Here is a 57,671-nt window from a genome sequence, read left to right as displayed (position 1 = left end):
AATCGAACAGCGGCTGCCCGATCAGCTCTTCCAACTGGCGAATTTGAAGGCTAACGGCGGGTTGTGTGAGGGACATTTCCTCGGCAGCGCGGCTGTAGGAGCGCAAATCGCACACTTCATTGAAGATTTGCAATTGACGCAATGTCATACGCATCAATGACTTACGCATTTTTAGCACACTCCCGTCGAACCTGATGAGGTCAACTATAAGTCTTTACTTATGCACGACCCAATAATTATTGATTTTTGTTAATCCCTCTGCGGGCTTAGTGTGTGTCTCGCGACTGTCATGAAACATTTGGTCACGCGCCGACCCGGATCCAGCGGGTCAAAAAACGCAGCAATCGGCTCAAGGGAATTTCCAAGTGATAAAAAAGATCCTGATCGCCAACCGTGGTGAAATTGCCGTACGAATCGTGCGTGCCTGCGCCGAGATGGGCATTCGCTCGGTCGCGGTCTACTCCGACGCCGACCGCCACGCGTTGCACGTCAAGCGTGCCGACGAAGCCCATAGCATTGGTGCAGAGCCGCTGGCTGGCTACCTGAACCCGCGCAAGCTGGTGAACCTGGCGGTGGAAACCGGTTGTGATGCGCTGCATCCCGGCTACGGCTTTTTGTCGGAGAACGCCGAACTGGCGGACATCTGCGCCGAACGTGGCATCAAATTCATTGGCCCGTCGGCGGAAGTGATTCGCCGCATGGGCGACAAGACCGAAGCGCGACGCAGCATGATCAAGGCCGGTGTGCCGGTCACGCCGGGCACCGAAGGTAACGTTGCGGACATCCACGAAGCACTCACCGAAGGCGACCGCATCGGTTACCCGGTGATGCTCAAGGCCACCTCCGGTGGTGGTGGCCGTGGTATCCGTCGCTGCAACAGCCGCGAAGAACTTGAACAAGCCTTCCCGCGTGTCATCTCCGAAGCCACCAAGGCCTTCGGTTCGGCGGAAGTGTTCCTGGAAAAGTGCATCGTCAACCCCAAGCACATCGAGGCGCAGATCCTCGGTGACAGCTTCGGCAACGTGGTGCACCTGTTCGAGCGCGATTGCTCGATCCAGCGTCGTAACCAGAAGCTCATTGAAATCGCTCCAAGCCCGCAACTGACACCGGAACAGCGCGCCTACATCGGCGACCTGTCGGTACGTGCCGCCAAGGCGGTGGGCTACGAGAACGCCGGCACCGTGGAGTTCCTGCTCGCCGAGGGCGAGGTGTACTTCATGGAGATGAACACCCGCGTGCAGGTGGAACACACCATCACCGAAGAAATCACCGGGATCGACATCGTCCGCGAACAAATCCGCATCGCCTCGGGCCTGCCGCTGTCGGTGAAACAGGAAGACATCCAGCACCGTGGCTTCGCGTTGCAGTTCCGTATCAACGCCGAAGACCCGAAAAACAACTTCCTCCCGAGCTTTGGCAAGATCACCCGTTACTACGCGCCCGGCGGTCCTGGCGTGCGCACCGACACGGCGATCTACACCGGCTACACCATCCCGCCGTTCTACGACTCCATGTGCCTGAAACTGGTGGTGTGGGCGTTAACCTGGGAAGAAGCCATGGACCGTGGCCTGCGTGCCCTGGACGACATGCGCCTGCAAGGCGTGAAGACCACCGCCGCCTATTACCAGGAAATCCTGCGCAACCCGGAATTCCGCAGCGGCCAGTTCAACACCAGCTTCGTTGAAGCCCACCCTGAACTGACCAACTACTCGATCAAGCGCAAACCCGAAGAGCTGGCCCTGGCCATCGCCGCCGCCATCGCCGCCCACGCAGGCCTGTGAGGAATACAACAATGTCCAAGAAAATCTTTGTCACCGACACCATCCTGCGCGACGCCCACCAATCGTTGCTCGCGACCCGCATGCGCACCGACGACATGCTGCCGATCTGCGACAAGCTCGACAAAGTCGGCTACTGGTCCCTGGAAGTCTGGGGCGGCGCGACCTTCGACGCCTGCGTGCGCTTCCTGAAAGAAGACCCGTGGGAGCGCCTGCGCAAACTGCGCGCCGCGTTGCCCAACACCCGCCTGCAAATGCTGCTGCGCGGCCAGAACCTGCTGGGCTACCGCCACTATAGTGACGACGTGGTCAAGGCATTCGTGGCCAAGGCCGCCGTTAATGGCATCGACGTATTCCGCATCTTCGACGCCATGAACGACGTGCGTAACCTGCGCGTGGCCATCGAAGCGGTGAAAGCCGCCGGCAAACATGCCCAAGGCACCATCGCCTACACCACCAGCCCGGTGCACACCGTTGAAGCGTTCGTGGCCCAGGCCAAGCAACTGGAAGCCATGGGTTGCGATTCCATCGCGATCAAGGACATGGCCGGTCTGCTGACGCCATATGCCACCGGCGAACTGGTCAAGGCGCTGAAGGCCGAGCAGGCCCTGCCGATCTTCATCCACTCCCATGACACGGCTGGTTTGGCCGCGATGTGCCAGCTCAAGGCCATCGAAAACGGTGCCGACCACATCGACACCGCCATTTCCAGCTTCGCCTGGGGCACCAGCCACCCAGGGACCGAGTCGATGGTCGCCGCCCTTAAAGGCAGCGAATTCGACACCGGCCTGAGCCTGGAACTGCTGCAGGAAATCGGTCTGTACTTCTACGCCGTGCGTAAGAAATACCACCAGTTCGAAAGCGAATTCACCGCCGTCGACACCCGTGTGCAAGTCAACCAGGTGCCGGGTGGGATGATTTCCAACCTCGCCAACCAGTTGAAAGAGCAGGGCGCACTCAATCGCATGAGCGAAGTGCTGGCCGAAATCCCGCGCGTACGTGAAGACCTCGGCTTCCCGCCTCTGGTGACGCCGACCTCTCAGATCGTCGGCACCCAGGCGTTCTTCAACGTGCTGGCCGGCGAGCGCTACAAGACCATCACCAACGAAGTGAAGCTCTACCTGCAAGGCGGCTACGGCAAGGCGCCTGGCACCGTGAACGAGAAGTTGCGTCGCCAGGCCATCGGCAGTGAAGAAGTGATCGACGTACGCCCGGCCGACCTGCTCAAGCCGGAAATGACCAAGCTGCGCGGCGAAATCGGCGCGTTGGCCAAGTCCGAAGAAGACGTGCTGACCTACGCCATGTTCCCGGACATCGGGCGCAAGTTCCTCGAAGAACGCGACGCCGGCACCCTGACGCCGGAAGTGCTGTTGCCGATTCCTGAAGCCGGCGGCGTGGCCCGTGCCGGTGGCGAAGGCGTGCCGACCGAGTTCGTCATCGACGTGCACGGTGAAAGCTACCGCGTGGACATCACCGGTGTGGGCGTGAAGGCTGAAGGCAAGCGTCACTTCTACCTGTCCATCGACGGCATGCCGGAAGAAGTGGTGTTCGAACCGCTCAACGAGTTTGTCAGCGCCGGCGGCAGCAAGCGCAAGCACGCCACTGCGCCGGGTCATGTCAGCACCGCAATGCCGGGCAATATCGTAGACGTGCTGGTCAAGGAAGGCGACGTGGTCAAGGCCGGCCAGGCCGTGCTGATCACCGAAGCCATGAAGATGGAAACCGAAGTGCAGGCAGCGATTGCCGGCAAGGTGGCCGCCGTTCATGTGGCCAAGGGCGACCGGGTCAACCCTGGCGAAATCCTGATTGAAATCGAAGGCTGATACAGCCTTCGACACGACCGTTTAATCCTCGGGGGGGCAGGTGCTCCCCTTTTTTTTGCCCGAAATTTGACCGGGTTAGAAGCTCATCCTCCATTGGCCCATCAAGCCTTGGTTACGGCTGTTTGTACCGGCTTGGGCGCTGTAGGTCAGGCCTAAGGTGTGTTGTGTCGACAACGCGAGGTCCAGGCCGGCTTGCAGGTCCAGGCTATTGCGGTCGAGCGAGGTGCCCTTGACGGTGAAGCCGTCTATCAGTCCTGGCAGGGCACGGTAGGAATGGCGGACTTTGCTGTCGACTTCGCCGTAGAGGTGCTTCCAGCCTGTGCTGAGGTGAGGGGTGAGGCTGATCTGCCTATCGAACCGATACACCGTTGCCAGGCGCAGGCCGAAGGTGCTGCTCAGGTTTTGTTGGGTTTGCGCGCCCACGTTCAACGCCGTCAAACCTCCCGTTTCCTTGAAACTGTCGCGGTGGTAGCGTTGGAAGCCGATGCCAGCGAAGGGCTCGACGCTGACATCGGTGCTGCCCAGTTGATAGCCCAGCTCGGAGAACAGGGTTTGGCTTTGAGCGTTGTAGCTGCCCTTTAGCTGCTCCTTGTAGTCGAGCAGGTTGACGTTACGTTTGTTCCGGCCGGCATGGTCGCTGTAGATCGCTCCCAGGCGCAGGGCCAGTGGCCCGTCCGTACGCACGGCATAACCCCCCAGGTGCCAGCTGTCCAGGTCGGCGGAGAAGCGTTGTGCATTGAGATTGCTGCTGGATTTGGCGCCCATGACCCCAACCCGCCAAGCATGATCCAGTGCCCAGTCGGCACCCAACAACAGACCGTGGGTATCGTGTTTCAGGCCGGCGCTGCCGCCTTGTTTGTCGAGGCTGCCGCCGTTGCCCACGCCCTGCACCCAGAAGTGACCGTTGTCGTCAGCGGGCAGCGTGCGCAGCGTCGAGAGCAATTGGTTACTCAGTTGCTGCGTGGTGTTTTGCGTTGCGCCAGCGAGGTTGGCGTTCTGGCTACCGGCCAATTGCTCAAGGCTTGCGCCGATCCCGCCGGGTTGCTTATCCAGCGCATCGCCAAATTTTTCCAGGGCTTTGATTTCCTCGGAGGTCAGCTCCCCGGACTCAAGTAACCTTATCAGCGCGGGCTCCAGCACCTTGGCCACTTGCAAGCCATTGTGCGAGGTGGCTCTCTGGGTGAGGTAGCTATCGAGTGGGGCGGCTTCGATTTCGGGCTCGTCAAACCACTCATCTGGCAGCGCATCGTAGGGTTGAAACATGTAGGGCGTGTATTCGATATCGCCTCGCGCTTGCGCGGATTGAAGGCTGGCGGCGCTGAGGGCGAGGGCGATGACAAATGCAAGTCTGTGCTGTGTAAAGGGCATGAATTCCCAACCTCTGATGAATGAGGCCGGGAATTTAGCGAGATGGCGAGGCGATAACTGTCAGGCTACCGACCTCTGGTTTGCGAGAGTTGTCTCTAGTGCGGCGCGATTAAAACGCATCTGTTATTGGCCGCCTTGAGCTTAGCGGTTGATGGATTTGCATTTTATTGCGTTTTTTAGGCAGCTTTCTTTGATTCTATGCACTATATTGCAGTTTAAGTGACGAACCTCGACTTCCAGGTGCATTAAATTGCCAATAGACACCCCTCTCAGGCTCACCCTCCAGGTTTTTGAAACGGGCCGTTGGCAGGATGCGATGACCTTGGATTTTGCCGAGCCGCAAAAAGGCTTCGACAGCCCGTGTCGTTTTGGCTACGAGTCTGACTATTTGGTCAGCCATTACGAGCAGATTGAAACCCTGTTTGCCAAGGCGGTCAGTGCAAGAGTGCCGTTGAACTGGGAGCAGGGAGCGCTAAAACAAGCCCCTGCCTTTCTGTATGACATCGCACCCGCTGGCGACGCAAAGCGCTTTCTTATGGCGCGAATTGGGCAGGATAAACCTGACGGAATCAGAGAGGATCTATTTCTGCTGGCGCGCAGTACACCCGCGCCCGTTGGCCATATGCGCGTCAAGGAAGCCCTCCAGACAGAAGATGGGCGGCGAGCGATAGGGTTCGAGCGAAAAGAGGTAGTGGGGCGCGACAATCGCTTTCTTGAGTACGCTTACGAGGAGGGCGCCGCGATTGGCGGTGCTACCGGCGCGGGGGGGGAAGCGCCTAAATTGTTGCTGGCGCAAAGCCGTGAAGGACTGCTGTATCCCGATGCTGTGCTGGCCGATGAGCAGGTGAGCCAGCACTGGTTTGTCAAGTTTTCCCGAAACAAGGGTTTGCAAAGCGACCAAGACATCCTTCGAAGTGAGTACCACTATTACAAGGCCATTCAGGCGCTTGGAATTGATACCGTCGCGGCCGAGGGCCTGACGCTTGAGGACGCCGAAGGGATTAAACCGAGCTTATGGATGCATCGATTCGACCGCGGTGTCGGTGCCCAAGGGGTCAAACGTTTAGCGGTCGAGTCGATATTCTCATTGTCGGGTATAGCAGTTGACGTCGCTGGCATGAACCATATGAGTGTGCTGGAAATGCTAGTCGGGTTTTGGCGCGCAGCGGGCCAGGATGAGCAGGTGACTGACCTCGTAGCCGAGTACTTGCGCCGCGATTTGCTGAACAAGATTTTGGGTAATTCAGACAATCACGGGCGCAACATCTCGATCATCCGCGGTGATGACAGCCTGCGTCTGGCTCCGATTTACGATCTGGCGCCTATGGTCATGGATGACGCAGGCATCAGCCGCTCGACCAAATGGCCGCGCTCATTGGAGTTGGCAGGTGAGGTTGATTGGCGTGGCGTTTGTGATGCCCTTTCGCAATTTGTCGATCCTGCACTGGCCTTTGAACGCCTGCGCCAAGATGCAGAACACCTACGAGCACTACCCGACATCCTGGTTGCCAGCGGTCTACCGGAAGTCACCTTGAACCATCCACAAATTGGCTTGCGTGACCTTGATCAGCGCTTGAAAACCTGGGGGTTGAGATGAGCCTTTCGATTGATCAGCGGGCGCGCGTCATTGAGAGTATTGAACAAGGCCTAACCAATGGTTCGCTTGAGATAGGCGACGCCGTACGCCGTCTGCGCACCGAAGTCACTGGCCTGCACCAAAGCCAATTTGCCAGGATGTGCAAAATCTCGGTGCGGACCTTGGTGCATATCGAGCATGGCGAGGGCAATCAGACCCTGAAGTCGCTGAATGCGGTGTTCAGGCCGTTCGGGTTGAGGATGGGCGTGGTGAAGGTTCGGCGCGATCTTTGACGCGACTGTTCCCACCCCTGTGGGAACAATCCTCTACATCATCAGGCCCGGCACTGCGCCAGGCTTTTCACCTGCCCGTCACCGCTCTGATTGGCCTGCGACAACCACTCCTTAAAACCCGCCTCAATCTTCGGCCACTCCGAATCGATGATCGAGTACCACGCGGTATCCCGGTTCTTGCCTTTCACCACTGTGTGCTGGCGGAACACGCCCTCAAAGCTGAACCCCAATCGCTCGGCTGCGTATTTGGAACGGCCATTGGCGTTGTTGCACTTCCACTCCAGGCGGCGGTTGCCTTGGTCGAACGCGTATTTGGCCAGCAGGTATACCGCCTCGGTGCTTTTCGGCGAGCGCTGCATCGGCGCGCCAAAGGTGACGTGGCCGATTTCAATGCGACCTTGCTCGGGGACGATGGACATCAGGCTGAGTAGACCCTGAACCTGGCCGGTGACGCGGTCGATCACACTGAAGAAATACGGGTCTTTGTGGGCCGCGTGGTTGTTCAGCCAGTCATTGAAGGCGCTGCGCTCCGGGAATGGGCCGTAGGGCAAGTAATCCCACAGTTTCGGGTCGGCATTGGGACCTTGCAGCGCTTGAAATAAATCATCGCCATGGCGCGTGGGGTCGAGTTTTTCCAGGCGGATAAAACGCCCTTCGAGCAGTTGCACGGTCGGTGCCGGGACGCCTTTCCAGTCGGCGAGAGAAGTGGACATGCTGCGCTCCTTAAAGGCCTTTGCGAAATTGGATGAAACCCGGGCGTTCGGCGATGCGTTCGTACAGCTGGATCGCGGTGGCGTTGGTTTCGTGGGTCAGCCAGTGCACCTTGGCACATCCATCGGCCTTGGCGGTGGTGTAGACGAATTCGATCAGCTTGCGGCCGACACCGGTGCCGCGTTGGGCCGGGTCCACCAACAGATCCTGCAGGTAGCAGGAGTTTTCGATGCTCCAGTTGGAACGATGGTAGATGAAGTTGACCATGCCCACCGCCTTGCCATCCTGCCAGGCCAGCGCCGAATGGGTCGGCTCGTTGGCGTCGATCAGGCGTTGCCACGTGCTTTGGCTCACAGCGTCCGGCAGTTCGGTGTTGTAGAACGTCAAATATGCCTGCCACAACGGCAACCACGCGGCGTGGTCGGCGGCGGTGACGGGGCGGATGTCGATCGGGCTCATTCAGAAGCTCCTTGGGGAATAAAGCGGGCGAGGGTCTGGTCGCGCACGTCGGGGCTGGCGGCCAGGCCTTCGCGTACGCCAGCCATGTCGGCCGGGCTGCGGTTCTGGCTGAGTTTGCGTTTGCCGATCAGGCGCTCCACCGGCAGGGCGAAGCCGACGATGGCCTTGAGCATGCCGTCAATGTAGTCAGCCGGGGCGTCGCTGACTTTCCAGGGCTGGGCGCGCCCTTCTTCATGGCGATCCGTCAGCGCCGTGACCACGCTGAGCAAGCGCTCGGCGTCGCTGAACACCTCAGGCGTGCCATAGGCGTGCACCGCGATGTAGTTCCAGGTGGGCACCACTTTGCCGTGCTCGGCCTTGGCCGGGTAAAACGCCGGGCTGATATAGGCCTCGGCACCGGCAAAAATGACCAGGGCTTCGCTACCGTTCTGCAAATCCCTCCACTGAGGATTGGCTTTGGCCAGGTGCCCGTACAGCGTGCCGTTCGCGCCCTCATCGGGGTTAAGCAACAGCGGTAAGTGGCTGGCCAGCAAGCCTTGCTCACCAACGGTCACAAGCTGTGCCAGGCGAGTGTGCTGGATCAGTTGCTGGATTTCGGGCAAATCATCGAGGGCAAAGGCGCGCGGTGTGTACATGCAAATATTCCTTGGCGAATGCTTGCATCCTAGGCAGGCTAATGGCTGGTTTAAAGATCCATCTGGCAGCCATTTCATAGGTCCAATATGTCGCCTGTCTCACCGCCCTTGTCGTTCAACCCCGCCGGTATTGAGCTGGACCGCCGCCAAGGGCTGACGCGCCAGCTGTATGAAGCCCTGCGCCAGCGCGTGCTGGACGGGCGGCTGGTCAGCGGCACGCGCTTGCCGGCTACCCGTGACTTGGCGGCAGCGTTGTCGATTTCCCGTAACAGCGTGGTGCGCGCCTATGACCAGTTGTATGCGGAGGGGTTTATTGAGAGTCGGGTCGGTGACGGCACTTACGTCGCCCAATTGCCCACGGCTAAAAAACTATCCACAAAAGTATCCACAGGGTTATCGACAGGCTTATCCCCAGCCTTATCCACAAAATGGGCCAATTTACCGCAGGATCTGGACAGTGAAGTTATCCACAGCGGGGGCTTGGCGCAGATAAAAACCAACCATCTGCCCCAGCCTCCAGCGGGACCGCCACGGGCATTTCGGGTAGGCGTACCGGCGTTCGATCTGTTCCCATTTGAGGTATGGGCCAAGCTGAACGGGGCGTTTTGGCGCAAGCCGGACCTGGAACAACTCTGTTACGGCGACCCGGCGGGCGACGGTCGCTTGCGCGGTTTGATCGCCGCCTACCTGCGTAGCTCACGGGGCATGCAGTGCACGGCTGAACAAATAGTGATCACCAGTGGCGCGCAGCAGGCGATCAGCCTTTGTGCACAGTTGCTGGTAGAGCGCGGTGACGGCGTGGCGGTGGAAAACCCTGGCTATCGCGCAGCCGGGCATGCGTTCGCCCTGGCGGGCGGAAAGTTGCACGGCGTGCCGGTGGATGGCGAGGGCATTGATTGCCAGGTGCTCAACACCCTGCAGGGCTGCCGGGTGGCTTATGTCACGCCGTCCCATCAGTATCCGTTGGGGGTGGTGATGAGCCTGGCGCGACGCCTGGAATTGCTCGCCTGGGCCGAGCGCACGGGTGGCTGGATCATCGAGGATGACTACGACGGCGAGTACCGTTACAGCGGCGCACCGTTGTCGCCCCTGGCGGCCCTGGATCGTAGCGGGAGGGTGCTCTACGTCGGTACTTTCGGCAAGGTGGCGTTTCCCGCGTTGCGCCTGGGCTATCTGGTTTTGCCGGTGGGACTGGTGGATGCATTCTCCCGGCGGCGTGCGGTGGACATGCGCCATTCCGAAGTGAGTACCCAGGCGGTGATGGCCGAGTTCATGGCGGCCGGGCATTTCCAGCGGCACATCCGGCGTATGCGCCGAGCCGCACTCAGTCGGCGTAACGCATTGCTGAACGGCTGGCCAAGCGAGCTGCCGGGCGTGGACAACCTGCCAAATACGGCCGCTGGGTTGCACCTTACCGTGCGGGTGGACAGCCTGGCCCGTGAGCACCAATTGGTGGAGCAGGCCCGCGCCGTGGAGGTGGAGGTCAATGGCCTGAGCAGCTATTGGCTACCCGACTCCAGCACCCCGCCCGATCAGCGTGCCGGGCTGGTGCTGGGGTTTGCCGCAGTGCCGGAGGCGGCGATCAGCCAGGCGTTGGGTCGATTGCGCGAGGCCTGGACAGGTTAGGCGACGGGCTTAGGCGGTATAGCGTTGAGGAACCGCTACGTCTGTGACCGAAGTACGCGAGTCAACTACCTACCGACATACCGAAAGGATGGCCCTCTACCTTGGCGTTGATAGCCGGGGCATTGTGCTCGCGGCGCCTAAGGTCCCCGAAACGATTGAGGGTAAGACGGATTACTTGCAGGAGTACGAGGTTCAGGACCTCAGCGCGGGCAACAAGCCTCTGTGGTATGCGCATTTTCACTATGCCAGCCTGCAAGCCCCTGACCAGCAACCGACTGCCGCTCACCTGAAAACGGCGGCCCAGCGCAGGCTGGGCCGCGAGTATGAAAACAATACCGGCCAAAGGGTTTATCGCGGGCCCCTCGCCAATGCGGCGGCTCGCGAGATTTTCCTGGGGAGCCCCGTGGCTTGAGAGGCGACGCTCGTTACGTGCCCGACTTGATCTTGGTCCAGGCCCGCGTCCTGGCGCGTTCCGCATCTCGGCCCAGAGGCTTCAAGGTATACAGCGTGGCCATCGCCGCCTCGGTGGGGTACAGGTTGGGGTTGTTGCGGATTGCTGCATCGACCTGCTCGGTAGCGTCCTTGTTCGGGTTGGGGTAGCCGACGAAATCGCTGATTGGGGCGATCACCTGCGGTTGCAGCAGGTAGTTAATAAAGGTGTAGGCGTCCTGCGGGTTTTTCGCACCTTTGGGAATGGCGAGCATGTCGAACCAGATTGGCGCGCCTTCTTTGGGCAGGCGCATGTCTACGGTCACGCCGTTCTTGGCCTCCTTGGCCCGGTTGGCGGCCTGGGAGAAGCTGCCGGAATAGCCGACGGCCACGCAGATGTCACCGTTGGCGATGTCGGCCATGTACTTGGACGAGTGGAAATAGGTGATGTACGGGCGGATTTTCATTAGCAGCGCTTCGGCTTTCTCATAATCTTTGGGGTTGCTGCTGTTGGGGTCCAGGCCCAAGTGTTGCAGGGCCAGGGGCAGGATTTCCGAAGGCGAGTCCAGCAGGGCGACACCACATTGCTTGAGCTTGCTGATGTTCTCTTCCTTGAAAATCAGGTCCCAGCTGTCGACCGGTGCGTCGCTGCCCAACGCTGCCTTGACCTTGTCGGGGTTGAAGCCGATCAGGATAGTGCCGTACATGTAGGGCACGGCGAATTTGTTGCCCGGGTCATTGGCTTCGATCAGCTTCATCAGCTTGGGGTCGAGGTGGTTCCAGTTGGGCAGTTGGCTGCGGTCCAGCGGTTGGAAAACTCCGGCCTCGATTTGCTTGGCCAGGAACACATTGGACGGCACTACCACGTCATAGCCGGAGTTTCCGGTGAGCAGTTTGGCTTCCAGGGCTTCGTTGGTATCGAAGATGTCGTACACCAATTTGACCGTGGGGTTTTGTGTCTTGAAGTCTTCGAGCGCTTTGGGCGTGATGTAGTCGAACCAGTTGTAGACCCGCAGGGTTTTCTCTTCGGCGTGGGCCGCGCCGCCGAGAACGGCAGCGCAGAGGGCAACGTACTTGAGCATCTTCATGGTGCTGATCCTTGTTCGAAACCTTCGAGGACGTTAACGGCGTTGATGCCGATTTCTTCGACGGCGTAGCCGCCTTCCATCACGAACAGCGTGGGTTTGCCCAGGCGGGCGATACGTGCGCCCATCGCCAGGTAGTCCGGGCTGTCGAGTTTGAACTGCGAGATAGGGTCGTCCTTGAAGGTGTCCACGCCCAGGGATACGACGATGATGTCGGCGCCATAGCGTTCAATCTCGGCGCAGGCCTCTTCAAGCGCTGTGCTCCACTGGTCCCAGCCGGAACCTGCCGGCAGCGGGTAATTGAAGTTGAAGCCTTCACCTGCACCTTCTCCCAACTCATCGGCATAACCGAGAAAAAACGGGAACTCTGCTTCCGGGTGGCCGTGGATCGAGGTGAACAGCACGTCGCTGCGCGCATAGAAAATCGACTGCGTGCCGTTGCCGTGGTGGTAGTCGACGTCGAGGATCGCGACCTTCTGGTGGCCGTGATCGAGAAAGGCCTGGGCGGCGATGGCGGCGTTGTTGAGGTAGCAATAACCGCCCATCAAATCGCTGGCAGCGTGATGGCCTGGCGGGCGACACAGCGCGAAAGCACTGTGCGCGCCTTGCTGGATCGCCTGTTGCGCCGTGAGCGCCACTTGCGCCGCGCTATAAGCTGCTTGCCAGGTGCCGGCGGTGATCGGCGCGCCGCCGTCGAAACTGTAGTAACCGAGTTGGCCGTGCAGGCTGGTGGGCAACACACGGCGCAAGGTGCGAGCGGGCCAGGTATAGGGCAACAGGTCGCCGTCCTGGCCGTAGGCGGTCCAGCGTTGCCAGGCGCCTTGGAAGAAGTCGAGGTAGTCGCGGCTGTGGATGCGTTGCAGCGGTGCCAAGCCAAAGTCCTGCGGGGCGTGGACCGGGCCCAGTTCGCGGTCTTTTACCCGTTGCAGCACGTGATCGGCCCGCGAGGGCATTTCGAAGCAGGGCATCAGTTGCCCGTCCATCAGTTCACAACGGCCGTGGTGCAGGTGGTGATCGTCTGAGTAGATCGTCAGCATTTGTTGTTCTCCGCAAGCTGTGTCAGTCAATGCAGTCTTGCGGTGGGGCGCTTTTAAGAAAACGGCAAGAGCGGCCAAAAGGGGATAAATACGGCCAAATTGTGTGTCCGCAATTCGCCCCGTTAGCGCGCATCGGCGCGCCATTGCGATGCGTCAGGGGCGAAATTGACTGGGGGCCACACCACTCCAGCGTACAAATGCGTGGCGAAAGCTGGCGGTTTCACTGAAACCGAGTTGTTCGGCGATTCGGTAGATTGGCAGCTCGTCCTGCCCCAGCAACTGTTTGGCGCGGTCGAAGCGCAGCTCGTCGAGCAGTTCTTGGTAGCTGCTGCCCAAGTCATGCAGACGCCGACGCAAGGTTCGCGCGGAACAGTTCATCTGCTCAGCCAAACCTTCGATGCCGGGCGCGGCGTGGAGCTGGGCGGCGAGCAGACGGCGGATTCGACCCAGCCAGGCCTGACGCCCGGTGAACTCCAGGTTCTGCTTGCGACAGCGATCGGTCACGGCTTGATGGGTGACGGCGTCGGCCAATGGCAGCGGCTGGTCGAGCCAGCGCTTATCAAACGCGAAGGCGTTGGCGCTGGCTTCAAAATGCAGCGAGCACGCGAAGCACTCGTGGTAGCGCGCGTGATAGTCCGGCGCGCTGTATTCGAAACACGCACCGAGTAACGGCAGCGGCTGGCCCAGCAGGTCGTCGCAGATGAGTTTCAGCGAAACCAGGCAGAATTCGACGTTGAACATTTCCAGCGCGGGCGTTTCCCGGTAATCGGCGGCAGTCAGCCAGATACGCTCACCGTCGTTTTCCAGGCTCAGCTCGAAAAGTGTTCCCAACAGCGCCGGGTAGCGCAGAGCCAGGCGCAAAGCGTCACCGAAGGTGGCACAGGTGAGCAGGGCATAACCGAGCATGCCGTAGGACGACACATGCATCTTGCGGCCCAATTCGAGGCCAATATCCCGCCGCAGCGCGACTGCATTGGTACATACACGCATCTCCTGGTTGGTGGTGATGCAGGCGTCGGCGCGGCTCAAGTCGGCGGCGCAAATGCCGCTGCCCGCGAGCAACGTTTCAGCGGGCAAGCCTTCGGCCTTGAACGCATTAATGACCAGCGAGACGGCGTTGAGGGTGGTGAGATGGGAGTGCAACATAGAGTCTTCCAGCCACGGGATGGCTGGAAGAGGAGCAAGTTACATGCCGCTCAGCGCAACTCGCCGCACAGGTCCAGCTCCACCAGGCGGCGGACTTCCTGGGTAGCGAGCCCGGCACCGATCAGCGCATTGAGCTTGCCCAACGCTGCTTCCCGGGTCATGCCGCCGCCGGACAAGACGCCCACGCCGCGCAGGCGACTGCCGGCTTCGTAGACGTCCAGCTCTACGCCGCCTTCGTGGCACTGGGTGATGGCTACGACCGCAATCCCTTCAGTCTGCGCGCGTTGCAGGCTGGCGAGGAACGCGGGGTTGTCGCTTGGCCCGGTGCCGCTGCCGAAGCATTCAAGGATCAGTGCCTGGATGCCGCTGTCGATCAGCGCATCCAGTTGCGCGGCAGCAATGCCAGGCACCAGCGGCAGCACGCCGACATTGGCCAATGCTTTCGGCTGGCGAAAATGCAGCGCCGCCGGGATTACATCAGCCTGGGCCACGCCGCCGTTGCGTTGCAATGCGGCAAACGGATGACGGCCAAAACTGCGGATCTTCGCGCAGCGGGTCGGCGCCATCAGCGCGCCATGGAAATACAGGTGAACGCCGGGCGCCAGGCCTGTCCCCAGGGCAATCAACGCGCCGCTGACGTTTTCCCAGGCATCGCTGTCAGGCACGCCGGCGGGCAACATCGAGCCGGTAAACACCACTGGCGCAGGCAGGCCGAGTAATTGGAAGCTCATGGCCGCCGCGCTGTAGGCCAGAGTGTCGGTGCCATGCAGGATCAGTACGCCATCGCAGCCTTCATCCACCGCCTCGACCACGGCCGTGCGCAAACGCTGCCAGTAGTCTGGGGTCATGTTGGCGCTATCGATCAGTGGCGACATTTCGCGAAAACGCCAGTTGGGCAGTTGCTCGTTGGCAAGCTGTTCGCGCATGCGGGCTTCGAAGCCGGATGCGGGGGCCAGGCCATTGGCGCTGGCCTGCATGCCGATGGTGCCGCCGGTGTAGAGCACCATGACGTTGTTGGATGCTGACATTGAGATTCTCCTGAACGAAAAACGCCGCCGGGCCCAGAGCATGCCCAAGGCGAGGCGGCGTGTCATCTATCTACGCTTAGCGTTGCGTTTGAGCGTTCAGCTCTGCCGATGGCGCCGCTTCCGGTTTTACCGGATTGGCCGGCCAGGCCTTACGGTCCAGGTCCAGGTCAGGGAATTGACTGGAATCGAACACCGGGGTCTTGATGCCCGCTGCGCGCTGGTTGTCGTAGTCGTTCAGGATGCGCATGGCGATCTTGAACAGGAACGCCAGGGCGAACAGGTTGACGAACGCGAGCATGGTCATGGTGATGTCAGCGAAGGCGAACACGGTGCTCAGGTTCTCGATGGAACCCCAGAAAATCAACACAAGCACCAGTGCGCGGTAGCCCATCAGCACCTTGCGGTTGTTACCGACCAGGAAGCGCAGGTTGCTCTCGCCGAGGTAGTAGTTGTACATGATCGAAGTGAACACGAACAACGCCAGGGCCACGGAGATGAACATACGGCCCCAGTCGCCGACCACAGCGGCCAGGGAGTTCTGGGTCAGGGCAATGCCGTCGCCTTCAAAGCCTGGCGTGTAGAAGCCGGAAAGCAGGATCAGCAGCGCAGTACAGGTGCAGATCACGAAGGTGTCGAGGAACACGCTGAACGCCTGAACCACGCCCTGGGCGATCGGGTGCTCCACGGAAGCCACCGCCGCCACGTTAGGCGCACTGCCCAGACCGGCTTCGTTGGCGAATACGCCGCGCTTTACGCCCATGATAATTGCACTGCCGACCAGGCCACCGAAGGCTTGGTCGAGACCGAAAGCACTCTTGACGATGGTCGCGAGCATGGCCGGAACGTGGTCGAATTGCAGCACGATCACATACAGGGTCACGGCGATGTACACCAAGGTCTTGACCGGCACCAGCAGGTCGGCAATCGAGGCAATACGCTTGATCCCGCCGATGAACACCAGGCCCAGCAATACAGCCAGCGCAAGGCCGGTGTAGGTGGTGTCGAGGCCGAAGGCGTTGTTCAGCGAGTGAGTCACGGCGTGGGCTTGCAGGCCATTGAACGCAAAACCAAAGGTCACCAGCAGCAGGAAGGCCATGACCATACCCAGCCAGCGCTTCTGCAGGCCGTGCTGGATGTAGTAGGCCGGGCCGCCACGGAAGGTGCCTTCGGCGTCAGTGCGTTTGTACAACTGGCCGAGGGAGCACTCGATGAAGCTCGAAGACATGCCCACCAACGCGGTGACCCACATCCAGAACACGGCACCGGGGCCACCCAGGGTCACGGCAATGCCGACGCCGGCAATGTTGCCTGCACCCACACGGCCGGCCAGGCTGAGCATCAGCGCCTGGAAGGAGCTGAGCTGACCGGAGCTGCTCTTCAGGCTGTCTTTGAACACCGAGAACATGTGGAAGAAGTGACGCAGTTGAACGAAACGCGAGCGAATCGTGAAATAACCGCCGAGCCCGACAATGAGCACGATCAGTACTTTCCCTGAGAGGAAGTCGTTGATGACTTCGAGCATGGAGTGTTCCTCGCTGATTTTTCTAATGGCAAACGCAGGACGGTCCGACCACGCCGCATGGCACCAGGCAGTGCGCGGCAGTTCGACCCCAATCCTTTTGCGGGTTGTTATTCATGCGGTTTCGCGCTGTATCCGGGCCTCGTTACCGACGGCCGCAGACGCGAAGAGGGGCGGCACTATACCTAGGCTAACGGGATCCGTCTGCCCGAGGCGATTAAAGGTTTGTAGGAGCGAGCTTGCTCGCGAAGGTCGTTAACGATAATGCGTACCTCCTGGATGGACGTGGTGTCTTGCCGTTTTTCGCGAGCAAGCTCGCTCCTACAAGCAAAAAAAAGGGCCTGAAGAACGAGCCTTCAGGCCCTCAAAAGGTGAGAGGTGTCTAGTCCCTCAACCTGGTGAGCGGTGCAACAAACGCTTAGGCCTTCAGCGGGACCAAACGTGGAGCGATCATGTTTTCGGGGCGCAGGATGTCGTCGAGCATGGCATCGTCGAGCAAGCCTTCTTCACGCACCAGTTCCAGCACGCCGCGGCCGCTTTCGAGGGCGATACGGGCGATGCGGGTGGCGTTTTCATAGCCGATGTACGGGTTCAGCGCGGTGACCAGACCGATGGAGTGCTCGACCAGTTCGCGGCAGCGTGCTTCGTTGGCGGTGATGCCGACGATGCAGTGCTCGCGCAGCATGTCCATGGCGCGTTGCAGCAGGCGGATCGAGTCGAAGATCTTGAAGGCGATCAGCGGCTCCATCACGTTCAACTGCAATTGGCCGCCTTCGGCTGCCATGGTCAGGGCCAGGTCGTTACCGATGACCTGGAATGCAACCTGGTTCACGGCTTCCGGGATCACCGGGTTGACCTTGCCGGGCATGATCGAGCTGCCTGGCTGGCGGGCCGGCAGGTTGATCTCGTTGATGCCGGTACGTGGGCCGCTGGACAGCAGGCGCAAGTCGTTGCAGATCTTCGACAGCTTCACCGCGGTACGCTTGAGCATGCCGGAGAACAGCACGAAGGCGCCCATGTCGGAGGTGGCTTCGATCAGGTCGGCTGCCGGCACCAGCGGCTGGCCGCTGATGGTGGCCAGGCGTTGTACGGCCAGGGCCTGGTAGCGTGGGTCGGCGTTGATGCCGGTGCCGATGGCGGTGCCGCCCAGGTTCACTTCGGTCAGCAGCTCTGGTGCCAAGGTTTTCAGACGGGCCAGGTCTTCGCTCAGGGTGGTGGCGAAGGCACGGAATTCCTGGCCGAGGGTCATCGGCACGGCGTCTTGCAATTGGGTGCGGCCCATTTTCAGCACATGGCCGAACTCGACGCCTTTGGCGGCGAAGGCTTGGATCAGGCTGTCGAGGCTGGCCAGCAGCGCGTCATGGCCCAGCAGCAGACCCAGGCGGATCGCGGTTGGGTAGGCGTCGTTGGTCGACTGCGCCATGTTCACGTCGTTGTTCGGATGCAGGTACTGGTATTCGCCCTTGTTGTGGCCCATGGCCTCCAACGCGATGTTGGCGATGACTTCGTTGGCATTCATGTTGGTTGAAGTGCCAGCGCCGCCTTGAATCATGTCCACCACGAACTCTTCATGGAAATCGCCGCGGATCAGACGGGCACAGGCTTCGCTGATGGCAGCGTGCTTGGCTTCGCTGAGCTGACCCAGCTCGCGGTTGGCGTCAGCCGCCGCTTGCTTGACCATTGCCAGACCGACCACCAATTTCGGGTAATGCGAAATCGGAACGCCCGAGAGGCGGAAGTTGTTCACCGCTCGCAGGGTCTGGATGCCGTAATACGCTTGAGCCGGTACTTCAAGTACGCCAAGCAGGTCTTTTTCGGTACGGAATGATGCAGCAGAGGACATGACGGAAATCATCTCGATAGGGACCCGGAACTGGCCGGAACGCTGCGAATGCTAGGCTTGTGGAAGTTTTTGGGCCAATGCTGTTAAACACTGGCCTATGCACAAACGGCATAATGCAGGTGTGACCCGGTTATCATGGCGGGCGTGTGTGCCAAAATGGTGCGTATCCACGGGAGGCAGCAATGAACCTTGAGAGCAAATGGCTGGAAGACTTCAGCGCCTTGGCGGCCACCCGCAGCTTTTCCCAGGCGGCAGAGCGACGCTTCGTGACCCAGCCGGCGTTCAGCCGCCGTATCCGCAGCCTTGAAGCGGCGTTGGGCCTGACCCTGGTCAACCGCTCGCGCACGCCGGTGGAGCTGACGGCGGCAGGGCAGTTGTTCTTGGTCACTGCGCGCACAGTGGTCGAGCAGCTCGGTGAAGTGCTGCGCCATTTGCATCACTTGGAAGGCGGGCAGGGCGAAGTCATGCAAGTGGCGGCGGCTCACTCCTTGGCGCTGGGTTTCTTCCCACGCTGGATTGCGCAATTGCGTAACGAAGGCTTGAACATTGCCACGCGTTTGGTCGCCACTAACGTCGGTGATGCCGTGCATGCCCTGCGCGAAGGCGGTTGTGACCTGATGCTGGCGTTCTACGATCCGGATGCGGCGATGCAGATGGACTCGGAAATCTTCCCCTCCCTGCACCTGGGCAACACTGAAATGCTGCCGGTATGCGCCGCCGATGCCGATGGCAAGCCGCTGTTCGACCTGGAAGGCGAGGGCAGCGTGCCGTTGTTGGCCTATAGCGCCGGTGCGTTTCTTGGCCGTTCGGTGCACCTGCTGTTGCGCCAGCGCGCCCTACGCTTCACCACCGTGTATGAAACCGCCATGGCTGACAGCCTCAAGAGCATGGCTTTGGAAGGGCTGGGCATCGCCTGGGTGCCGCAACTGAGCGTACGGGCGGAGTTGGCGCGCGGTGAGCTGGTGGTGTGCGGCGGCCCGCAATGGCATGTTCCGCTGGAAATTCGCCTGTATCGCTGTGCCTTGGTGCGTAAGGCAAATGTGCGATTGTTGTGGCGCAAGTTGGAAGGTGGGGCCGCTGCCGAACGCGCCTGACTGTAGGAGCCGGCTTGCCAGCGATCACAGTGGGTCGGCGAGCCTTATAGTGGCTGGCACACCGCTTTCGCCGGCAAGCCGGCTCCTACAAGGAGTGGGGTGCTTTCGCTGACCTGAAAGTCAATAAAACCGCCGCTTTGCGCCACTGGACAGATGGTCATTCAAGGGGCTGTTTATCTGCATTATTACGGTATACTGCGCGGCCTTCGGCCGGTCCAACCGGCCTTAATTCGTACACCAAGCCACGCCGGATTTCCCGCGTGGCTTGTTGTTTTTTGACGCGCCTGCGGGCGCCCAGAGAGAAGAGGCACGACGATGAGTGCATTGGTTGGCGTGATCATGGGCTCCAAGTCCGATTGGTCCACCCTTAGCCACACCGCCGATATGCTGGAAAAACTCGGCATTCCCTACGAAGTGAAAGTGGTCTCCGCCCACCGCACTCCGGATTTGCTGTTCCAGTATGCCGATGAAGCAGAATCCCGTGGCATCGAGGTGATCATCGCCGGTGCCGGCGGTGCAGCGCATCTGCCCGGCATGTGTGCGGCCAAGACCCACCTGCCCGTACTCGGTGTACCGGTGCAGTCGGCGATGCTCTCGGGCGTGGATTCGCTGTTGTCCATCGTGCAGATGCCGGCCGGGATCCCGGTGGCCACGCTGGCTATCGGCAAAGCGGGCGCGATCAACGCCGCGCTGTTGTCCGCCAGCATCCTGGGCGCCAAGCACCCGCAATTCCATGCGGTGCTGAAAAAATTCCGTGCTGAGCAGACAGACAGCGTGCTGGACAATCCAGACCCACGCATTGCCTGAGGTTGTTGACGATGAAAATCGGTGTAATCGGTGGCGGCCAACTGGGCCGCATGCTGGCCCTGGCGGGAACCCCGCTGGGGATGAACTTCGCTTTCCTGGACCCGGCCCCGGACGCCTGCGCGGCCGCGTTGGGTGAACACCTGCGGGCTGACTACAGCGACCCGGACCACCTGCGCCAACTGGCCGACGAAGTCGACCTGGTGACTTTTGAGTTCGAAAGCGTCCCGGCTGAAACCGTGGCCTTCCTGTCGCAGTTCGTGCCGGTGTACCCGAGCGCCGAAGCCCTGCGCATCGCTCGCGACCGCTGGTTCGAGAAAAGCATGTTCAAGGATCTGGGCATTCCGACCCCAGCCTTCGCCGACATCCAGTCCCAGGCAGACCTGGACGCTGCCGTTGCCAGCATCGGCCTGCCGGCCGTGTTGAAAACCCGCACCCTGGGTTACGACGGCAAGGGCCAGAAAGTTCTGCGCACCGCCGCTGATGTGGTGGGCACCTTTGCCGAGCTGGGCAGCGTTGCCTGCCTGCTGGAAGGCTTCGTGCCGTTCACTGGCGAAGTCTCGCTGATCGCCGTGCGTGCTCGTGATGGCGAAACCCGCTTCTACCCGTTGGTGCACAACACCCACGACAGCGGCATCCTCAAGCTGTCCGTGGCCAGCACCGACCACCCGTTGCAGGCCCTGGCGGAAGATTATTCCAGCCGTGTGCTCAAGCAGCTGGATTACGTCGGCGTGATGGCGTTCGAGTTCTTTGAAGTCGACGGTGGCCTCAAGGCCAACGAAATCGCTCCGCGCGTGCACAACTCCGGGCACTGGACCACCGAAGGCGCCGAGTGCAGCCAGTTCGAAAACCACCTGCGGGCGGTAGCGGGCTTGCCACTGGGCTCCACGGCCAAGGTCGGCGAGAGCGCCATGCTCAACTTCATCGGCACCGTGCCTGCGGTGGAAAAAGTCATCGCCATCGACGACTGCCACCTGCACCACTACGGCAAGGCCTTCAAGGCCGGGCGCAAGGTCGGCCACGCCAACCTGCGTTGCAAGGACCGCGCAACGCTGGAAGCGCAGATCCTCAAGGTTGAAGCGCTGATCGCCGAGCAATAAAGCCTCGGGTCGGCGGGAACCATTGGTTGCCGCCGTCTCTCTGATTGCAGGATGGCAAAGCCTGACTAGGCTTTGCCATGACTCACATTCAATCAGAGGGAAATGCCATGGGTATCATCGGAACCATCTTTATCGGCTTGATCGTCGGCCTGCTCGCGCGTTTCCTGAAGCCAGGCGACGACAGCATGGGCTGGATCATGACCATCCTGCTGGGTATCGCCGGCTCCCTGGCCGCGACCTACGGTGGTCAGGCCCTGGGCATCTACCAGGCGGGCCAGGGCGCCGGCTTTATCGGTGCGCTGATCGGTGCCATCGTGCTGCTGGTGATCTACGGTCTGCTGAAAAAGAAATGAGTTAAGCGACAAAGCCCTCTGCGCTGCGCAGGCGCAGAGGGCTAGAATACTCGGCACTTGTACTTGCCGAGCCTCTCCATGCGCCGTCTTCTGTTGACTCTTCTTTTGCTGGGCTCCGGCCTTGCGCACGCTGGCGAATTGCCGGAAACCGACTGGCTGGACCTGATGCCGCTTTCCGACCAGAAAGCCCTCGAAGCCATGCCCGAGATCGACCACAACTCCCCCGAAGCCCAGGGCACCTTCACTGACAAAGGTGGCCTGAAGCAGAGCAAAGGCTTACCGGCGGTGATGTATTCCACCAAGACTGTGGCCGCCATGAACGGCAAGAGCATCCGCATCGGCGGTTACCCGGTGCCGCTGGAAACCGACGCTAAGGGCCGCAGCACCTTGTTCTTCCTGGTGCCGTACCCAGGTGCATGCATCCACGTGCCACCGCCGCCGCCTAACCAACTGGTGCTGGTGCGTTATCCCAAGGGATTGACGCTGGATGATATCTACACACCGCTGTGGGTCACGGGCACCCTCAAAGTCGAGAAGGTCAACAATGACCTGGCCGATGCGGCCTATGCCCTGGATGCGGTGAAAGTGCGGGCGGTCAAGGAGTCGGATCTTTAACCCATTGTCGACCACCCTGCTTGTGCGGATCACAAGTGTGTCGAGTCATTCTGGCAACGCTGGGTAAAACACCCGCCTGGCCTGTGGCCAATAGATCTCTGCACGATGAATATCCAGGCGCGAGCCTTCGCGAGCAGCATTGGTTTGAGCGTTTGCCCCCAGTGATCGCTGTGCCGGTGTCTTTAGATGGATTTTGCCGGGGACGGTGTGGGAGGCCTGTTCAAAGTGCATGTGAGCGTAGGCCCAGGGCTTGTCTCTCACGCGAATCTCAAACTCGTCCAGGAAGTCTGGAACTTTTATCCAGGTTCGGCCGCCCGGCTTTTGTATCTGTCGGGTGCCTGCTACTCGGTCCAGGGTTTTACGGAGGCTCAGCACACCCGGTTGACTGTGCAAGAACGCCAGGGCGTTGCCATTGGGGGCTTGCTTGGAAATCAGCTCCAGACGCAACGCTTTCGCCATGAGGTTATAGCGGGTGGCGTTCTCCCTGAAGCGGGTCGCTTGCGCCAGCAGACCTTGTCGGGTTGCCTCATCGGTGATGGCACTGCAGGCCGCCTGAAGGTCATCGGCGCCTTGATTGAGCTTGGTCGCGCCGGACATGATGAGCGCTTCGGCACCCGCTGGTTCGGCCGACGTGCTTTTCCTGTAAAACACGATGAGGTCATCATACTCTTCAATCAAATATTGCATTTTCCTGGCGGCAGCGTTCAGTTCCTGCGTGATAGTTGTTTGGTTGGAAGATGCTGGCGCACTCGGCTCTTTGATCTGGATGTTGGATTTGAGCCAGAGCTTGTCTTCGCCGACCCTGATATAGGTGTTGAGGCGCTGACCACGACTGTCGAGGACGTCTGCGATGTCACTGTTCCCGGCTCTGGGCTTGGCGAGTACGGTTATGGTTGTGAGGGGGTCGTCGCCGGCAATCAGTATTGAGATGCGATTTTTCGGCTCAGCATTTGGGGGCGCCGGCGGCAGAGGGGTGGTGGACGGTGGTTTCGGCGTGCCAGGCGGTACGGAGGGGACGCGTGATGGCCCGGCTGTATTCACCGGGAGTTTTTTCACCGGGAGTTTTTCCAGAACGTCGAGCATGTTTTCCAACTCTTTGTCCAGCAACGACTTTAACACCTTGGTCTGCTGGATTATGGTGTTAACGACCTTCCGTTTAGCGTCGAGAAAATCGGTAAGCTGTTTAAGTACGGCATCTTGCTTATCGAATATGTTGGCCTCTATCAACCGTTGAAGACTTTTTTGCTGGGCCTCCAAATAGCCTTCCAGGTTATCAATGATTGCCGCATAACGCGGACCAAGATTGTCAGCTTTTTCAATGGAATCGATCAGCCGAGCCCTGCCAAGGTCCGGTGTGGTAACGAATTCCTTGGGTTTGAATACTGGAAAGCTACCGTGCTTTGCGTATACCAGGCCCAATTCTTGAGCGGTCTCCAAGTGTAGGAACGCTTTATCAAACAGCAAATGTATCGTATTGAATTCGGTTGATCGAATCGCCTGGTCCAGCAGGATTGTAGAGGCCTCAACCTTCACGAACATTTGTTCGTAGTGCGCATCCTGTTTGGCATTGGCTTTTCTAAGCTCCTCTAGCCTTCCCCCGGCATGTCCACTTTGGTCGACCGGGACCCAACCCCCGTCCTTGTTGACGACGCGGTAAGCAGGGCGTGTCTTGTTGCGCGGGTGAACGATATAGAACTCGACCTCACCTGTGAGGCTGTGGCGGGTGTCGACGACGTACCACTGTCCGCGGGCACGCACATAGCTCTGCTGATTTTTTCCATCGTAGATGCCGTTGGCCCGACGGCTGAATTCCATGGCTTGCTCATGCGAGACGCGCGCGATGTAGTCGTCAAGATCCGGGATTTGTTGCAGGCCCCATTCGCCCCATGGGATGTACCGGGGGCCGAAGACTGCATTGGTCAGTGGATCGATCAGGCGATATTCGGGCAACAGATCGGTGCCGACACTGCGCATGGGAATATGATCGACGCCTGCCACGGTAAACAGACTGTCCTGCGTTTCAAGGGGTTTCCAGACTCGCGGGTCTACCGACTGTAGCGTTCGGCCAGTGGGTGTGATCGTTGGTTTGCCCAGCGCTTTTCTGAACAACGTCAGGCCTGCATCTACCTGACGCCCAACTGCAGCGCTGAGCCGCAACCCACCCAAGCCTCCGAGTTTGAGCAGAGCTGGCACCGCTTCGAGCGGGTTTAGCTCTCTGATGGCGCCCAGTAAAAACGTTTTGGTGAGGGTTGCGAACTTCGGTAGCGCTGCCTGAAAACTGATTCTCCCGGCTTGTGCAATTAAGCGTGCCGAACCGCCGACGTATTTACCAATGGGAGCCGCGAAGGAGATCAAGTCGGTGAACAATGACAACGCCCCTCTCTCCACGCGTTGCGGATCGCCCGAGGCGATGTCCTCGACGCCGCCCCAGAAGGGCACCAGCATCTTGGCGTAGTAGAGAAAGTCGTCAACGGTTTGTTGCGCGGTATCAAGCACGTCAACGTTACGCTTGGCGGTCAATTTGAGCTGAGATTCGTCAGTGTGAAATAGATCATTGGCAACGATGGCTGCCAGTGCTCGACTGCGCACTGAAGACAATGATTGTGCTTCCCACATAGTTTCCGAAGGGGCGGGCGCGGTGGCGGGTAACACCTGGCCGATCTGCTCGGCGATCACCAGGCTGGACTCACCGTCTCGAGGACGACGGCTGTGTTGGTAGGCTTCCCAGTCGAACGGCATGGCGGTCGCGCGCCGAAAGGTTCCTTTGCCCGAACGGCTTGAGCCGCCTGTTGTTTCCACGACAACATTGCCATTGATCGTCAGCGTTTTAATATCCGGGCGTGCACGGATGATTGCCGCCCGAGGGAACACCTCATAATAAGTGGTGCGGTGCTTCACTTGGGCCCGGATGATGAAGCCGTGGCGGCCTCTGGCGGCAGCGATGTTCTGCGCGTTTTCTTGCCCAACCTGCAGGCCGCGAATCTCTTGGCGCAGGGCATACAACGTTACCTCGCCGTTTTCGATCGCGGTGCGATCAAGCAATGACAGGTTGGGTAGCAAGGCCCTGATCAAGGTTTGGTAGGCTGCTTTGACACCGCTCAGGTAATCACTAAACCCCACGTCGAAGGCGTCATCCGTGATGAAGCGCCAGCGGCCAGGTGGTGCTTGAGAAATCGTTTCGGTTGCCTGAATCATTTCCTGTTCGTGTTGCTCCAAGGCTTCTACGGCCAATTGGACTTGTTCAGGGGTAAAGTCAGTTTTTGCCGACGTCAGTACGCCATTGGCTTGGGCCCATTCCAGCGTTGGCCCCAACCTGGCTATCGAGATGACCATTTTTTGCTCGGGCGTCGCATCCCGGCTTGCTGTCGCGAGTAACTCGAGCAATTGTTGGAAGGTCATGTGTTGCGCAGCATCGGGTGCAATGGCTTGCGCAAGCATCACGCCAGCCTTGAAATTCACCCAGGCGATGGAGCTGGCGTAACGCAAATCGTCGGGAATGCCTCTCACCCAGATTTCTGCAGCAGAACCCCGTTGCAGCAGGCGCATGGCCAGTTGCACACCTGCGGGAGTGAGTTGGTGTTTGGCGCTCAGGGACCGCTCAATTTGTTGACGAATATAGTGATAGCTGTGGCCCCAGTGACGTGGCGTTGCTATTTCTTCTCCGGCGACGGTCACTCGAGCGCGGTCTGCAGGGCGTTCAAAATTCAGCCATAGTGCCCGCCAGACCAAGTCGCGCAGCACTTTTACCGGTGGTGTTTCATCTTTGACGGTATACCAATCCAATGCCTTGACCAGCTGGCTTCCAAACTCAAGGCATTGCGGGGTATTGAGCCATTGTTCGAGTACCACCGTGGGCGTCTTCAACGCTTGTGCTTCGCGTTGTGGCGTCAGAAAACCTTCGGTCAGTTGTTCGAATATCGGTTTCTTACCTATCGATTGACGTTCAAAAAACCGCCGTTGCAGGCTGGCATCTCCTTGCTCGTCAATGAGTTCATCAAAAGGCAGCCTGTCGTCATCTATCTCTAGCGATAGCGCGGCGGCGCGCTCCTGCAGTCGCTCAATTACAAGTTGGAGCGGGCTATCGGTGGCGATATGGACACCGTAGAACTTGAGTGCAAGATCAAACTGGACAGTACCGTCCTCTCGAATACCACCAATGTCTCGCCGCGCCGCTATCAGAGTGTGAACATCATTTCTCCAGTAAGTGGGCACTTCGCTCAGGGGCAGCGGCTTGCCCTGAATGGTAAAGCGAGTCAGCGGCGAATCCACAATAGCTGGCTGGTTACTGATGAGCTTTGCGAGTATGGACCAGGCGCCAAAACCGGCCTCGGTCTTGCTCGGCCATGTGCTCAGCCAGGTTGTAAAGTCGGTGTCATTCTTCAGCTTCTGCAAGACGGTCACGGCCTGCGCGCAGGCTTTGTACAGCGGAGATTGGCGATGAGGTGTAAAGAACTGATGCGCCAATGGCTGCGGTGCAGTCTGTGCCTGGAGGCTTTTCAACTGTGCGAGCAAGCCAATGAAATCAATTGATCGGTCGGTTTGTTGCTGTATCAGCCGTTGCTGAGCGGCGCGCGTCGCCTCCCTGCGTTGTGTGCTGAGGGTTAAGAGTGGGCGGGCGTGTCGTTCGATGGCCTCGCTGAAATCCAGCAACGGTGCAAGGTTCGCCGACCGGTTGATCCGTTCAGTGACGCCGCCCTGGGCGCTGCGGCTGACGGACCAGTGATGTTCGATATCCTGGCGTTGCTTGGTGATGAGCAGGCTGATCTGATGCTCGAAAAAATGCTCGACGGCAGTGACAGGAACCAGGTTGACGCTCCCATCCTGGCTGGCTCTTTGCGTCAGGCTTTCTAACGCCGAATGTTGACGATGTGCAACGCTGATCAGCAATTGCTCACGCCCACGCACGCTTTTCAGAAGCGTTGTCAGATGTGTTTTCAGCGCCGTCGGGCTGGCAAATTCAGCCAAGCGCTGGCCTGGCAGGTAGAGCACTGTGGGGTTGGCGGTTGGGTGCTCGTTCGGTGCCCACGTGCTGATGGCAAATGCACCGACCAGCGCGATTTCGTCGGTATGCGCCGTATCTTGAAAGCCGAGGTGAAATAAATTCAGCGGTTCTGGCGAGGTGGGGGTACTCAGCTGCCGCACCAGCGCAACGCTGGCGGGCTCAAGTGAGGCTGTTTCGAATCTCAATGATGCCTCGCACTGAATCAGCAGCGCGACGGTTTTAGCGATGAAGCTTTGATTGGTTTGCTCGGTTGCGCTGTGATTGGCGTTCCAGTATTGGTTGAGGCTATTCAGATAATGGTCAGGTTCCAGCAAGGTATTTATCAGGGTTCTGATGGTTAGCTGGCTTGTGTCGTCGAGCCGAGTGAAGGTGTTGTTTTTATAGATATAGACGTCATGACGCGGGCTGTAATAATCCGGAATCCGGCATTGATGCAATGCATTGTTCACTAGGGTTATCAGTGCGCGGTCCTGTTCGGTGGGCGGGCCTGTCAAAGTGTCTTCTGGAGTTTTGAGGTAGATGTGCTGGGTTGAATACCGATCAAACAATCCGTTGATTTCTTCCAACACCTGCTTATTGGCGCAAAAGGTCAGTGAGGGCTGAGCGCTGAGGGTCGCGATAAGTGTGTTATTGCACGTGGCCATGAGTTCGGCCACGTCGGCGGGAGACTGTTGCGTTACTTCCTGGGGAGTGGGGATCATCGTGTTGCCTCTGCTATTAGATGCGATTTCGCACTCTAGCGAGGCCGTTCAGACACGCGGTCCTATATAAGTAATGTCCCCGTCCACCGCGCAGCGCAGCGATTAACCCGCAGGTATCGCTGTGATGCTCACCTGCAGCGTGTGCCTTTCACTTGGTGCCAACACCACCACGTCATCCAGCACATTCGCCGTCTCGATGCACAACATGCCTGGCCAGCCATCGTCGGCCATGTCGTCGAAAGCCTTGGCGCGCTCGGTCCAGGGGTTCCAGATCACCGTCGACTTCGAGCCCTCGGCAGTGAGCTGAATACGGCGCTGCCAGTCTTTGTCGACGATGTTCAGTTGCGACGGCGTGTCGAGGTAGATGCGATCGGTCTCGGCGGTGAAGTGCAGCAGGCCCGATTGTGTCTTCTCGGTCCAGCCATCGGCGGTGTCGATATAGGCACGCCCGTCCAGGCCTTCGACCTGCACATTGCGCACATCGCTGACGGCGAAGTAGGTATGCAGCGCCTGGCTGAGGGTTACGGTGTCGGTGCCACGGTTATGGCTGGTCAGGCGGATATGCAGTTGCTCATCCAGCAGCAGGCTCAGTGTCAGGTCGACCTGATGGGGCCAGCCAGGAAAACCGCCTGCCGGGGTTGGCAGCACCAGATCCACGCGGAGCGCTTCACCTCCAAGCTCGGTTGCGGCCAATTCCCACAACGCGGTGCGCACGAAACCGTGGGCGCCGGCGGGCTGGTCACTCTGACGCATCGCCTTGACGCTCTGCGGGTTGCGGTCGAATACACCAAACCACGGCCAGCACACCGGCACGCCGGTCCGAATGCCCTTGCCCTTCTTGAACACCGCTTCAGGGTTCGGCCAGATCAGTGGCTGTTCGCCATCGCGTCCGTAACTGAAGATGTGCGCGCCCTGCTGGGCCACCATCAGTTCGGCGCCGTTGTGGCGAATGCGCCAGCAGTCCAGCTCGTCGATTTTCACGGTTTCAACGTGGGGCGTCGGCATAACAAAGCACTCTTCATGGCAGGCAATGGGGCAATTGACCGTCAAATCCCGGCGAGGTTTAACGTGCGCGCGACGGAACCGAGCGCGTGCGACCGCTGCCGTCGATGGCGACGAATACAAATACCGCCTCGGTCACTTTGCGCCATTCGCTGGACAGCGGGTCGTCGCTCCACACTTCGACCATCATCTGGATCGAGCTGCGGCCGATTTCCAGGGCCTGGGTATAAAAGGAGAGCTGCGCGCCCACCGCGACCGGTACCAGGAACGCCATGCGATCAATGGCCACGGTTGCCACACGCCCACCTGCGACCTTGCTGGCCATGGCCGTGCCGGCCAGGTCCATCTGCGCGACCAGCCAGCCGCCGAAGATGTCGCCAAAACCGTTGGTTTCACGCGGGAGTGCGGTGATTTGCAGGGCGAGATCGCCTTGCGGGATAGGATCTTCTTGTTCGAGTTCGATCATGCCGAGGGCCTCTGACCCGTAACGCTTCATGGGTATTTCAAGTGGATAGCCGTCTTCGAAAAAAACGTTTCAGCACCAACATACACCGCGTGATGCGTTTCTCGTAAGGCGTACTAAAGGGAAACTCTGCCAAATCGGCTGGATGGCACCCAACGACGTCTTGGCACAGCAGCCCCTCAAGACTGCGGTTCTTGCGCTTGCAAGGGCCGAGTATATCGAGACCCTGACGCCACGACGACCTCTGGAGGCTCATTTGGTCGGCATTTAGCGGCTGTATCGCGGCTTTTTCCGGCAACTGTGCTTCTGGGCGCAGATAAAGAGCAGGAAACGGGAATATTCCGCGCCTTTGAACTGTTATTCGCTCAACGCTGTGCTTTTTCTAGCGATTTGCTATCTTGCCAAACCTGCCGCAAGTCCCGCTTGCCGTCCTGATTACTATAAGAGAAGCCTTGCCATGTCCTCCGTGCCCGCAAGCAGTGCGCAACCTTCGCGCCCGCTGACCCGCAACGACTACAAAACCCTGTCGCTGTCTGCCTTGGGCGGGGCGCTGGAGTTTTATGACTTCATCATTTTCGTGTTTTTCGCCACCGTGGTCGGGAAACTGTTCTTCCCCGTGGACATGCCCGAATGGCTGCGCATGATGCAGACCTTTGGCATCTTCGCCGCCGGTTACCTGGCCCGCCCCCTGGGCGGCATCATCATGGCGCACTTCGGGGACCTGCTTGGCCGCAAGAAGATGTTCACCCTGAGCATCTTCATGATGGCCGTGCCGACCCTGATCATGGGCCTGCTGCCAACCTACGCGCAGATCGGCCTGTGGGCACCGGTGCTGTTGCTGCTGATGCGCATCATCCAGGGCGCTGCGATTGGTGGTGAAGTGCCAGGCGCCTGGGTGTTCGTCTCCGAACACGTACCGCCGCGCCATATCGGCTACGCCTGCGGCACCCTGACCAGCGGCCTGACTGCCGGCATTCTGCTGGGTTCGCTGGTGGCCACCGCGATCAACACTCTTTATAGCCCGGAGCAGGTCTCGGATTTCGCCTGGCGCATCCCGTTCCTGCTGGGCGGCGTGTTCGGCCTGTTATCGGTGTACCTGCGCCGCTGGCTGCATGAAACACCGATCTTCGCCGAGATGCAGCAACGCAAGACCCTGGCTGCCGAGCTGCCATTGCGTGCGGTACTGCGTGATCACCGGGGTGCCATCGTGCTGTCGATGCTGCTGACCTGGCTGCTGTCGGCCGGTATCGTCGTTGTCATCCTGATGACCCCGACCGTGCTGCAAACGGTCTATCACTTCAGCGCCACCGTTGCGCTGCAGGCCAACAGCCTGGCCATCGTCGCCTTGAGCCTGGGCTGCATTGCCTCGGGTGCCCTGGCGGACCGCTTCGGTGCTGGCCGCGTGCTGATCGTCGGTTGCGCGCTGTTGCTGGCAACCTCCTGGACCCTCTATCACAGCCTCATCGCTCACCCGGACTGGCTGTTCCCGCTGTACACGCTGACCGGCCTGTTCGTCGGCACTATTGGCGTAGTGCCTTACGTCATGGTCAAGGCCTTCCCGCCGGTGGTGCGTTTCAGCGGGTTGTCGTTCTCCTACAACGTGGCCTACGCCATTTTCGGCGGCCTGACGCCGTTGGCGGTGTCGCTGCTGATGAAGGAAAGCCCGATGGGGCCGGCCTACTACGTTGCCGTCTTGTGTGTGATGGGCATGTTGGTGGGCGGGTATCTGTGGAAGCGCGCACGCTAATCCTGATCAGGCTCTCGCCAACGTGAGAGCCTGCTTTCGCATTCCGCTCCTGGCAATCTCGCGCCGTACTAAAGCATATTTTCCAGGGCTTGCGCGGCGACTGATGAGGTGATTGTGTGGTGCTCGGTCATGAGGTCCAGTAGCCAGAGGGCGCCACGTACTTGGATGCCCTCTTTCTGCGCCTGGCGACGCAGTTTCCCATCACCTGTCAGCAATGGCCTACCCGTGGTATGAGCCAATAAATAGCAGGACACATCAGCCATTGAGCTGTTGCCATGCTCAATTTTCAAATTGACTAATTTTTGTACGCCTCTTTCATCGAACGACTCAACCAAAAGGCCCTGGGCGAGCAACTCGTCGTGGAAGATGTCTTCCAGCTCATATAAAACAAAGTCGGTAGAGCAGAGGGTAAAGGGCAGTTTGAACATCTGTTCCAGCAGTCCGGCATTTCTGAAGTCGATCCAGATATTCGTATCGCTGATATAGATCAGGCTCATGCACTCTCCAGTGCCTTCAGAGGTCTTCGCAGTAATTCCGCGGCCCGAGACCTGGTTATCAACTCTTCCGCCAGTGCCCAGAACACCAAGGATTCAAAGCGCTGCGGTGGTTTGCAGGGGATTGGCTCGGGTTCAGCCTTGCGCCAACCATGAGTGCTGAATTGGATGGTGAGCAGTTTGTAGCCGGTATCACCTACCAGACCGAGATCTTTGAGGCGGCGCAATGCGGCATGCATTGAAATTCCGTACTGACGCTTGGCGATCAGTAGTTCCTGAGTATGAATTCTCGAGCGAGGGCGGCTACCAAAATCGCGGGTAACGGCGTCAGCTGGATAAAGAAAGGCGCCGGCGAAACGATGACAGCAATTCTCTTTTTCGCGCTCTGGCATTTCTTCGGGCAGTTGCATGACCCAATGTCCCAACTCATGAGCCGCGGTAAAACGAATGCGTTCACCCGGACGCTGGGTATTCAAGGCAATCAGGACATGTTCGCCGTCACGGGTGGCGACGCAGGCGCCGTCAAAATCATCCGGGCCATCCAGCATCACCACCTTGATCCCATGTTCTTCCAGTTGTTCGGTCAGGTGGGCTATCGGATCGCCGCCTATCCCCCAATACTTGCGTAGTTCGTCAGCCGCTATCTCGGCTTCTTCTATGGAAGACACGGGTAATAAGTACGCTGGGGTTCTAGCGGTCTGGATATCCAACGGCTCGAAGCATTCTTCAAGGGCGATGTAGCGCTCCAGGTGCTCGCGGACCTGTTCCTCGACTTGCACTTGGCGGTACTGAGGCATTTTGGCCAGTTTGCGAAACTCCAGTGGAGCCAGAGGCAAGGCTTCAGGACGAAAAAAATACTCCGGGCTTACTTCCAGTGCCTTGGCCAATTGCAGGAGGCGCCTGGAGTTGGGAGTGCTTAACCCTTTCTCATATTTGCTCAAGCCTTGTTTGGTGATATCGCCTAGCTGAAGCGCCAGAGCCTCGAGTGACAGGCCTCGTAGCAGCCTTGCGCGGCGAATTCGGTCATTAATCATAAAAATTCTCCTTGGGTTGACAAGGCTATGCCTAACTATATTTTTGTCAACCTGAGGTGAGATATTGCGGCTCAAGCCTGGATGCCCTGGCAGGTTAGGAGCCGCACTTCCGAGCGGCAACCTTAAAGGGCTGTCGGAAAAATCCGAGTTGGATCTTGAGAAACCTTTCTCAATGCTCCCCACGTCATGGCAGTTTCTCGCTCAATAGTGGCCTTTCATCTAACTGTCACATTGCAGACATAGAGTGTTCACACGGCCTCCCGATACTTGGCCCCGATCCAACTATCCCTATCTGCTAGGAGCAAGGCATGAAACTGAAACGTTTGATGGCGGCAATGACTTTTGTCGCTGCTGGCGTTGCGACCGCCAACGCGGTGGCCGCTGGTGTTGATCCGGCAATTCCGGCTTACGTTAAGACCACTGGTGTGTCGGGCAACTTGTCCAGCGTCGGTTCCGATACCCTGGCTAACCTGATGACCCTGTGGGCCGAGGGTTACAAAAAGGAATACCCGAACGTCAACATCCAGATTCAAGCTGCTGGCTCCGCTACCGCACCACCTGCGCTGACTGAAGGCACCTCCAACCTGGGCCCGATGAGCCGCAAGATGAAGGACACCGAACTGGCGGCCTTCGAGCAGAAGTACGGCTACAAGCCAACCGCTATCCCGGTTGCCGTGGATGCCCTGGCCGTGTTCGTGCACAAGGACAACCCGATCCAGCACCTGACCATGGAACAAGTCGACGCGATCTTCTCCTCGACTCGTCTGTGCGGTGGCAAAGCCGACGTGAAAACCTGGGGTGACCTGGGTGTGACCGGCGACCTGGCCAACAAGCCGGTTCAACTGTTCGGTCGTAACTCGGTATCCGGCACCTACGGCTACTTCAAAGAAGAAGCCCTGTGCAAAGGCGACTACAAGCCAAACGTGAACGAACAACCGGGCTCGGCTTCGGTCGTGCAGTCGATCAGCTCGTCGCTGAACGGCATCGGTTACTCGGGCATTGGCTACAAGACCGCCAGCGTGAAAACCGTGGCCCTGGCCAAGAAAGGCAGCACTGACTTCATCGAAGACAGTGAAGAAAACGCCCTGAACGGCAAATACCCGCTGTCGCGTTTCCTCTACGTGTACGTCAACAAAGCCCCGAACAAGCCTCTGGCCCCGCTGGAAGCTGAGTTCGTGAAGCTGGTTCTGTCCAAGCAGGGCCAGGAAGTTGTGGTGAAAGACGGCTACATCCCACTGCCAGCCAAAGTCGCCGCCAAGGCCCTGGCTGACCTGGGTCTGAAAGAAGGCAACTGATTGCCTCTGCGGGGCCGGAGTATCGGCCCCGCATCCGAATTTTCTAGTCCGCTGCCAGCCTTGCTTCGCGGCGGCTTTGTTGCGTCACTGCACTGTCATCTTTCTGTCATACAGGATCGCTAGGGTGTGCGCATGAATGATCTGGCCAATTCCACCATGACGACGACTTCTCCCCCCAAGCGCATTGACTTCAATACGCCTGAGCTGCAACGCAAGCGCCGCATTCGCGCGCTCAAGGATCGCCTGACCCGTTGGTATGTGCTGGTCGGCGGCCTCGCCGTCCTCGGCGCTATCACCCTGATTTTCTTCTTTCTTGCTTATGTCGTCGCGCCGCTGTTCCAAGGTGCCTCATTGACCAAGGAAGACGCCCTGGCCCCGGCCTGGATCCAGGACGCGGGCAAGCCGCTGATGATCTCCCTCGAAGAACAGAACCAAGTCGCCATGCGGGTTTCCGACAAGGGCCAGGCGTTGTTCTTTAATGTGGAAACCGGCGCCGAACTCAAGCGTGTCGACCTGCCACTGCCTGCCGGCACCAGCGTTGCTTCTATCGGTGAAGACCAGCCCGGTAGCCCGTTGGTGATTCTCGGTCTGTCCAATGGCCAGTCCATGGTGTTCCGCCACACCTATAAGGTGTCCTACCCGGACGGCAAGAAAACCATTACGCCTGCGGTCGAATACCCCTACGGTGAAACGCCGATCGTGCTGGATGACGCCGGTCGCCCGCTGGAGCATGTCGCCCTTAACGCCACCGATTCAACCTTGGTGGTTGCGGGTTCCGCCGGTTCGCACTTGAACGTGCTGTCCCTGAGCCGCGAAGAAAACATGATGACCGGCGAAGTCACCAGCGAGCAGAAGCGCATCGAACTGCCGCAGATGACCGAACCGGTGAAAGCGATCTTCATCGACCCACGTCAGCAATGGTTGTACGTGATCAACGGCCGCGCCCTGGCCGACGTGTTTAGCCTGCGCGACAATAGCCTCAACGGTCGCTACAAATTGCTCGAAGACGGCAACGCTGAAGTCACCGCCAGCACGCAGCTGGTGGGCGGTATCTCGCTGATCGTCGGCAACTCCAAGGGCGGCCTGGCCCAGTGGTTCATGGCTCGCGACCCGGATGGCGAGCAGCGCTTCAAGCAGATCCGCACCTTCCAGATGGGCACTACGCCGATCGTGGAAATTTCCGCCGAAGAGCGCCGCAAAGGCTTCACCGCCCTCGACGCTGCCGGCAACTTCGGCGTGTTCCACAGCACTGCACACCGCACCCTGTTGGTCGACCCTGTAGTCGACGGCCAAGGCGTGTATGGCATGTCGCCACGGGCCAACCGCGTGATCGTGGAAGCCGGCGGCAAGCTGCAACCGCTGATGCTCGACAACCCGCACCCGGAAGTATCGTGGAGCGCACTGTGGAGCAAGGTTTGGTACGAAAACTACGACGAGCCTAAATACGTCTGGCAATCGACCGCCGCCAACACCGACTTCGAACCCAAGATGAGCCTGGCCCCGCTGACCTTCGGCACCTTGAAGGCGGCGTTCTACGCCATGCTGCTGGCTGCGCCACTGGCTGTTGCGGCAGCGATCTACACCGCCTACTTCATGGCCCCGAGCCTGCGCCGCAAGGTCAAGCCGGTGATCGAGCTGATGGAGGCGATGCCGACGGTGATCCTTGGCTTCTTCGCCGGCCTGTTCCTGGCGCCGTATGTGGAAGGGCATCTGCCGGGCATTTTCAGTCTGTTGATGCTGTTGCCGATTGGCATCCTTGTCGCCGGCTTCATCTTCAGCCGCTTGCCTGAATCCCTGCGTCTGCGCGTTCCCGATGGCTGGGAAAGCGCGATCCTGATCCCGGTGATCCTGTTCGTGGGCTGGCTCTCGCTGTACATGAGCCCGTACCTGGAAACCTGGTTCTTCGGCGGCGATATGCGCATGTGGATCTCCCACGACCTGGGCATCACCTACGACCAGCGCAACGCTCTGGTAGTGGGTTTGGCCATGGGCTTCGCAGTGATCCCGAACATCTATTCCATCGCCGAAGATGCCGTGTTCAGCGTGCCACGCGGCCTGACACTGGGCTCGCTGGCCTTGGGCGCCACGCCGTGGCAGACCATGACACGCGTGGTGATCCTGACCGCCAGCCCGGGCATTTTCTCGGCATTGATGATCGGTATGGGCCGCGCTGTCGGCGAGACCATGATTGTGTTGATGGCCACCGGTAACACCCCGGTGATGGAGATGAACCTGTTCGAAGGCTTGCGCACCTTGGCGGCCAACGTCGCAGTGGAAATGCCCGAGTCGGAAGTGGGCGGCAGTCACTACCGCGTGCTGTTCCTCTCGGCACTGGTGCTGCTGCTGTTCACCTTCATCATGAACACCCTCGCGGAGCTGATTCGTCAGCGTCTGCGCAAGAAATACTCGTCGCTTTAAGAAAGGTAGAAGTCTGTGAAACAGAACTCCCTGAATGGATGGTTCAAGAGCGGCGCCCCCGGCGTCTGGATCAGTGGTGGCGCGGTGTCCATCGCGGTCATCATGACCATTGGTTTGCTGGCGGTGATCGCCGTGCGTGGCTTGGGCCACTTCTGGCCGGCCGACCTGATCCAGGCCAACTACAACGTGCCGGGCCAGGCAAACCATATCGTCATCGGCGAAGTGGTGCAGAAGGAAGAAGTACCCCGCGAGCGCCTGAAAAGCGCTGGCCTGCCGGTGCCGGACCAAGGTCCGGAGTTCATGACCCGCGAGCTGATCAAGGTCGGCAACCGTGACCTGAACGGCAACGACTTCACCTGGATCGTCGGCGAGTGGCTCAAGGACCAGACCACGCCGGCGAACCTGATGACCATCGAGCGCCGTGAGTGGGGTAATTTCTACGGCACCCTGGTCAACGTTAAGCAGGACGGTAAAGTCATCGCCGAAGGCGAGGCCGCATGGCCGGAGCTGCAGGCCCGTGTGGATCGCGTCAACAAGCTGGCCGCTCAACTCAAAACCCTGGAAAAATCCGACATCGGCGCGATCAACGCCGGTTTGGAGCGCATCCGCCTGCACGGCCGCAAACTGGAGCTGGAAGGCAAGCTCGACGCCGCCGCCCAGGCCGACATGGATGCCGACCGCGCCGAGCTGAATGCCCGTTACCAAGACATCGAAGCCCGCCTGGCCGACCTGCACGCCCAGTTCAACCGCGACGCGCTGACCGCTCGCGACGGCAACGGCAAGGAAATCGAAATCGGCATCGGCAAAGTGGTGCACGCCTACCAGCCGAACGCCATGGGTACGATTACCAAGATCGGCTTCTACTTCAGCAAGGTCTGGGAATTCCTCAGCGATGACCCACGGGAAGCCAACACCGAAGGCGGGATCTTCCCGGCTATCTTCGGCACCGTGATGATGACCCTGATCATGGCGATGATCGTCACTCCGTTTGGCGTGCTGGCGGCGGTGTACCTGCGTGAATACGCCAAGCAGAACACCCTGACCCGCGTCATCCGTATCGCCGTGAACAACCTGGCCGGTGTACCGGCCATCGTCTACGGCGTGTTCGGCCTGGGCTTCTTCGTGTATGTATTGGGCGGTTCGGTTGACCGCCTGTTCTTCGCCGAAGCCCTGCCGGCCCCGACCTTCGGTACGCCGGGCCTGTTGTGGGCCTCGCTGACCCTGGCGCTGCTGGCGGTGCCGGTGGTGATCGTGGCCACCGAAGAAGGCCTGGCGCGGATTCCTCGCACCGTACGTGAAGGCTCCCTGGCACTGGGCGCGACCAAGGCGGAAACGCTGTGGAAGATCGTGCTGCCGATGGCCAGCCCGGCGATGATGACCGGCATGATCCTCGCCGTGGCCCGCGCCGCCGGTGAAGTGGCGCCGCTGATGCTGGTCGGCGTGGTGAAACTGGCGCCGTCACTGCCGCTGGATGGCAACTACCCGTACCTGCACCTGGACCAGAAGATCATGCACCTGGGCTTCCATATTTATGACGTCGGCTTCCAGAGCCCCAACGTCGAAGCCGCACGGCCGCTGGTGTACGCCACCGCGTTGCTGCTGGTGCTGGTGATCGCCACGCTCAACTTGTCGGCGGTGTGGATTCGTAACCACCTGCGCGAAAAATACAAAGCGTTGGATAGCTGATCTGAATATTGCTTGCCGCAGGCCCGATGCCTGCGGTTCAACACAACGAATTGGTAGCACAGGGAGCATCCCATGCAACAAGACACCCACACCCACGGCATCAACATGTCTGCCCTGGGTCGCGACAAGCAGAGCCTGAGCCTGGCCCAGGAAACCGTGGCCATCGAAGTGCCGGGCCTGAGCCTGTACTACGGTGAAAAACAGGCGCTGTTTGACGTCAGCATGAACATCCCCAAGCAGCGCGTGACCGCCTTCATCGGCCCGTCGGGCTGCGGCAAGTCCACGCTGCTGCGCACGTTCAACCGCATGAATGACCTGGTGGACGGCTGCCGCGTAGACGGTGCGATCAACCTCTACGGCACCAACATCTACCGCAAGGGCGAAGACGTGGCCGAGCTGCGTCGCCGCGTGGGCATGGTGTTCCAGAAGCCCAACCCGTTCCCCAAGACCATCTACGAAAACGTGGTCTACGGCCTGCGCATCCAGGGCATCAACAAGAAACGCATCCTCGACGAAGCAGTCGAGTGGGCCTTGAAAGGCGCGGCGCTGTGGGACGAAGTGAAGGACCGTCTACACGAATCGGCCCTCGGCCTGTCTGGCGGTCAGCAGCAGCGTCTGGTCATTGCCCGCACCATCGCCGTCGAGCCGGAAGTACTGCTGCTCGACGAACCTTGCTCGGCACTCGACCCGATCTCCACGCTGAAAGTCGAAGAGCTGATCTACGAGCTCAAGTCCAAGTTCACCATCGTTATCGTGACCCACAACATGCAACAGGCGGCGCGGGTTTCCGACTACACCGCGTTCATGTACATGGGCAAACTGGTGGAGTTCGGCGACACCGATACCCTGTTCACCAATCCGGCGAAGAAGCAGACCGAAGACTACATTACCGGTCGCTACGGCTAGGATGCCGGGATTTTCCTCGCACTGACGCTGCGGTTTTCCGCACCTTACCGGACGCTCCAAGGACGCCAACATGATTAGCAAAGAAGGCCTTACCCACCACATCTCCGCGCAGTTCAACGCCGAGCTTGAGGAAGTGCGCAGCCACCTCCTGGCGATGGGCGGGCTGGTGGAGAAGCAAGTCAACGACGCCGTCACCGCGCTGATCGAGGCCGACTCGGGCTTGGCCCAGCAAGTGCGTGAGATCGATGACCAGATCAACCAGATGGAACGCAACATCGACGAAGAATGCTTGCGCATTCTGGCCCGCCGCCAGCCGGCGGCGTCCGACCTGCGTTTGATCATCAGCATCTCCAAGTCGGTGATCGACCTGGAGCGCATCGGCGACGAAGCCACCAAGATCGCCCGCCGCGCCATCCAACTGTGCGAAGAAGGCGAAGCGCCACGCGGTTACGTGGAAGTGCGCCACATCGGCGACCAGGTGCGCAACATGGTGCGCGATGCCCTCGACGCCTTTGCTCGCTTCGATGCTGAGCTGGCACTGTCGGTGGCCCAGTACGACAAGATCATCGACCGCGAATACAAGACCGCGCTGCGTGAGCTGGCGACTTACATGATGGAAGACCCACGCTCTATCTCGCGGGTCTTGAGCATTATCTGGGTGCTGCGTTCGCTGGAGCGTATCGGCGACCACGCGCGTAATATCTCGGAACTGGTGATTTACCTGGTGCGCGGCACCGACGTACGGCACATGGGCCTCAAGCGCATGAAGGCCGAAGTTGAAGGTTCGGCCGATCTTATCCCTAATGTTCCGGGCCAAACTGACGATAAGTAAGGTTGCCCGAGAAATTAACGCCCGGCCTTTGGTCGGGCGTTTTTGTTTGTGGCCACTGAATTTTTTACACGTTGAGCGAGATAAATTCCCAACGTGACCACCGAGTTTTGGCAAAATGCCATCAGTCAGGCGTCTTGCGTGCCGAAGTGTTAATAGGATGAAGGGTCGATGAGTAAAGTCAGTGTATTGGTGGTGGATGACGCCTCGTTTATCCGCGACCTGGTGAAGAAGTGCCTGCGCAACTACTTCCCCGGGATCAAGCTTGAAGACGCGGTGAACGGCAAAAAGGCCCAGGCCATCCTGATGCGCGAGAGCTTCGACCTGGTGCTGTGCGACTGGGAAATGCCGGAGATGTCTGGCCTTGAACTGTTGACCTGGTGCCGTGAGCAGCCTCACCTCAAAGCCATGCCGTTCGTGATGGTGACCAGCCGTGGCGACAAGGAAAACGTGGTCCAGGCCATCCAGGCCGGGGTTTCGGGCTATGTCAGCAAGCCGTTCACCAACGAGCAGTTGCTGAACAAGGTCAAGCAGGCCCTGCACAAGATCGGTCGGCTCGACGCGCTGGTCGCCAGCGCGCCGACCAAAATGAACTCGGCCTTTGGCAACGATTCACTCAGCGCCCTGACCGGCGGCAAGCCCGAAGCACTCAAGTCGGCTCCTGTGGCGGCGGCTGCCCCTGCACCGAGCCGAGGCCTGCTCAACAGCCCGCCGGTTCAGGCGCCTGCAGCTGCATCCCCTGCCGGTGGCCGTGGTCAAGGTCAATTGCGCCTGTCCAGTGGCACCCAGCAATGCGTGATCAAGGCGCTGAGCATCAAGGAAGCGCTGCTGGTAGTACGTCGTAGCGAAGTCCTGCCCCAGGTACTGGAAAGCGCCGTGCTCGACCTGGAACAAGGCGACAACGCCGAAGTGGCCCGTCTCAACGGCTACTTGCACGCTATCGTCGCCTTCGAACCCAAGCCTGACAGCGATTGGCTGCAACTGACCTTCCGGTTCATCGACCAGGACGCGCAGAAGCTCGATTACATCTCCCGTCTGATCGCACGGGGTACGGCGCAGAAGCATTTTGTGCCGGGTGCGTGATTTGTAGTGAGCGGGCTTGTCCCGCGCTGGGTGGCGAAGCCGCCCCAAAACCAGACGGCGCGTATCATCTGAGAAAATGCGGTGGCTCCCATTAGGGCGGCTTCGCCACCCAGCGCGGGACAAGCCCGCTCACTACAGACTGTAACGATCCCTTGCTAGCCTGCCGTTCAGTCATCCCGGCAGGTTCGCGCCATGCTCATGCGCTTTTTGCTGTGCTGTGGGCTGGCCACGGTCGCCGTGTCGACCCAGGCCATGACCCTCTACAAATCCGTCGATGCCAATGGCCTGGTGTTTATCAGCGACCGGTATACACCGGGTGCCCTGGCGTTCGTGATCCAGGAGCGCAAGGTTGAGCGACCGATGCTTGTCGTGCCCAAGCCCAATCGTCCACAACAAGCCTACCGCTATCCCTTGCCCTGGCGTGGCGGCCCATTTCGCCTGACCCAAGGTCCCAACGGCACTTTCAGCCATACCGATAGTAAGAGCCGCTACGCCATGGATATCGCCATGCCCGAAGGCACGCCGATCATTGCGGCACGCAGCGGAATGGTGGTGAAGACCGAGAATGAGCAGGTCGGGCGTGGCAATGATGCGTCCGGGAATTTTGTGCGAGTGCGTCATGACGACGGCAGTGAGGCGGTGTACCTGCACCTCAAGCAAGGCTCGGTCAGTGTCAGGGTTGGGCAGCGTGTGGCGGTAGGAAACCCGCTGGGGTTGTCGGGCAATACCGGCAACAGCAGCGGGCCGCATCTGCATTTTGTGGTGCAGCGCGCCACCGAGGCGGGGCTGGTGTCGATCCCGTATGAGTTCAACCAGCCGGTCGGCGCATTGCCCAATTTTGCATTGGGCAATTGACGATCAATCCAGCAGCAGCACCTTGGCCAACACGATCTTCGGCCCTTTCATCTTCTTGATGATGATGCGCAAGCCTTCGACCTCCAGTACTTCTTCCTCTTCCGGCACGCGTTTGAGGGTGTCGTAGATCAGACCGGCCAGGGTTTCGGCTTCGATGTGGTCCAAGTCCACGCCCAGCAGGCGCTCCACCTTGAACAGCGGCGTGTCGCCACGCACCAGCAGCTTGCCCGGCTGGTAGGCCAGGATGCCGCGCTCGGCCTTGCGGTGTTCGTCCTGGATATCGCCCACCAGCACTTCCAGCACGTCTTCCATGGTCAGGTAGCCGATGATCTTGCCGTCGGCTTCTTCCACCAGGGCGAAGTGCGCGCCGCCTTTGCGGAATTGTTCCAGCAGTTGCGACAGCGGCATGTGCCGCGACACACGCTCCAGCGGCCGGGTCAGCTCGGCGAGGTTGAACGACTCGGGGATGTGGTCCAGGGCCGCCAGTTCCAGCAGCAGGTCCTTGATGTGCAGCAGGCCCACGAATTCGTTGCGCACCGCGTCATACACGGGGTAGCGGCTGAATTTGTGGCGACGGAACAGCGCGAGGATTTCCTTGAGCGGGGCGTTGAAGTCCAGGGTGACCAGGTCTTCTCGGGAGTTGGCCCAGTCCACCACTTCCAGCTCGCCCATTTCCACGGCGGAGGCCAGCACGCGCATGCCTTGGTCGCTCGGGTCCTGGCCACGGCTGGAGTGCAGGATAAGCTTGAGTTCTTCACGGCTGTAATGGTGTTCGTGGTGCGGGCCGGGTTCGCCTTGGCCGGCGATGCGCAGGATGGCGTTGGCGCTGGCGTTGAGCAGGTAGATCGCCGGGTACATGGCCCAGTAGAACAGGTACAGCGGCACCGCCGTCCACAACGACAGCAGTTCGGGTTTGCGAATCGCCCAGGACTTGGGCGCCAGCTCACCGACCACAATGTGCAGGTAGGAAATCACGAAGAAGGCGGCAAAGAACGACACGCCCTTGATCACTTCCGGCGACTCGACGCCCACGGCGCCCAGCAGCGGCTCAAGGATGTGCGCGAAGGCCGGCTCACCGACCCAGCCCAAGCCCAGGGAGGCGAGGGTGATGCCCAGCTGGCAGGCCGACAGGTACGCGTCGAGCTGGCTGTGCACGGTGCGCAGGATCTGCCCGCGCCAGCCGTTCTTGTGGGCGATGGCCTCGACCCGGGTGGCGCGCAGTTTGACCATGGCAAATTCGGCCGCAACGAAGAAACCGTTGAGCAGTACCAGGATCAGTGCAAAAAGAATCATGCCGAAGTCGGCGAAGAGTGTAGCGAGGGTGATACCAGGGGAAGGGTCCATGATGGGGTTTTGCAGGTTCCGTGTGTTCAATAAGGGGTGGCAGGCGGGCCTGGAAGGCAGGCGCAAGTCGGCCAATGTAGCGGCTGACGGGGCGCTTGCCTAGTGCCCACTGCCGGGCGGGCCGTCAGGTGTCCTGATCAATTGCCTTCGATCGTGTCATCTGTGCTGGCGGAAAATGGCAGGTAAACGTACTGCCATGGCCCAACACGCTGCTGATCTCCAGGCGTGCGCGGTGACGCAGCAGCACGTGCTTGACGATCGCCAGGCCAAGCCCGGTGCCGCCAGTGTTGGAGTTGCGGCTGGAGTCGACGCGGTAGAAACGCTCGGTCAGGCGCGGCAAGTGCTTGGCGTCGATGCCGATGCCGGAGTCCTGCACGCTCAGGTGCGCGCCCTGTTCGTCGGCCCACCAGCGGATGCGGATGTTGCCTTTGTCCTGGGTGTACTTCACGGCGTTGAACACCAGGTTGGAAAACGCGCTGCGCAACTCGCCTTCGCTGCCTTTGAGCAGCACGGCGGGGTCGGCTTCCAGGGTGATCTGCTGGCCGCGTTGGCCGGAGAGGGCCTGGGCGTCGTTCTTGATGGTCTGTAGCAGGCTCTGCACCGCCACTGGGTGGTTATCCGACGGGTAATCGGTGGCTTCCAACTTGGCCAGCAACAGCAGGTCGTTGAGCAGTGTCTGCATGCGTGAGCCTTGCTGCTGCATTTGCTGCAGGGCCCGGCTCCAGCGCGGGTTGATCTCGTCGACGTTGTCCAGCAGCGTCTCCAGGTAGCCACAGATCACCGTCAGCGGTGTGCGCAACTCGTGTGAGACGTTGGCGACGAAGTCTTTGCGCATCTGTTCCAGCTGGTGGATGCGGGTGACGTCGCGCACCAGCATCAGGTGCTCGTTGTTGCCATAGCGCGTCAGGTACAGCTGGATGCGCACGCGGTCATTGGTGGGCGAGGGGATTTCCAGGGCTTCTTCGTAGTTCTCCTGTTCGAAGTACTCCTTGAAGCGCGGGTGGCGCACCAGGTTGGTCACGGGCTGGCCGCTGTCCTGGGGCGTCTTGAGGCCCAGCAGGGTCTCGGCGGCGCGGTTCCACCATTCCAGGTTGCCATCGCTGTCGAGCATGATCACCGCATCTTTCAACGCGGCGGTGGATTCCTGTACCCGGTCGATCACGGCTTGCAGGCGTCCGCGCACCCGTTGGTCGCGGCGCTGCAAGTGATAGATGCTGTCGAACACTTCGCCCCACAGGCCGTAGCCATCGGGCGGTGCTTCATCGGGTTTGTGCTGGCGCAGCCATTCATGCAGGCGCAGCAGTTGCTTGAGGGTCCAACCCAGGTACAAGGCGATGCCGGCTGCCAGGCTCCAGCCGTAGTAACCGCTGACCAGACCCACCAACAGGCAGCCGGTGATCAGCAAAAGCATGTGGCGGATCAGGGTGCCATGCCAGTTTTGGTTCACTTAAACATGCGTCCTTGTCAGCTGTTAAGGAAAGAAGGGACCGGCTCAGCCTTTGGTTGAAAAGCGGTAGCCCGTGCCGCGCACGGTTTGTACCAGATTCTCGTAGGCATCGCCCAAGGCTTTGCGCAGGCGACGGATATGCACGTCCACGGTGCGCTCTTCCACATACACGTTGCCGCCCCACACCTGGTCCAGCAGTTGGCCGCGGGTGTAGGCGCGCTCCTGGTGGGTCATGAAGAATTGCAGCAGGCGGTATTCGGTCGGCCCCATCTCGGCCGGCTTGCCATCGATGGTCACGCGGTGGCTGATCGGATCCAGCAGCAGGCCGCCGACTTCGATAGGCGCCTCGCCATCGGTTGGGCCGGCGCGGCGCAATACGGCTTTCAGACGAGCGACCAACTCGCGTGGGGAAAACGGCTTGGTGATGTAGTCGTCGGCGCCGACTTCCAGGCCTTGGATCTTGTTGTCCTCTTCGCCCTTGGCGGTGAGCATGATGATCGGGATGTCCCCGGTCAGCTCGTCACGCTTGAGACGGCGGGCCAGTTCGATGCCGGAGGTGCCGGGCAACATCCAGTCCAGCAGGATCAGGTCCGGCTTGCGGTCGACGATAATGGCATGGGCCTGCTGGGAGTTCTCCGCCTCCAGGCAGTCGTAGCCGGCCATTTCCAACGCAACGGCGATCATCTCGCGGATGGGCGCTTCGTCGTCAACAATCAGAATGCTCCTGCCAACCATGCTCAAAAATCCTCTTGTCATTTAACTGTCTTGCGCCGCATTAGATAACGGAATTATTGCAGTCGTGTGACAGTAATTTAGTCGCTCGGGCAATTCCCGCCTCTCTGGACTACGCTTTGGGTCCGAATCCTGACAACCACAAAAGGAAGGTTCCGATGACTTACAGCACGATTTCCTGGAAAGCCCTGCTGGTAACGGCGGCGTTGGCGCTGCCGACCCTGGCATTCGCGGCGGAACCCGCGATGACGAAAGACGGGATGCTGGTCGACCACAAGGGCATGACGCTTTACACCTTTGCCAAGGATGCCGAAGGCAAGTCCATGTGCAATGACAAGTGCGCCACCAATTGGCCCCCACTGATGGCTGAGTCCACCGATAAGCCAATGGGTAAATGGACCGTCATCACCCGTGACGATCAGAAAAGCCAATGGGCTTACAGCGGGAAGCCGCTCTATACCTTCATCATGGACAAGAAGGCGGGCGACATGACCGGTGACGGCAAAATGGACGGCGCTTGGAAGGTCGCCAAGCCCTGATCTTTCTGCAGGAGCCGGCAAGCCGGCTCCTGCAAGGGAACGCATTCCAAATGTGGGAGCGGCGGTGCGACGATTCGACTTGCCCGCGAAGGCGTAAGCCCGGCCGCCACAAAAACCTCAGCGCAACGCGTAATCCAGCACAATCCCGATAAATATCGCCAACCCCGCCCAGTGGTTGTGCAGGAACGCCTTGAAGCACTTCATCCGATCCTTGTCCCGGGTGTACCAGAATTCCCAGGCAAAACAGCCGGCCGCCGCCAGCAAGCCCAGGTGGAACCAGCCCCCCAGTTCGAACCGTGCGCCCGCCAGCAGCAGGCACGCCAGCGAAAGGCCCTGCAGGGTCAGGATGATCACGCGATCAGCTTCACCGAACAGAATGGCCGTGGATTTCACGCCGATCTTCAAGTCGTCATCGCGGTCGGTCATCGCATAATAAGTGTCGTAGCCCACCGTCCACAGCAGGTTGGCGATATACAGCAGCCACGCGGTGGCGGGCAGGCTGCCGGTCTCGGCGGTGAACGCCATCGGCATGCCCCACGAGAACGCCGCCCCCAGCACCACCTGTGGGTAGTAGGTGTAACGCTTCATGAATGGGTAGCTCGCCGCCAGCGCCAGGCCGCCAAGGGACAGCAGGATGGTGGTGGCGTTGGTCAGCAGCACCAGCAGGAAACTGATGCCCATCAGCACCGCGAAAAACACCAGCGCCTCTTTCGAACTGATCTTGCCGCTCACCAGCGGGCGCTGCTCGGTGCGCTTTACATGGCCGTCGACCTTGCGGTCCGCCCAGTCGTTGATCACGCAGCCACCGGCGCGGGTCAGCACCACGCCCAAAACGAAAATCACGATATTGATCAAAGAGGGCGAGCCTTTGCCGGCGATCCACAGCGCCCACAGCGTCGGCCACAGCAGCAGGTAGATGCCGATGGGCTTGTCCATGCGGGTCAGCTGAATGAAATCCCAGGCCCTGGGGTTCAGGTGGTTCAGGGACTTGAGCAGACGTTGGTACATCAGCAGTTCTCCGGATGGGCATGCACCGCTTGCCACACGCTTGGCAGGAAGATCTCGGCCACCAATACGCTCAACGCGCCACGGTCAAAGCGCGACCGACGCGCCCATAGACCCTCGATCTGGCTGTCCTTGGGTAGCCATTGGCGTGGGTAGCGGCACACCTCTATGGCTTGGCGGCTGAATGCGTGTTCGCTGAACAGCAATTCACCGAGTGGGCGGCTGCCCAGTGCGTCCATGTGCAAGCCGTCACCTTGCAAGGTGCTGCGGGCGGCCACGCAACGCGCGAACAGCCAGGGCTGGCCGTTGCCGTGCAAATACGTTTCGCGTACCCAGCCGACGCTGGCTGGGGGCAGGTCGAGGGCTGCGCACTCGTCGTCGCGTAGCGGCTGCCAACCCTCAAATAGCGGCGTGATGCTGAAGCCATTGTTGGACAGGCGCGTCAGCCGCTGCGTCATTGACCCTTCATCAAACAGCCAATTGAGGATCAAAGGCGTGGGCAGGGGGCTCAGAAGGCTCTGGGTCAGCCATTGGCAAGCATCGGGAGGGTCGATTGAGTGCGGCACGGTGAGTCAGTATTGGCAGCAAAAGAGGCGGCGAGCTTACCATGGCGTCCCGGGTTTTTGCCGGTCTGAACCGGCTGTTTGCGTCGATCGTGCTTGCATCTGCCGGCCCCGATCAGTACAAAACGCCCTGAGCCGCACGGCAACGTGGGTCTATCGACCGTCGGCCAAGATGCCTGACCCTGAGGAAGCAAGTGATGAAGAAGTGGCAATGTGTAGTCTGTGGCCTGATCTATGACGAGAAAGACGGCTGGCCGGATGACGGAATTCTGCCTGGCACCCGTTGGGAAGACGTCCCGGAAGACTGGCTGTGCCCGGACTGCGGCGTGGGCAAAATGGATTTCGAAATGATCGAAATCGGCTGATTTTTGGTTTTCAGATAAGTACTACAAGGAGAAGGGAATGAACGCACCTGTCGTGATCATCGGCACAGGATTGGCCGGTTACAACGTGGCCCGGGAGTTTCGCAAGCTCGACAGCGAGACCCCCTTGCTGCTGATCACCGCAGATGACGGGCGCTCCTACTCCAAGCCCATGCTCTCCACTGGTTTTGGCAAGAACAAGGAAGCCGATGGCCTGAGCATGGCTGAACCTGGCGCCATGGCCGAGCAACTCAAGGCCGAAGTGCGCACCCACACCCGCGTCAGCGGCATTGACCCTGGCCACAAGCGCTTGTGGATTGGTGAGGAAGCGGTGGCTTACCGCGACCTGATCCTGGCCTGGGGCGCAGAAACCGTGCGTGTGCCGGTTGAGGGCGATGCGGCTGAACTGATTTTCCCGATAAACGACCTCGAAGACTACGCACGCTTTCGTGCCGCTGCTGCCGGCAAGCGCCGCGTGCTGCTGCTCGGCGCCGGCCTGATCGGCTGCGAGTTCGCCAACGACCTGATCCTTGGCGGCTATGAGATTGACCTGGTAGCGCCGTGCGAGCAGGTCATGCCAACCTTGCTGCACCCGGCCGCCGCCGCCGCGGTACAGGCCGGCCTCGAAGGCCTCGGCGCGCGTTTCCACCTGGGCCCGGTGCTCAATCGGCTGCAGCGCACTGCCGACGGCCTGGAAGCCCATCTGTCGGACGGTGAAGTGATCGCCTGCGACCTGGTGGTCTCCGCCATCGGCCTGCGCCCGCGTGTCGACCTGGCCGCCGCCGCCGGCCTGCAGACCAACCGCGGAATCATGGTGGACCGCCACCTCAAGACCTCCCACGCCAATATCTACGCCCTGGGCGACTGCGCCGAGGTCGACGGCCTGAACCTGCTGTACGTGATGCCGCTGATGAGCTGCGCCCGTGCGTTGGCCCAGACCCTGGCCGGCAACGCCACCGCCGTCAGCTACGGCCCGATGCCGGTGACCGTCAAGACGCCGGTCTGCCCTCTGGTGGTCTCGCCACCGCCACGGGGCACCGAAGGCGTCTGGAACGTGGAAGGCGAGGGCGCCGACATCAAGGCCCTGTGCCGCGATGCCAGTGGCCGCCTGCTGGGTTACGCACTGACCGGCACCGCGGTGATGGAAAAACTGGCCCTCAATAAAGAACTTCCGCCGTTGCTGGCGTAAATACCGGTCGTTCTGTCGGATTAAGCACGTTTTTCCCACTAGAAAGGTCGCCGCTAGACTGGCGGAGCGTGCGAGGGCATGCCATCCTCACTCCCGTCTGCCGCAGAGTAGAGCCTGCGGCGCTTTGGGCGCTGCTCCAGAAGAGAGCAGCACGGACATAACAACAAAAAACCGTCAAAGAGGCTTCACTTATGCGTAAACCAGAACTCGCAGCCGCCATCGCTGAAAAAGCGGATCTCACCAAAGAACAGGCCAACCGCGTCCTCAACGCCGTTCTCGAAGAAATCACCGGCGCCCTGCACCGCAAGGACAGCGTCACCCTGGTTGGCTTCGGCACCTTCCTGCAACGCCATCGCGGCGCCCGCACTGGCAAAAACCCTCAAACCGGTGAGCCGGTGAAAATCAAGGCCAGCAACACCGTTGCGTTCAAGCCGGGCAAGTCGCTGAAAGACACCGTTAACGCGTAAGGACGTTACCGTCTCGAAGGGGGCGGGGTGGTAGGAGAGATGGGCACGCCGACTGGGTCGGGTGCCCATTTTTTATTGGATTAAACAAGACTTCATTTGAATGGCGTGAGCTTTTCTAATCCGATCTTGCCAATGATTTCATTGATTCTGGCGACATTTTCTTCGATATCGGCCTTTATCTTTTCGTGCGGGTAATGTTCGGGTTTATCAAAGAACTGAATTTTTAACAGGCTCATCAGGTAAGTGACACGTTGATTGCCCTCTGTCACAAAGTCGCCCTCGTTCTCCGCGTCCTGGATTTTGTCCAGGCTCAAGGTCTCGCCTCTTACAAAGCGTTCATGGGTGTTGCGCTTCACCGTGACTTGCAGCTCGTTTCCGGTGTTCAGCGCCGCCAATACACGAGCAAGCGCATCAGCGTACACGGGCTCATCACCGCGCGCCCTCGCCAGGGTGCCGTTGAGTACCAGTGACGCCTCGATCCAGACCCAATAGTCATAGTTATTTTCAAAAGGGATTTTGCTCAGCGGTGCAGTGAGCTGCTCGGCCAGGTCGTTTTCATTGATGACGTACAACAGGTAAGCCAGACGGGTCAGCGATTCGATACGTGACTTCTGAGTTTTATTGTATTTGGCTGCCACTTTCGACACGCGGTCTGCCAATGGGCCGCTGGCAGCAGAGAGTGAATCAAGTGCTTCTGTGATATGCATGGAAATCTCCAATCGGTTACTTCACGACTATTTTTACTCGGGTCCCGTCGTCATAGCCGCTCAGGGCATGCGCGATCGAGGAGCCTGCGCCTCGGTTGTCGCTAGGGTCGATGTACCTGACGCTAGCCCCTTTGCCACCTTCTTTGAACATCGCCATCGGGAATTCATCCCGATCCAGTGCCTTGACGGACGGGTGACCGGCCAGAGAGGCTTTGCGGTTATCTGCCGCGCCCAGGCGATCGATAGTGAATATATTTTTTCCTCGCGCCTTGATGACATCAGCGATGTGACCGAACGTCTGCTTGTACTGCTTCCTGGTCAGTTCAAGAACGATATCGTGTGTCTTGCCATCTCCTGCCTTGACGTTGCAACCCTTGTATCCAAGGGGGTCAGTCCAGACGATAGGGTTCGGCGCGTATTCATAGAGGTTAATCCCACCTGCCAGCCCAATAGGGTCGGGCGTCGTAAACCGCCCTACGTCCGGATCATAAAAGCGGAAGGTGTTGTAGTGCAGGCCCGTCTCCCGATCCAGGTATTGTCCCTGGAAACGCAGGTTCTGCTCCTCGATGTAATAGGGTTCGCGAACTTCCCTGACGCTGTTGCCCCATACCTGGTAACGCGATTGCCACAGCGTATGCCCGTCCGCTTCCGTCAACTGTTCAGGCAAACCGTTTAAATCATTGTGGTAGTAACGCACACGCTGATGTTCGCCAGTGCCATCGACACGTGCCAGGGGTTCGTAGCCGTTACCTTCGTAGAGGTACAGACTGCTCTGGTTATTTTTGCGTTCCAGCAATAAGCGCAACCCGTCCCAAACGAAGTGCGTTTGTCCCACCGGGAAGCCATGGCTGTCATGTTCGCTTTTAGCGATACGACGACCCAAAGGGTCATACGTCATTTTTATAACAGTCGTTCGCTCAGCCTTTTGATGGCGTACTTCGATCAGTCTGTGGTCAGCGTCGTAGGTAAAAAGCTGAGTGCCCCATTTCGCACTGCGCTTTTCAGCGAGACGGCCGAAAGCGTCGTAACGATAACGCTTGTCCTGATAGGTCAGCAGTTTGTTGTGTACCACCAGCCCGCTCGCCGCCTGCGGCGGATCAAGCAAGTTGGCGGCCGCATCGTAGGCGAATGTTTCGGTTTGCCCCTGCAGATTGTCCTGGTTGGCAATGATGCGCGCAGTCGCATCGTAGTGAAGCAATTGACGATGCTGGTGAGTGGGCAGCTGTTCAAGCTTGCCAATCAGATTGTCGGCAGGGTCGTAGTCGAACGCTATTTGCATCGTCGGCGCCAGTAACGTCGAAACACCTTCATTTCTGCATTGACGAGCTCGCAAGCGACCATTGCGGTCGTATTCGCTGCGGGTGCTGAGCTGACCTTGCGTACGCAACACTTCTCGATGCAAGCGATCGCGCTCGAAGTCGCTGATAACGCGTCCATCGAGGTTGATTTGGTGAAGGTGACCGCTGCCGTAATGCAGACGGTTGAGCCAACGCCCGTCGGGTAAGCGCGTTTGGATAAGGTTGCCCAACTCGTCATAGTGATGCTGCAGGCTGCCAGCAACACTATGCTCTCCAAGCAATTGACCCAGCGCGTCGTAGTTGAAAGCCAGGCGCTGTGCGTTTCCCTGCGCATCGACAGTGCTCACTGCAATGAGGCGATCCAGCGGGTCATAGGAATAGTCGGTGCGCCCATCGGCCGTTACCTTGCCGATCAAGCGACCCATCGCGTCCCGCTCAAGATAATGAACAATCGGGTCGAGGGGCGTTGAGGGGACAACCGCCATGCCGTTGCCGTGCGGCGCCGGTACGGCGGTGACCACGCAGACACTGTCGAGCGGGTCGTAGCTGTAACGCTTGGCGCTGCCGTCCAGGTCTTGCTGTTCAATTAGCCGGTCGCTGGCGTCCCAGGTGAATCGGTATGTTTCACCGTTCTGGTTGGTCAGCGCTTGCAGGCGGCCAAATCGATCATACCCAAACTGTACCTGGCGACCATGGGCATCCGTACGCAGGTTAACCTGGCCCCGGCGGTTGTGCTGGTAGTGAGTTGTGTGCCCGGCGGGATCGGTATAACCCACCAACTGGCCACTGATACTGCGCAAATAGTGTTCAGTTCGGCCGTCTGGCAGCTGGGTACTGAGCAGGCGCCCCTTTGCGTCATAGCTGAACTGGGTACGCTCGCCAAGTGCATCGATGATGGCTTGCAAATAACCACGATGGTCGTAACTGAATCGAGTCGGGTAGCCTGAACAGTCGATGTGCTCGATCAACTGGCCGAGCCCGTTCCAGGATAGTTTTTTCTGCTTGCCAGTGGCGTCGATGATTTCGACGACTTGTCCACGACTGTCATAACGATAACGGGTGGCACTGCCAAGGGGATCAGTCTCACTGATGCAGTTACCGCGCGGGTCATAGCGAAACTGCCACCTGTTGCCTGCGGCATCGGTTCGAGCCAGCGGCAGCGACCAATGCGCCAGCCACGATGAAGCCTCTTTGCGACCTAGGGGATCGATTTCTCCAATCAGGTTGCCTGATTCGTCGTAGTGATATTCATAGCGCCCCCCTTGGGGGTCTGTGGCGCTTAGCAACTGGCGTTCGTCATTCCACTCAAATAGCCAGGTATTGCCGAGGTTGTCGGTATAGGCAATGACTTGGTGCTGAGTGTTCCAGACTCGTGTGCTAACCCGTTGCGCGTTGTCGGTAATACACGTTGTGCCTGCGGCCAGGTCGTATTCGAATTGGTACTCGTCGCCCTCATCCGTCCAATGCCGGACAACGCGCCATTCAGCCTGGGCGATCAATGCCCACTCGTAGAAGCAGCGCAAGCCGGTGGGCAGTTGATGCTCTGCCATTCGCCGCCCGGTGTCATAAGCAAAGCGTCTTTGAATCTGGCCGGTCGCATCGCGCACGATTGCCAGGTCGCCTGCCAAGTCGTGTTCATAACTGACCAATACTTCTCGCGGCAGGTCGCTATACACGCGTTCAATCCGGCTCACACGACCTTGCTCGCGGATCAGCTCCACCTGTACCAGGTCGAAAGTGTCGCGAAGACGTACCAATCGCCCGAGATCGTCATAGTCGAGATAAATGCGGTTGTTATTGCGATCGCCCAACTGACTCAGGCGCAGTAATGAGCTGGTGCCTGGCGTTGGGTCAAACAGGCGATAAAGTCCGTCATCACTTTCAATCAGCAATTGGCCGTTGCGGTGCCGACGAATGCTCAAGCCCTCGCCCGGACTGAACATCGCACTGCCCAAAGCAACCGAACCGAGCTGTATTTGTCGGCCTTGTTCATCGGTATAAGTCAGTTCTTCACCCCCGGCGGGGTGCGGCAGGACCTCGACACTGACTTCGTAGGACACGCTCCAGCCGGCGCCAAACATCCCACTGCGGCGCTCGTCACGACTGTTATAGAACCTCTGCCAGTGAATCGGCAGTACGCCCGGCAGCACAAAATCCAACTCTGCCTCGCCACCCAGGACCTTGGCGCCTGTAGCCGCGTGCACTGGGTTCATCGAGCCCATAGCCGCGTTAGTCATGGCCCCGATGGCCTGGCTCACCGCGTATGAACCCACCCCGCTGAGCAACATGCACGGCAAATTACTCAGCGTCTTGCCTTTGGCACCTTTCAACATCATCAGCGCTTCAATCGCCAACCCCACCCCAGGGGTCTTCCCGCTGCGAATTTCCTGCACCACCACCGTCCCACCACCAATGGTGACGTTTGGCGAGATCAGCCCCGACGACACCACCGTCGCCTCGCACATGCTGCGATCACCGCTGCGCACGGCGGGCTGGCCGTTGATGGTGACTTTGTCAGACCCTTCCGCCAGAAGCTGTGGCGGCATCGGCGGATGGCGGGCGCACAGGACCATGTCGGTGAGGGCCGGCACCACACCCGGTGCAGGCGTGGCGACGGTGGGCCGCCATAGCTGGGAGAAGAAACCCTCGGCCATGTCCAGGAAGCCAGGCTCGGGTTTTGGCTCGGGGTCGGGCTCCGGCGGTGCTTGCTCAAGCTCCGTACCAGCGGGCGCCACGTGCGAGGGAATGGAGCCCGCGGCCCGCGCAGCCGGAATGCTGTTGACGAACGTGTCGGTCGAACCCACCGCAATCGTGGCTTCCACCACCGGTGGAAACAGCGCATTGGCGAAGCTCTCGCACATCTTACTGAGGCCCTTGTCGGCCCCCGTCTTGCTCATGGCCATGCCGACGACAATGCCCACCACCGCGCCGAGGATGCAGCCGCCGATACCGGCGGTAGCAATCGTCACCCCCACGGCGGCCGCGACTGCGGCAGTCGCCAGTGCCGTGATCGCCACGTTGGCCGCGACCTCCAGCACGCCGCCGAGGATATCCGCCATCATCGAGGTGTGGGTCAGTGCATCGCCCATCCGGGCGGCCCATAACGCGTCAGACATGCAGGCAGCTCATCAGGAAACAGCGTCGAACGATAGCGAGCTTTTGATCAACGCCCAGTGCGCCGCCTCGGCATCCCCAAGCTTGTCGGCCTTCACGTAACTCAAGGCGAGCATCTTGCGCGTACCCGGTAGCACCAGCGCCAGTTGATACTGGAACACCTTGTCATTGCCCTTGCTGAACTGGCTGCGCAGCTCGATGCCTTCCACTTCTTGAGCCGCGCCCAAGCGCACGTCCACGCCCGGCTGATAACGCAGGTCCTGCACCTGTTTTTCCAGGCGCAGGAGTTGGTCATTGAAGTTGCTGTGCAGGGTTTCACCCTCGGCGAGCAGGCTGCGGCTGACGATCAGGGTGGTGCCCAATTCGGGGAACTTGAGGATATTGATCGTTGCGTCCTGCAGCTCACTGGCGGGTAGTTGAAACTGGAATTCGTTGATCCGGTACGTCATGGCAAACAGGTCTCGTCAGGAGCTTTTAGGCGCGGGGAACGCGGCTTTGATATTGGCGTCGATGGCGGCTTTCTGGCCCTGGCCATCGGGCGTGGCGCCGGGGCCGCCGCCGTTGTTCAGGTGCAGCACGCCGCCGGTGTTGAACTCGGCATCGCCGCTGGCATAGAAGCTGATTTGCACGCCGGTGAGGTTGATCTGCCCGCTGGCGTTCAACTCCAGGATGCTTTCGCCGCAGACCAGGCGCAGGTTTTCACCGACTTCGATGACATAGCTCTGGCTGATGCTGTCGGTCTTCCTCTGGCCCACCGAGAGGATGTCTTCCTGCTTGACGATGCGCAGGCGGTTGTTGCCGATGGTCACCGTCTCGTTGTGGCCGATGCTCTTGTTGCGGTCATGCCCCACCGAATGGCTTTCATCCACCTCGACCACGATGTCCTGATTACGCTCGGCATGGATGTACAACTGCTCCAACCCCTTCTTGTCCTCCATGCGGATTTCATTGAAGTTGGCCGGCGTGCCGCCCTTGCTCGAACGGCTTTTCATGCCGCTCTGGGTAGCGTTTTCCGGCAGGTCGTAAGGCACGGTCTGTTCGGCGTTGTAGACTCGTCCGGTGATGATTGGCCGGTCGGGGTCGCCCTCAAGGAAGCTCACAATCACTTCCTGGCCGATTCGTGGGATCTGCATCGAGCCCCAGTTCTTGCCGGCCCAGGATTGCGAGACACGAATCCAGCATGAGCTGTTTTCGTTGGACTGGTCGTGGCGGTCCCAATAGAAATGCACCTTCACCCGGCCGTACTGGTCGGTCCAGATTTCCTCGCCTTTGGGGCCGACCACCAGCGCGGTCTGCGGGCCTTTGACGATAGGGCGGTGGGTGCTGGCCAACGGGCGGAAGCTCTGCTGGGCGTCGATGCAGGTGAGGCTGCTTTCGAACTGTGCCGAGCCCGAACCGCCGCCGCTTTCCAGGCTTTCCTGGACGATGTAGTAGCGGCAGCCGACGATCAGGTATTCGCGGTTCTGGTCCTGGCGGCTGAAGCCGGTGAGGCTGAACAAATGCCCCGAACCCAGGCCACGGGCGTTGCCGCTGAATTCGATCTGCTCATGCAGGGTCTGCAGGGCTTCGATGCGGGTGCGGGCATAGTGCTCGCCGTCTTCGCTTTGCACGTAGGTGCCGGGGTAGTCGTACAGCGGATAGTCGCCGGCAGTGTGCGGGCGAGGCATGGCCGAGCGCACGTCGATGCTGGCGCTGGGGCGCTGGAAATCGTAGTCGTTGAGCTCCAGCGAACCCGGTTGCACTTCGTGCGCCAGGTGCCAGTTGTGCATATGGTCGCGTTCGCGTTGCTGCTCGTCCTTGGGGTAGTACGGGATCGAGGCGTAGCCCGGCACCGTGGTGTGGGCGCCGTAGGCATCGGCCAGCACCAGTACATGGCGGTCCTGCTCATGGCGGAAGAAGTAGTAAATACCTTCCTGCTCCATCAAGCGGCTGACGAAGTCGAAGCTGGTCTCGCGGTACTGCACGCAGTATTCCCACTCGCGGTACGGCCGGCTCAGGGCGTCTTCGAAGTCGGAAAACCCCAGGTCGCGAAACACCTGCTTGATGATCTGCGGGATGCTCAGGTTCTGGAAAATCCGACAGTCGGAGGTGCGGCTGAGCAGCCAAAACCATGGGCGCAGCGTCACCTGATAACTGGCGAACTGGCCCTGGTCGATATTCTGGCTGCACCGCGCGACGATGCCGTGGAAGTGCCGCTCGCCACCGTCCGCCAGTTGCAGGCCCACGCTCATGGGTTTGCCGAGCAACTGGTTGAGATCGATGTTGGCGTCCAGGGACGTCAGTTGCAGCTCGTAGTTGAACAGCCTGCCCAGCTCCTCGCCACCGCCCATTTCATTGAGCAGCAGCACATCCGGCCCGAGCGGGCTGGTGATTTTGGCCAGGCGTGAGGCTTGGTTGAATAGCATCGGTTAACCCGTAAATGACTTGATAACTGAAGAAACCGAATCAAGTGTGGGAGGGGGCTTGCCCCCGATAGCGGTGTATCAGGTTAGAAATTTCTGGCTGACCCGACGCCATCGGGGGCAAGCCCCCTCCCACAGTTTTAATCACATTTCCACAGGTCAATCGCTGAAGTCGTAGTGCAATTCATTATCCCGGCTGCTGATACGCACACCCGCCAGCGCCTTGCCTTCGAGCATGCGCGTGAGGAACTCACGGCTCATGTCCGGCAGCAGGCTGTTGGTCAGAATGGTGTCGATCATGCGCCCGCCACTTTCGGTCTCGGTGCAGCGCGAGACGATCAGGTCGACCACCGCGTCGTCGTAATCGAAAGCCACCTTGTGGGTGGTCTCTACGCGCTTCTTGATGCGGTTGAGTTGCAGGCGGGTGATCGCCTTGAGCATCTCGTCGCTCAGCGGGTAGTAAGGGATGGTCACCAGGCGGCCGAGCAACGCGGGCGGGAAGATTTCCAGCAGCGGCTGGCGCAAAGCCTTGGCGATTTCTTCCGGCTCAGGGATGTTCGCCGGGTCTTTGCACACATGGGAGATCAGCTCGGTGCCGGCGTTAGTGGTCAGCAGGATCAGGGTGTTCTTGAAGTCGATCACCCGGCCTTCGCCATCTTCCATCA

The 57,671-nt window shown here is 59.8% G+C and carries 49 protein-coding genes (2 of these 49 running past the window's edge); 23 read left to right on the top strand and 26 right to left on the bottom strand.

Annotated elements, in window-relative coordinates; translation table 11 throughout:
- A protein-coding gene (locus tag U367_RS0121390; protein WP_028618533.1) for a LysR family transcriptional regulator crosses the window boundary here: on the bottom strand, window positions 1-169 show its beginning. Its footprint begins 806 nt before the window's first position; only the first 169 of its 975 coding nucleotides appear in the window; its start codon is at window positions 167-169; its stop codon lies beyond the left edge, outside the window.
- 196 nt (window positions 170-365) lie between these two features.
- Here U367_RS0121390 and U367_RS0121385 point away from each other — a divergent pair, with 196 nt between their 5' ends.
- Together U367_RS0121385 and oadA are read left to right on the top strand one after the other, a co-directional pair.
- Window positions 366-1,781: an acetyl-CoA carboxylase biotin carboxylase subunit gene (locus U367_RS0121385; RefSeq protein ID WP_016978663.1), complete on the top strand. Its 1,416-nt coding sequence runs from the start codon at window positions 366-368 to the stop codon at window positions 1,779-1,781.
- An 11-nt stretch (window positions 1,782-1,792) separates the two neighbouring features.
- A complete protein-coding gene (gene oadA, locus U367_RS0121380; protein ID WP_028618532.1) occupies window positions 1,793-3,601 on the top strand; it encodes a sodium-extruding oxaloacetate decarboxylase subunit alpha in 1,809 nt (602 codons plus the stop codon).
- 75 nt (window positions 3,602-3,676) lie between these two features.
- Here oadA and U367_RS0121375 read toward each other — a convergent pair whose 3' ends face one another.
- Entirely contained in the window at window positions 3,677-4,969 is a 1,293-nt protein-coding gene (locus U367_RS0121375; RefSeq protein WP_028618531.1) for an autotransporter outer membrane beta-barrel domain-containing protein, read from the bottom strand.
- A gap of 316 nt (window positions 4,970-5,285) precedes the next feature.
- On the opposite strand from U367_RS0121375, the gene U367_RS0121370 reads away from it, so the two are divergent.
- Window positions 5,286-6,566 (top strand): HipA domain-containing protein, encoded by a 1,281-nt coding sequence (locus U367_RS0121370; RefSeq protein ID WP_050587913.1) that lies wholly within the window; start codon window positions 5,286-5,288, stop codon window positions 6,564-6,566.
- Window positions 6,563-6,838, top strand: coding sequence for a helix-turn-helix domain-containing protein (locus U367_RS0121365; RefSeq protein ID WP_025854446.1), 276 nt, complete (start codon window positions 6,563-6,565; stop codon window positions 6,836-6,838). Before U367_RS0121370 ends, U367_RS0121365 begins: the two co-directional genes overlap by 4 nt.
- 41 nt (window positions 6,839-6,879) lie before the next feature.
- Here U367_RS0121365 and U367_RS0121360 read toward each other — a convergent pair whose 3' ends face one another.
- The 3 genes from U367_RS0121360 to U367_RS0121350 are packed head-to-tail and all read right to left on the bottom strand — an operon-like array spanning window position 6,880 to window position 8,643.
- Window positions 6,880-7,551 (bottom strand): GNAT family N-acetyltransferase, encoded by a 672-nt coding sequence (locus tag U367_RS0121360; RefSeq protein ID WP_028618529.1) that lies wholly within the window; start codon window positions 7,549-7,551, stop codon window positions 6,880-6,882.
- A gap of 10 nt (window positions 7,552-7,561) precedes the next feature.
- Window positions 7,562-8,008: a GNAT family N-acetyltransferase gene (locus U367_RS0121355; RefSeq protein ID WP_028618528.1), complete on the bottom strand. Its 447-nt coding sequence runs from the start codon at window positions 8,006-8,008 to the stop codon at window positions 7,562-7,564.
- Window positions 8,005-8,643, bottom strand: a complete 639-nt coding sequence (locus tag U367_RS0121350; RefSeq protein WP_028618527.1) for an FMN-binding negative transcriptional regulator — start codon at window positions 8,641-8,643, stop codon at window positions 8,005-8,007. The genes U367_RS0121355 and U367_RS0121350 overlap by 4 nt, the downstream gene beginning before the upstream one ends.
- An 87-nt stretch (window positions 8,644-8,730) precedes the next feature.
- On the opposite strand from U367_RS0121350, the gene pdxR reads away from it, so the two are divergent.
- Window positions 8,731-10,269, top strand: a complete 1,539-nt coding sequence (gene pdxR / locus U367_RS0121345) for a MocR-like pyridoxine biosynthesis transcription factor PdxR (RefSeq protein ID WP_028618526.1) — start codon at window positions 8,731-8,733, stop codon at window positions 10,267-10,269.
- Window positions 10,270-10,312: 43 nt separating this feature from the next.
- Entirely contained in the window at window positions 10,313-10,681 is a 369-nt protein-coding gene (locus U367_RS0121340) for a hypothetical protein (protein WP_028618525.1), read from the top strand.
- Window positions 10,682-10,694: 13 nt separating this feature from the next.
- Here the strand turns inward: U367_RS0121340 and U367_RS0121335 are convergent, their stop codons facing one another.
- From U367_RS0121335 to aspA, 6 genes are all read right to left on the bottom strand, one after another.
- Complete coding sequence (locus tag U367_RS0121335; RefSeq protein ID WP_028618524.1) at window positions 10,695-11,786, bottom strand: polyamine ABC transporter substrate-binding protein; 1,092 nt, start codon at window positions 11,784-11,786, stop codon at window positions 10,695-10,697.
- The gene (locus tag U367_RS0121330) at window positions 11,783-12,820 is read right to left on the bottom strand and encodes a histone deacetylase family protein (protein WP_028618523.1); all 1,038 of its coding nucleotides are present in this window, start codon (window positions 12,818-12,820) and stop codon (window positions 11,783-11,785) included. Before U367_RS0121330 ends, U367_RS0121335 begins: the two co-directional genes overlap by 4 nt.
- Before the next feature lie 153 nt (window positions 12,821-12,973).
- Window positions 12,974-13,966, bottom strand: a complete 993-nt coding sequence (locus U367_RS0121325; protein WP_028618522.1) for an AraC family transcriptional regulator — start codon at window positions 13,964-13,966, stop codon at window positions 12,974-12,976.
- A 50-nt stretch (window positions 13,967-14,016) separates the two neighbouring features.
- The gene (locus U367_RS0121320; protein WP_028618521.1) at window positions 14,017-14,994 is read right to left on the bottom strand and encodes an asparaginase; all 978 of its coding nucleotides are present in this window, start codon (window positions 14,992-14,994) and stop codon (window positions 14,017-14,019) included.
- 76 nt (window positions 14,995-15,070) lie between these two features.
- On the bottom strand, window positions 15,071-16,516 hold the full coding sequence (locus tag U367_RS0121315; protein ID WP_028618520.1) for an alanine/glycine:cation symporter family protein: 1,446 nt from the start codon (window positions 16,514-16,516) through the stop codon (window positions 15,071-15,073).
- A 415-nt stretch (window positions 16,517-16,931) separates the two neighbouring features.
- Complete coding sequence (gene aspA / locus U367_RS0121310) at window positions 16,932-18,356, bottom strand: aspartate ammonia-lyase (RefSeq protein ID WP_028618519.1); 1,425 nt, start codon at window positions 18,354-18,356, stop codon at window positions 16,932-16,934.
- 182 nt (window positions 18,357-18,538) lie between these two features.
- On the opposite strand from aspA, the gene U367_RS0121305 reads away from it, so the two are divergent.
- The 5 genes from U367_RS0121305 (at window position 18,539) to U367_RS0121285 (ending at window position 22,322) form a co-directional block, all read left to right on the top strand.
- Window positions 18,539-19,450: a LysR substrate-binding domain-containing protein gene (locus U367_RS0121305; RefSeq protein ID WP_028618518.1), complete on the top strand. Its 912-nt coding sequence runs from the start codon at window positions 18,539-18,541 to the stop codon at window positions 19,448-19,450.
- Window positions 19,451-19,765: 315 nt separating this feature from the next.
- Window positions 19,766-20,257, top strand: a complete 492-nt coding sequence (gene purE, locus U367_RS0121300; protein WP_003176980.1) for a 5-(carboxyamino)imidazole ribonucleotide mutase — start codon at window positions 19,766-19,768, stop codon at window positions 20,255-20,257.
- Between the two features lie 11 nt (window positions 20,258-20,268).
- On the top strand, window positions 20,269-21,354 hold the full coding sequence (locus tag U367_RS0121295) for a 5-(carboxyamino)imidazole ribonucleotide synthase (RefSeq protein ID WP_028618517.1): 1,086 nt from the start codon (window positions 20,269-20,271) through the stop codon (window positions 21,352-21,354).
- Between the two features lie 107 nt (window positions 21,355-21,461).
- Complete coding sequence (locus U367_RS0121290; RefSeq protein ID WP_028618516.1) at window positions 21,462-21,707, top strand: GlsB/YeaQ/YmgE family stress response membrane protein; 246 nt, start codon at window positions 21,462-21,464, stop codon at window positions 21,705-21,707.
- A gap of 78 nt (window positions 21,708-21,785) precedes the next feature.
- Window positions 21,786-22,322: a DUF3299 domain-containing protein gene (locus tag U367_RS0121285; RefSeq protein ID WP_050587912.1), complete on the top strand. Its 537-nt coding sequence runs from the start codon at window positions 21,786-21,788 to the stop codon at window positions 22,320-22,322.
- 45 nt (window positions 22,323-22,367) lie between these two features.
- Here U367_RS0121285 and U367_RS0121280 read toward each other — a convergent pair whose 3' ends face one another.
- The 3 genes from U367_RS0121280 to U367_RS0121270 all read right to left on the bottom strand — a co-directional run bounded on the left by U367_RS0121280 (window position 22,368) and on the right by U367_RS0121270 (window position 29,493).
- Window positions 22,368-28,025 (bottom strand): hypothetical protein, encoded by a 5,658-nt coding sequence (locus U367_RS0121280; RefSeq protein WP_028618514.1) that lies wholly within the window; start codon window positions 28,023-28,025, stop codon window positions 22,368-22,370.
- Window positions 28,026-28,127: 102 nt separating this feature from the next.
- Window positions 28,128-29,030, bottom strand: coding sequence for a D-hexose-6-phosphate mutarotase (locus tag U367_RS0121275; protein WP_028618513.1), 903 nt, complete (start codon window positions 29,028-29,030; stop codon window positions 28,128-28,130).
- A gap of 58 nt (window positions 29,031-29,088) precedes the next feature.
- Window positions 29,089-29,493 carry an acyl-CoA thioesterase gene (locus tag U367_RS0121270; RefSeq protein WP_003176975.1) on the bottom strand — a complete coding sequence of 135 codons (405 nt, stop codon included), beginning with the start codon at window positions 29,491-29,493 and terminating at the stop codon, window positions 29,089-29,091.
- Window positions 29,494-29,947: 454 nt separating this feature from the next.
- On the opposite strand from U367_RS0121270, the gene U367_RS0121265 reads away from it, so the two are divergent.
- Entirely contained in the window at window positions 29,948-31,237 is a 1,290-nt protein-coding gene (locus U367_RS0121265) for an MFS transporter (protein ID WP_028618512.1), read from the top strand.
- Window positions 31,238-31,305: 68 nt separating this feature from the next.
- Here the strand turns inward: U367_RS0121265 and U367_RS01000000130235 are convergent, their stop codons facing one another.
- A complete protein-coding gene (locus tag U367_RS01000000130235; RefSeq protein WP_050587911.1) occupies window positions 31,306-31,734 on the bottom strand; it encodes a PIN domain-containing protein in 429 nt (142 codons plus the stop codon).
- Window positions 31,731-32,765, bottom strand: a complete 1,035-nt coding sequence (locus U367_RS0121255; protein ID WP_028618511.1) for a helix-turn-helix domain-containing protein — start codon at window positions 32,763-32,765, stop codon at window positions 31,731-31,733. Before U367_RS0121255 ends, U367_RS01000000130235 begins: the two co-directional genes overlap by 4 nt.
- A 308-nt stretch (window positions 32,766-33,073) precedes the next feature.
- Here U367_RS0121255 and U367_RS0121250 point away from each other — a divergent pair, with 308 nt between their 5' ends.
- From U367_RS0121250 to U367_RS0121220, 7 genes are all read left to right on the top strand, one after another.
- Entirely contained in the window at window positions 33,074-34,060 is a 987-nt protein-coding gene (locus U367_RS0121250) for a phosphate ABC transporter substrate-binding protein PstS (protein ID WP_016978637.1), read from the top strand.
- Between the two features lie 384 nt (window positions 34,061-34,444).
- Entirely contained in the window at window positions 34,445-36,478 is a 2,034-nt protein-coding gene (locus U367_RS0121245; RefSeq protein ID WP_174890973.1) for an ABC transporter permease subunit, read from the top strand.
- 15 nt (window positions 36,479-36,493) lie between these two features.
- The gene (pstA, locus tag U367_RS0121240; protein WP_016978635.1) at window positions 36,494-38,164 is read left to right on the top strand and encodes a phosphate ABC transporter permease PstA; all 1,671 of its coding nucleotides are present in this window, start codon (window positions 36,494-36,496) and stop codon (window positions 38,162-38,164) included.
- Window positions 38,165-38,236: 72 nt separating this feature from the next.
- Window positions 38,237-39,070, top strand: coding sequence for a phosphate ABC transporter ATP-binding protein PstB (pstB, locus tag U367_RS0121235; protein ID WP_010207582.1), 834 nt, complete (start codon window positions 38,237-38,239; stop codon window positions 39,068-39,070).
- Between the two features lie 70 nt (window positions 39,071-39,140).
- A complete protein-coding gene (gene phoU / locus U367_RS0121230; protein ID WP_016978634.1) occupies window positions 39,141-39,902 on the top strand; it encodes a phosphate signaling complex protein PhoU in 762 nt (253 codons plus the stop codon).
- 168 nt (window positions 39,903-40,070) lie between these two features.
- Complete coding sequence (locus U367_RS0121225; protein ID WP_028618509.1) at window positions 40,071-40,982, top strand: response regulator; 912 nt, start codon at window positions 40,071-40,073, stop codon at window positions 40,980-40,982.
- Window positions 40,983-41,174: 192 nt separating this feature from the next.
- Window positions 41,175-41,837 (top strand): M23 family metallopeptidase, encoded by a 663-nt coding sequence (locus tag U367_RS0121220; RefSeq protein WP_028618508.1) that lies wholly within the window; start codon window positions 41,175-41,177, stop codon window positions 41,835-41,837.
- 3 nt (window positions 41,838-41,840) lie between these two features.
- On the opposite strand, the gene U367_RS0121215 is transcribed toward U367_RS0121220, so the two are convergent.
- The 3 genes from U367_RS0121215 to phoB all read right to left on the bottom strand — a co-directional run bounded on the left by U367_RS0121215 (window position 41,841) and on the right by phoB (window position 45,363).
- The gene (locus U367_RS0121215; RefSeq protein WP_010207573.1) at window positions 41,841-43,181 is read right to left on the bottom strand and encodes a hemolysin family protein; all 1,341 of its coding nucleotides are present in this window, start codon (window positions 43,179-43,181) and stop codon (window positions 41,841-41,843) included.
- Window positions 43,182-43,305: 124 nt separating this feature from the next.
- The gene (phoR, locus tag U367_RS0121205; protein WP_218170090.1) at window positions 43,306-44,592 is read right to left on the bottom strand and encodes a phosphate regulon sensor histidine kinase PhoR; all 1,287 of its coding nucleotides are present in this window, start codon (window positions 44,590-44,592) and stop codon (window positions 43,306-43,308) included.
- A gap of 81 nt (window positions 44,593-44,673) precedes the next feature.
- Window positions 44,674-45,363 carry a phosphate regulon transcriptional regulator PhoB gene (gene phoB, locus U367_RS0121200; RefSeq protein ID WP_003176964.1) on the bottom strand — a complete coding sequence of 230 codons (690 nt, stop codon included), beginning with the start codon at window positions 45,361-45,363 and terminating at the stop codon, window positions 44,674-44,676.
- 155 nt (window positions 45,364-45,518) lie between these two features.
- Here phoB and U367_RS0121195 point away from each other — a divergent pair, with 155 nt between their 5' ends.
- Window positions 45,519-45,899, top strand: coding sequence for a COG4315 family predicted lipoprotein (locus U367_RS0121195; protein ID WP_028618506.1), 381 nt, complete (start codon window positions 45,519-45,521; stop codon window positions 45,897-45,899).
- Window positions 45,900-46,016: 117 nt separating this feature from the next.
- Here the strand turns inward: U367_RS0121195 and ubiA are convergent, their stop codons facing one another.
- Both ubiA and U367_RS0121185 read right to left on the bottom strand, forming a co-directional pair.
- Entirely contained in the window at window positions 46,017-46,907 is an 891-nt protein-coding gene (gene ubiA, locus U367_RS0121190; protein WP_028618505.1) for a 4-hydroxybenzoate octaprenyltransferase, read from the bottom strand.
- Complete coding sequence (locus U367_RS0121185; RefSeq protein ID WP_028618504.1) at window positions 46,907-47,470, bottom strand: chorismate--pyruvate lyase family protein; 564 nt, start codon at window positions 47,468-47,470, stop codon at window positions 46,907-46,909. The genes ubiA and U367_RS0121185 overlap by 1 nt, the downstream gene beginning before the upstream one ends.
- 194 nt (window positions 47,471-47,664) lie before the next feature.
- Between U367_RS0121185 and U367_RS0121180 the strand changes: the two genes are divergently transcribed.
- The 3 genes from U367_RS0121180 to U367_RS0121170 all read left to right on the top strand — a co-directional run bounded on the left by U367_RS0121180 (window position 47,665) and on the right by U367_RS0121170 (window position 49,485).
- Window positions 47,665-47,832, top strand: a complete 168-nt coding sequence (locus U367_RS0121180) for a rubredoxin (RefSeq protein ID WP_015886569.1) — start codon at window positions 47,665-47,667, stop codon at window positions 47,830-47,832.
- A 37-nt stretch (window positions 47,833-47,869) separates the two neighbouring features.
- On the top strand, window positions 47,870-49,018 hold the full coding sequence (locus U367_RS0121175) for an NAD(P)/FAD-dependent oxidoreductase (RefSeq protein WP_028618503.1): 1,149 nt from the start codon (window positions 47,870-47,872) through the stop codon (window positions 49,016-49,018).
- Window positions 49,019-49,209: 191 nt separating this feature from the next.
- Entirely contained in the window at window positions 49,210-49,485 is a 276-nt protein-coding gene (locus U367_RS0121170; RefSeq protein ID WP_003176958.1) for an HU family DNA-binding protein, read from the top strand.
- Window positions 49,486-49,577: 92 nt separating this feature from the next.
- Here U367_RS0121170 and U367_RS0121165 read toward each other — a convergent pair whose 3' ends face one another.
- The 5 genes from U367_RS0121165 to tssH form a co-directional block, all read right to left on the bottom strand.
- Window positions 49,578-50,192, bottom strand: coding sequence for a DUF6707 family protein (locus U367_RS0121165; protein WP_028618502.1), 615 nt, complete (start codon window positions 50,190-50,192; stop codon window positions 49,578-49,580).
- Window positions 50,193-50,208: 16 nt separating this feature from the next.
- Complete coding sequence (locus U367_RS01000000130230; protein WP_073860053.1) at window positions 50,209-54,606, bottom strand: RHS repeat-associated core domain-containing protein; 4,398 nt, start codon at window positions 54,604-54,606, stop codon at window positions 50,209-50,211.
- Window positions 54,607-54,618: 12 nt separating this feature from the next.
- On the bottom strand, window positions 54,619-55,053 hold the full coding sequence (locus tag U367_RS0121155) for a DcrB-related protein (protein WP_028618501.1): 435 nt from the start codon (window positions 55,051-55,053) through the stop codon (window positions 54,619-54,621).
- 15 nt (window positions 55,054-55,068) lie between these two features.
- Window positions 55,069-57,009, bottom strand: a complete 1,941-nt coding sequence (locus U367_RS0121150; RefSeq protein WP_028618500.1) for a type VI secretion system Vgr family protein — start codon at window positions 57,007-57,009, stop codon at window positions 55,069-55,071.
- Between the two features lie 156 nt (window positions 57,010-57,165).
- Window positions 57,166-57,671, bottom strand: the 3' portion of a protein-coding gene (gene tssH, locus U367_RS0121145; RefSeq protein ID WP_028618499.1) for a type VI secretion system ATPase TssH. It continues 2,152 nt past the right edge of the window; only the last 506 of its 2,658 coding nucleotides appear in the window; its start codon lies off the right edge, out of view; it ends in the stop codon at window positions 57,166-57,168.

The organism is Pseudomonas canadensis (assembly GCF_000503215.1).
Taxonomy (GTDB): Bacteria; Pseudomonadota; Gammaproteobacteria; order Pseudomonadales; family Pseudomonadaceae; genus Aquipseudomonas; species Aquipseudomonas canadensis.
This window is presented reverse-complemented; position numbering and strand designations above follow the sequence as displayed.

Bases quoted from the DNA above. Each gene is read 5' to 3' on its own strand.
- oadA (WP_028618532.1), top strand. From the start codon at position 1,793: ATGTCCAAGAAAATCTTTGTCACCGACACCATCCTGCGCGACGCCCAC.
- U367_RS0121375 (WP_028618531.1), bottom strand. From the start codon at position 4,969: ATGCCCTTTACACAGCACAGACTTGCATTTGTCATCGCCCTCGCCCTC.
- U367_RS0121370 (WP_050587913.1), top strand. From the start codon at position 5,286: ATGACCTTGGATTTTGCCGAGCCGCAAAAAGGCTTCGACAGCCCGTGT.
- U367_RS0121365 (WP_025854446.1), top strand. From the start codon at position 6,563: ATGAGCCTTTCGATTGATCAGCGGGCGCGCGTCATTGAGAGTATTGAA.
- U367_RS0121360 (WP_028618529.1), bottom strand. From the start codon at position 7,551: ATGTCCACTTCTCTCGCCGACTGGAAAGGCGTCCCGGCACCGACCGTG.
- U367_RS0121355 (WP_028618528.1), bottom strand. From the start codon at position 8,008: ATGAGCCCGATCGACATCCGCCCCGTCACCGCCGCCGACCACGCCGCG.
- U367_RS0121350 (WP_028618527.1), bottom strand. From the start codon at position 8,643: ATGTACACACCGCGCGCCTTTGCCCTCGATGATTTGCCCGAAATCCAG.
- pdxR (WP_028618526.1), top strand. From the start codon at position 8,731: ATGTCGCCTGTCTCACCGCCCTTGTCGTTCAACCCCGCCGGTATTGAG.
- U367_RS0121335 (WP_028618524.1), bottom strand. From the start codon at position 11,786: ATGAAGATGCTCAAGTACGTTGCCCTCTGCGCTGCCGTTCTCGGCGGC.
- U367_RS0121330 (WP_028618523.1), bottom strand. From the start codon at position 12,820: ATGCTGACGATCTACTCAGACGATCACCACCTGCACCACGGCCGTTGT.
- U367_RS0121325 (WP_028618522.1), bottom strand. From the start codon at position 13,966: ATGTTGCACTCCCATCTCACCACCCTCAACGCCGTCTCGCTGGTCATT.
- U367_RS0121320 (WP_028618521.1), bottom strand. From the start codon at position 14,994: ATGTCAGCATCCAACAACGTCATGGTGCTCTACACCGGCGGCACCATC.
- U367_RS0121315 (WP_028618520.1), bottom strand. From the start codon at position 16,516: ATGCTCGAAGTCATCAACGACTTCCTCTCAGGGAAAGTACTGATCGTG.
- aspA (WP_028618519.1), bottom strand. From the start codon at position 18,356: ATGTCCTCTGCTGCATCATTCCGTACCGAAAAAGACCTGCTTGGCGTA.
- U367_RS0121305 (WP_028618518.1), top strand. From the start codon at position 18,539: ATGAACCTTGAGAGCAAATGGCTGGAAGACTTCAGCGCCTTGGCGGCC.
- purE (WP_003176980.1), top strand. From the start codon at position 19,766: ATGAGTGCATTGGTTGGCGTGATCATGGGCTCCAAGTCCGATTGGTCC.
- U367_RS0121295 (WP_028618517.1), top strand. From the start codon at position 20,269: ATGAAAATCGGTGTAATCGGTGGCGGCCAACTGGGCCGCATGCTGGCC.
- U367_RS0121290 (WP_028618516.1), top strand. From the start codon at position 21,462: ATGGGTATCATCGGAACCATCTTTATCGGCTTGATCGTCGGCCTGCTC.
- U367_RS0121285 (WP_050587912.1), top strand. From the start codon at position 21,786: ATGCGCCGTCTTCTGTTGACTCTTCTTTTGCTGGGCTCCGGCCTTGCG.
- U367_RS0121280 (WP_028618514.1), bottom strand. From the start codon at position 28,025: ATGATCCCCACTCCCCAGGAAGTAACGCAACAGTCTCCCGCCGACGTG.
- U367_RS0121275 (WP_028618513.1), bottom strand. From the start codon at position 29,030: ATGCCGACGCCCCACGTTGAAACCGTGAAAATCGACGAGCTGGACTGC.
- U367_RS0121270 (WP_003176975.1), bottom strand. From the start codon at position 29,493: ATGATCGAACTCGAACAAGAAGATCCTATCCCGCAAGGCGATCTCGCC.
- U367_RS0121265 (WP_028618512.1), top strand. From the start codon at position 29,948: ATGTCCTCCGTGCCCGCAAGCAGTGCGCAACCTTCGCGCCCGCTGACC.
- U367_RS01000000130235 (WP_050587911.1), bottom strand. From the start codon at position 31,734: ATGAGCCTGATCTATATCAGCGATACGAATATCTGGATCGACTTCAGA.
- U367_RS0121255 (WP_028618511.1), bottom strand. From the start codon at position 32,765: ATGATTAATGACCGAATTCGCCGCGCAAGGCTGCTACGAGGCCTGTCA.
- U367_RS0121250 (WP_016978637.1), top strand. From the start codon at position 33,074: ATGAAACTGAAACGTTTGATGGCGGCAATGACTTTTGTCGCTGCTGGC.
- pstB (WP_010207582.1), top strand. From the start codon at position 38,237: ATGCAACAAGACACCCACACCCACGGCATCAACATGTCTGCCCTGGGT.
- phoU (WP_016978634.1), top strand. From the start codon at position 39,141: ATGATTAGCAAAGAAGGCCTTACCCACCACATCTCCGCGCAGTTCAAC.
- U367_RS0121225 (WP_028618509.1), top strand. From the start codon at position 40,071: ATGAGTAAAGTCAGTGTATTGGTGGTGGATGACGCCTCGTTTATCCGC.
- U367_RS0121220 (WP_028618508.1), top strand. From the start codon at position 41,175: ATGCTCATGCGCTTTTTGCTGTGCTGTGGGCTGGCCACGGTCGCCGTG.
- U367_RS0121215 (WP_010207573.1), bottom strand. From the start codon at position 43,181: ATGGACCCTTCCCCTGGTATCACCCTCGCTACACTCTTCGCCGACTTC.
- phoR (WP_218170090.1), bottom strand. From the start codon at position 44,592: ATGCTTTTGCTGATCACCGGCTGCCTGTTGGTGGGTCTGGTCAGCGGT.
- phoB (WP_003176964.1), bottom strand. From the start codon at position 45,363: ATGGTTGGCAGGAGCATTCTGATTGTTGACGACGAAGCGCCCATCCGC.
- U367_RS0121195 (WP_028618506.1), top strand. From the start codon at position 45,519: ATGACTTACAGCACGATTTCCTGGAAAGCCCTGCTGGTAACGGCGGCG.
- ubiA (WP_028618505.1), bottom strand. From the start codon at position 46,907: ATGTACCAACGTCTGCTCAAGTCCCTGAACCACCTGAACCCCAGGGCC.
- U367_RS0121180 (WP_015886569.1), top strand. From the start codon at position 47,665: ATGAAGAAGTGGCAATGTGTAGTCTGTGGCCTGATCTATGACGAGAAA.
- U367_RS0121175 (WP_028618503.1), top strand. From the start codon at position 47,870: ATGAACGCACCTGTCGTGATCATCGGCACAGGATTGGCCGGTTACAAC.
- U367_RS0121170 (WP_003176958.1), top strand. From the start codon at position 49,210: ATGCGTAAACCAGAACTCGCAGCCGCCATCGCTGAAAAAGCGGATCTC.
- U367_RS0121165 (WP_028618502.1), bottom strand. From the start codon at position 50,192: ATGCATATCACAGAAGCACTTGATTCACTCTCTGCTGCCAGCGGCCCA.
- U367_RS01000000130230 (WP_073860053.1), bottom strand. From the start codon at position 54,606: ATGTCTGACGCGTTATGGGCCGCCCGGATGGGCGATGCACTGACCCAC.
- U367_RS0121155 (WP_028618501.1), bottom strand. From the start codon at position 55,053: ATGACGTACCGGATCAACGAATTCCAGTTTCAACTACCCGCCAGTGAG.
- U367_RS0121150 (WP_028618500.1), bottom strand. From the start codon at position 57,009: ATGCTATTCAACCAAGCCTCACGCCTGGCCAAAATCACCAGCCCGCTC.